The sequence below is a fragment of the Armatimonadota bacterium genome (genome assembly GCA_013359125.1).
Classification (GTDB): Bacteria; Armatimonadota; Fimbriimonadia; order Fimbriimonadales; family GBS-DC; genus JABWCR01.
In genome coordinates this window covers 1-56,834 of the sequence record JABWCR010000006.1, presented here as the reverse complement: position 1 = coordinate 56,834, position 56,834 = coordinate 1, and the positions used below count along the sequence as shown (strand labels likewise).

54 protein-coding genes and 1 tRNA gene (1 of these 55 running past the window's edge) are annotated in these 56,834 nt (G+C 58.4%); 35 read left to right on the top strand and 20 right to left on the bottom strand.

Annotation, left to right across the window (positions count from 1 at the left end; all coding sequences use genetic code 11):
• Both HUU60_04620 and HUU60_04615 read right to left on the bottom strand, forming a co-directional pair.
• On the bottom strand, window positions 1-110 hold the start of the coding sequence (locus HUU60_04620; protein NUL81995.1) for a BON domain-containing protein. 796 nt of this gene lie to the left of the window's left edge; the window shows 110 of its 906 coding nt (coding positions 1-110); its start codon is at window positions 108-110; its stop codon lies beyond the left edge, outside the window.
• 36 nt (window positions 111-146) lie between these two features.
• Complete coding sequence (locus HUU60_04615) at window positions 147-548, bottom strand: VOC family protein (protein ID NUL81994.1); 402 nt, start codon at window positions 546-548, stop codon at window positions 147-149.
• A 37-nt stretch (window positions 549-585) separates the two neighbouring features.
• Here HUU60_04615 and mutS point away from each other — a divergent pair, with 37 nt between their 5' ends.
• The gene (gene mutS / locus HUU60_04610; GenBank protein NUL81993.1) at window positions 586-3,192 is read left to right on the top strand and encodes a DNA mismatch repair protein MutS; all 2,607 of its coding nucleotides are present in this window, start codon (window positions 586-588) and stop codon (window positions 3,190-3,192) included.
• Window positions 3,193-3,232: 40 nt separating this feature from the next.
• The gene (locus HUU60_04605; GenBank protein NUL81992.1) at window positions 3,233-3,892 is read left to right on the top strand and encodes an LON peptidase substrate-binding domain-containing protein; all 660 of its coding nucleotides are present in this window, start codon (window positions 3,233-3,235) and stop codon (window positions 3,890-3,892) included.
• 7 nt (window positions 3,893-3,899) lie between these two features.
• Here HUU60_04605 and HUU60_04600 read toward each other — a convergent pair.
• Window positions 3,900-3,976, bottom strand: a tRNA-Pro gene (locus HUU60_04600).
• 49 nt (window positions 3,977-4,025) lie between these two features.
• On the opposite strand from HUU60_04600, the gene HUU60_04595 reads away from it, so the two are divergent.
• Together HUU60_04595 and HUU60_04590 are read left to right on the top strand one after the other, a co-directional pair.
• The gene (locus HUU60_04595; protein NUL81991.1) at window positions 4,026-5,189 is read left to right on the top strand and encodes a DUF1385 domain-containing protein; all 1,164 of its coding nucleotides are present in this window, start codon (window positions 4,026-4,028) and stop codon (window positions 5,187-5,189) included.
• 74 nt (window positions 5,190-5,263) lie between these two features.
• Window positions 5,264-6,037 carry a phosphodiester glycosidase family protein gene (locus HUU60_04590; protein ID NUL81990.1) on the top strand — a complete coding sequence of 258 codons (774 nt, stop codon included), beginning with the start codon at window positions 5,264-5,266 and terminating at the stop codon, window positions 6,035-6,037.
• A gap of 4 nt (window positions 6,038-6,041) precedes the next feature.
• On the opposite strand, the gene HUU60_04585 is transcribed toward HUU60_04590, so the two are convergent.
• The 5 genes from HUU60_04585 to HUU60_04565 all read right to left on the bottom strand — a co-directional run bounded on the left by HUU60_04585 (window position 6,042) and on the right by HUU60_04565 (window position 12,803).
• On the bottom strand, window positions 6,042-6,809 hold the full coding sequence (locus HUU60_04585; GenBank protein ID NUL81989.1) for a polysaccharide deacetylase family protein: 768 nt from the start codon (window positions 6,807-6,809) through the stop codon (window positions 6,042-6,044).
• Window positions 6,810-6,812: 3 nt separating this feature from the next.
• Window positions 6,813-8,627: a fumarate reductase/succinate dehydrogenase flavoprotein subunit gene (locus HUU60_04580; GenBank protein ID NUL81988.1), complete on the bottom strand. Its 1,815-nt coding sequence runs from the start codon at window positions 8,625-8,627 to the stop codon at window positions 6,813-6,815.
• Complete coding sequence (locus HUU60_04575; protein NUL81987.1) at window positions 8,627-9,424, bottom strand: succinate dehydrogenase; 798 nt, start codon at window positions 9,422-9,424, stop codon at window positions 8,627-8,629. The genes HUU60_04580 and HUU60_04575 overlap by 1 nt, the downstream gene beginning before the upstream one ends.
• Before the next feature lie 48 nt (window positions 9,425-9,472).
• Window positions 9,473-10,942 (bottom strand): anthranilate synthase component I, encoded by a 1,470-nt coding sequence (gene trpE, locus HUU60_04570; protein ID NUL81986.1) that lies wholly within the window; start codon window positions 10,940-10,942, stop codon window positions 9,473-9,475.
• A gap of 82 nt (window positions 10,943-11,024) precedes the next feature.
• Window positions 11,025-12,803 carry a hypothetical protein gene (locus HUU60_04565; protein NUL81985.1) on the bottom strand — a complete coding sequence of 593 codons (1,779 nt, stop codon included), beginning with the start codon at window positions 12,801-12,803 and terminating at the stop codon, window positions 11,025-11,027.
• Window positions 12,804-13,226: 423 nt separating this feature from the next.
• On the opposite strand from HUU60_04565, the gene pilM reads away from it, so the two are divergent.
• The 8 genes from pilM to HUU60_04525 are packed head-to-tail and all read left to right on the top strand — an operon-like array spanning window position 13,227 to window position 22,000.
• Complete coding sequence (gene pilM / locus HUU60_04560) at window positions 13,227-14,288, top strand: pilus assembly protein PilM (protein ID NUL81984.1); 1,062 nt, start codon at window positions 13,227-13,229, stop codon at window positions 14,286-14,288.
• Complete coding sequence (locus tag HUU60_04555) at window positions 14,285-14,839, top strand: hypothetical protein (protein NUL81983.1); 555 nt, start codon at window positions 14,285-14,287, stop codon at window positions 14,837-14,839. Before pilM ends, HUU60_04555 begins: the two co-directional genes overlap by 4 nt.
• On the top strand, window positions 14,836-15,417 hold the full coding sequence (locus tag HUU60_04550) for a hypothetical protein (GenBank protein ID NUL81982.1): 582 nt from the start codon (window positions 14,836-14,838) through the stop codon (window positions 15,415-15,417). Before HUU60_04555 ends, HUU60_04550 begins: the two co-directional genes overlap by 4 nt.
• Window positions 15,414-16,025, top strand: a complete 612-nt coding sequence (locus tag HUU60_04545) for a hypothetical protein (protein NUL81981.1) — start codon at window positions 15,414-15,416, stop codon at window positions 16,023-16,025. The genes HUU60_04550 and HUU60_04545 overlap by 4 nt, the downstream gene beginning before the upstream one ends.
• Entirely contained in the window at window positions 16,022-17,344 is a 1,323-nt protein-coding gene (locus tag HUU60_04540; protein NUL81980.1) for a hypothetical protein, read from the top strand. Before HUU60_04545 ends, HUU60_04540 begins: the two co-directional genes overlap by 4 nt.
• A complete protein-coding gene (locus tag HUU60_04535) occupies window positions 17,341-19,020 on the top strand; it encodes a type II/IV secretion system protein (protein NUL81979.1) in 1,680 nt (559 codons plus the stop codon). Before HUU60_04540 ends, HUU60_04535 begins: the two co-directional genes overlap by 4 nt.
• A 6-nt stretch (window positions 19,021-19,026) precedes the next feature.
• Window positions 19,027-20,238 (top strand): type II secretion system F family protein, encoded by a 1,212-nt coding sequence (locus tag HUU60_04530; GenBank protein NUL81978.1) that lies wholly within the window; start codon window positions 19,027-19,029, stop codon window positions 20,236-20,238.
• Window positions 20,239-20,272: 34 nt separating this feature from the next.
• Window positions 20,273-22,000, top strand: coding sequence for a cation:proton antiporter (locus tag HUU60_04525; protein ID NUL81977.1), 1,728 nt, complete (start codon window positions 20,273-20,275; stop codon window positions 21,998-22,000).
• A gap of 108 nt (window positions 22,001-22,108) precedes the next feature.
• On the opposite strand, the gene HUU60_04520 is transcribed toward HUU60_04525, so the two are convergent.
• Window positions 22,109-22,795 carry a hypothetical protein gene (locus HUU60_04520; protein ID NUL81976.1) on the bottom strand — a complete coding sequence of 229 codons (687 nt, stop codon included), beginning with the start codon at window positions 22,793-22,795 and terminating at the stop codon, window positions 22,109-22,111.
• 163 nt (window positions 22,796-22,958) lie between these two features.
• Window positions 22,959-23,723, bottom strand: a complete 765-nt coding sequence (locus tag HUU60_04515; GenBank protein ID NUL81975.1) for a hypothetical protein — start codon at window positions 23,721-23,723, stop codon at window positions 22,959-22,961.
• 141 nt (window positions 23,724-23,864) lie between these two features.
• Between HUU60_04515 and smc the strand changes: the two genes are divergently transcribed.
• The 3 genes from smc to HUU60_04500 are packed head-to-tail and all read left to right on the top strand — an operon-like array spanning window position 23,865 to window position 29,571.
• Entirely contained in the window at window positions 23,865-27,305 is a 3,441-nt protein-coding gene (gene smc, locus HUU60_04510) for a chromosome segregation protein SMC (protein NUL81974.1), read from the top strand.
• A 26-nt stretch (window positions 27,306-27,331) separates the two neighbouring features.
• Window positions 27,332-28,501: a 1-deoxy-D-xylulose-5-phosphate reductoisomerase gene (locus HUU60_04505; GenBank protein ID NUL81973.1), complete on the top strand. Its 1,170-nt coding sequence runs from the start codon at window positions 27,332-27,334 to the stop codon at window positions 28,499-28,501.
• Window positions 28,501-29,571 carry a site-2 protease family protein gene (locus HUU60_04500; protein ID NUL81972.1) on the top strand — a complete coding sequence of 357 codons (1,071 nt, stop codon included), beginning with the start codon at window positions 28,501-28,503 and terminating at the stop codon, window positions 29,569-29,571. The genes HUU60_04505 and HUU60_04500 overlap by 1 nt, the downstream gene beginning before the upstream one ends.
• 1 nt (window position 29,572) lies before the next feature.
• Here HUU60_04500 and HUU60_04495 read toward each other — a convergent pair whose 3' ends face one another.
• Entirely contained in the window at window positions 29,573-30,097 is a 525-nt protein-coding gene (locus tag HUU60_04495) for an HNH endonuclease (protein ID NUL81971.1), read from the bottom strand.
• 253 nt (window positions 30,098-30,350) lie between these two features.
• Between HUU60_04495 and serS the strand changes: the two genes are divergently transcribed.
• From serS to HUU60_04425, 14 genes are read left to right on the top strand one after another with little or no spacing between them, the layout of a single operon-like run.
• Complete coding sequence (gene serS / locus HUU60_04490; protein ID NUL81970.1) at window positions 30,351-31,622, top strand: serine--tRNA ligase; 1,272 nt, start codon at window positions 30,351-30,353, stop codon at window positions 31,620-31,622.
• Window positions 31,623-31,647: 25 nt separating this feature from the next.
• Window positions 31,648-32,160: a DNA-binding protein gene (locus HUU60_04485; GenBank protein NUL81969.1), complete on the top strand. Its 513-nt coding sequence runs from the start codon at window positions 31,648-31,650 to the stop codon at window positions 32,158-32,160.
• Window positions 32,161-32,167: 7 nt separating this feature from the next.
• Complete coding sequence (locus HUU60_04480) at window positions 32,168-33,679, top strand: proteasome accessory factor PafA2 family protein (GenBank protein ID NUL81968.1); 1,512 nt, start codon at window positions 32,168-32,170, stop codon at window positions 33,677-33,679.
• On the top strand, window positions 33,676-33,861 hold the full coding sequence (locus tag HUU60_04475; protein NUL81967.1) for a ubiquitin-like protein UBact: 186 nt from the start codon (window positions 33,676-33,678) through the stop codon (window positions 33,859-33,861). Before HUU60_04480 ends, HUU60_04475 begins: the two co-directional genes overlap by 4 nt.
• Before the next feature lie 4 nt (window positions 33,862-33,865).
• Window positions 33,866-34,621, top strand: a complete 756-nt coding sequence (locus HUU60_04470; protein ID NUL81966.1) for a proteasome subunit alpha — start codon at window positions 33,866-33,868, stop codon at window positions 34,619-34,621.
• A 1-nt stretch (window position 34,622) separates the two neighbouring features.
• Window positions 34,623-35,357, top strand: a complete 735-nt coding sequence (locus HUU60_04465) for a hypothetical protein (protein ID NUL81965.1) — start codon at window positions 34,623-34,625, stop codon at window positions 35,355-35,357.
• Window positions 35,323-36,846 carry a proteasome accessory factor PafA2 family protein gene (locus HUU60_04460; protein NUL81964.1) on the top strand — a complete coding sequence of 508 codons (1,524 nt, stop codon included), beginning with the start codon at window positions 35,323-35,325 and terminating at the stop codon, window positions 36,844-36,846. The genes HUU60_04465 and HUU60_04460 overlap by 35 nt, the downstream gene beginning before the upstream one ends.
• Before the next feature lie 3 nt (window positions 36,847-36,849).
• Complete coding sequence (locus HUU60_04455; GenBank protein NUL81963.1) at window positions 36,850-37,224, top strand: metallopeptidase family protein; 375 nt, start codon at window positions 36,850-36,852, stop codon at window positions 37,222-37,224.
• Window positions 37,221-38,678: a glycosyltransferase family 39 protein gene (locus tag HUU60_04450; protein NUL81962.1), complete on the top strand. Its 1,458-nt coding sequence runs from the start codon at window positions 37,221-37,223 to the stop codon at window positions 38,676-38,678. The genes HUU60_04455 and HUU60_04450 overlap by 4 nt, the downstream gene beginning before the upstream one ends.
• Window positions 38,679-38,698: 20 nt before the next feature.
• Window positions 38,699-39,397 carry a DNA repair protein RadC gene (gene radC, locus HUU60_04445; protein NUL81961.1) on the top strand — a complete coding sequence of 233 codons (699 nt, stop codon included), beginning with the start codon at window positions 38,699-38,701 and terminating at the stop codon, window positions 39,395-39,397.
• On the top strand, window positions 39,394-39,861 hold the full coding sequence (gene lspA / locus HUU60_04440; GenBank protein NUL81960.1) for a signal peptidase II: 468 nt from the start codon (window positions 39,394-39,396) through the stop codon (window positions 39,859-39,861). The genes radC and lspA overlap by 4 nt, the downstream gene beginning before the upstream one ends.
• Window positions 39,858-40,646: a prolipoprotein diacylglyceryl transferase gene (gene lgt / locus HUU60_04435; GenBank protein NUL81959.1), complete on the top strand. Its 789-nt coding sequence runs from the start codon at window positions 39,858-39,860 to the stop codon at window positions 40,644-40,646. Before lspA ends, lgt begins: the two co-directional genes overlap by 4 nt.
• Window positions 40,643-40,840, top strand: a complete 198-nt coding sequence (locus HUU60_04430) for a hypothetical protein (GenBank protein ID NUL81958.1) — start codon at window positions 40,643-40,645, stop codon at window positions 40,838-40,840. Before lgt ends, HUU60_04430 begins: the two co-directional genes overlap by 4 nt.
• 36 nt (window positions 40,841-40,876) lie before the next feature.
• Window positions 40,877-41,245: a deiodinase gene (locus HUU60_04425; protein NUL81957.1), complete on the top strand. Its 369-nt coding sequence runs from the start codon at window positions 40,877-40,879 to the stop codon at window positions 41,243-41,245.
• On the opposite strand, the gene HUU60_04420 is transcribed toward HUU60_04425, so the two are convergent.
• Window positions 41,238-42,302, bottom strand: a complete 1,065-nt coding sequence (locus tag HUU60_04420) for a hypothetical protein (GenBank protein ID NUL81956.1) — start codon at window positions 42,300-42,302, stop codon at window positions 41,238-41,240. The two genes, HUU60_04425 and HUU60_04420, sit on opposite strands and share 8 nt — an antisense overlap.
• Window positions 42,303-42,393: 91 nt before the next feature.
• Here HUU60_04420 and HUU60_04415 point away from each other — a divergent pair, with 91 nt between their 5' ends.
• Window positions 42,394-43,845: a fucose isomerase gene (locus tag HUU60_04415; protein ID NUL81955.1), complete on the top strand. Its 1,452-nt coding sequence runs from the start codon at window positions 42,394-42,396 to the stop codon at window positions 43,843-43,845.
• On the opposite strand, the gene HUU60_04410 is transcribed toward HUU60_04415, so the two are convergent.
• Genes HUU60_04410 through tpx form a run of 5 tightly spaced genes read right to left on the bottom strand, consistent with a single transcriptional unit; the run spans window position 43,842 to window position 48,404 of the window.
• On the bottom strand, window positions 43,842-45,350 hold the full coding sequence (locus HUU60_04410; GenBank protein ID NUL81954.1) for a DUF3084 domain-containing protein: 1,509 nt from the start codon (window positions 45,348-45,350) through the stop codon (window positions 43,842-43,844). The genes HUU60_04415 and HUU60_04410 overlap by 4 nt on opposite strands.
• 6 nt (window positions 45,351-45,356) lie before the next feature.
• Window positions 45,357-45,818, bottom strand: coding sequence for an SRPBCC family protein (locus tag HUU60_04405; GenBank protein ID NUL81953.1), 462 nt, complete (start codon window positions 45,816-45,818; stop codon window positions 45,357-45,359).
• A 3-nt stretch (window positions 45,819-45,821) separates the two neighbouring features.
• Entirely contained in the window at window positions 45,822-46,256 is a 435-nt protein-coding gene (locus HUU60_04400) for an SRPBCC family protein (GenBank protein NUL81952.1), read from the bottom strand.
• Between the two features lie 15 nt (window positions 46,257-46,271).
• Complete coding sequence (locus HUU60_04395) at window positions 46,272-47,885, bottom strand: beta-N-acetylglucosaminidase domain-containing protein (GenBank protein ID NUL81951.1); 1,614 nt, start codon at window positions 47,883-47,885, stop codon at window positions 46,272-46,274.
• 6 nt (window positions 47,886-47,891) lie between these two features.
• Window positions 47,892-48,404, bottom strand: a complete 513-nt coding sequence (tpx, locus tag HUU60_04390) for a thiol peroxidase (GenBank protein NUL81950.1) — start codon at window positions 48,402-48,404, stop codon at window positions 47,892-47,894.
• A 104-nt stretch (window positions 48,405-48,508) separates the two neighbouring features.
• Between tpx and HUU60_04385 the strand changes: the two genes are divergently transcribed.
• Both HUU60_04385 and HUU60_04380 read left to right on the top strand, forming a co-directional pair.
• The gene (locus HUU60_04385) at window positions 48,509-48,688 is read left to right on the top strand and encodes a hypothetical protein (GenBank protein ID NUL81949.1); all 180 of its coding nucleotides are present in this window, start codon (window positions 48,509-48,511) and stop codon (window positions 48,686-48,688) included.
• Between the two features lie 14 nt (window positions 48,689-48,702).
• Window positions 48,703-49,311, top strand: coding sequence for a phosphatase PAP2 family protein (locus HUU60_04380; protein ID NUL81948.1), 609 nt, complete (start codon window positions 48,703-48,705; stop codon window positions 49,309-49,311).
• On the opposite strand, the gene HUU60_04375 is transcribed toward HUU60_04380, so the two are convergent.
• From HUU60_04375 to HUU60_04365, 3 genes are all read right to left on the bottom strand, one after another.
• Entirely contained in the window at window positions 49,229-50,476 is a 1,248-nt protein-coding gene (locus tag HUU60_04375) for an aspartate aminotransferase family protein (GenBank protein ID NUL81947.1), read from the bottom strand. The genes HUU60_04380 and HUU60_04375 overlap by 83 nt on opposite strands.
• A gap of 36 nt (window positions 50,477-50,512) precedes the next feature.
• Complete coding sequence (gene glnA / locus HUU60_04370; GenBank protein ID NUL81946.1) at window positions 50,513-51,928, bottom strand: type I glutamate--ammonia ligase; 1,416 nt, start codon at window positions 51,926-51,928, stop codon at window positions 50,513-50,515.
• Window positions 51,929-52,057: 129 nt separating this feature from the next.
• Window positions 52,058-53,317 carry a pyridoxal phosphate-dependent aminotransferase gene (locus tag HUU60_04365; protein NUL81945.1) on the bottom strand — a complete coding sequence of 420 codons (1,260 nt, stop codon included), beginning with the start codon at window positions 53,315-53,317 and terminating at the stop codon, window positions 52,058-52,060.
• Here HUU60_04365 and HUU60_04360 point away from each other — a divergent pair.
• The 3 genes from HUU60_04360 to HUU60_04350 are packed head-to-tail and all read left to right on the top strand — an operon-like array spanning window position 53,296 to window position 56,558.
• A complete protein-coding gene (locus HUU60_04360; GenBank protein ID NUL81944.1) occupies window positions 53,296-53,973 on the top strand; it encodes a (2Fe-2S)-binding protein in 678 nt (225 codons plus the stop codon). The two genes, HUU60_04365 and HUU60_04360, sit on opposite strands and share 22 nt — an antisense overlap.
• Complete coding sequence (locus HUU60_04355) at window positions 53,970-54,341, top strand: VOC family protein (GenBank protein ID NUL81943.1); 372 nt, start codon at window positions 53,970-53,972, stop codon at window positions 54,339-54,341. Before HUU60_04360 ends, HUU60_04355 begins: the two co-directional genes overlap by 4 nt.
• A 15-nt stretch (window positions 54,342-54,356) precedes the next feature.
• Window positions 54,357-56,558: a xanthine dehydrogenase family protein molybdopterin-binding subunit gene (locus tag HUU60_04350; protein NUL81942.1), complete on the top strand. Its 2,202-nt coding sequence runs from the start codon at window positions 54,357-54,359 to the stop codon at window positions 56,556-56,558.
• Window positions 56,559-56,834 lie beyond the last annotated feature (276 nt).

Genomic DNA, 56,834 nt, shown 5'->3' with positions numbered 1-56,834 from the left:
AGCTTCATGCTTACGGGATATCGATCGCCCGACAGCAGTCCAGACAGGTCCTGCGCCTGCACAGCCAACAGACTAAAGCACAATGAAATCGCAAAAAACGCTCTCAACATGGCGCCCTCCTGTTCGACAGGGATTTGCTGTAGATTCTACCTGTCTGTCAGTTCGATCCAATGCTCGTCCGGATCTTCGACAAAGTAAGACCGACGCCCCGATGCAAACTCAACTGGGCCGGATACTTCAAGACCGTCCGTCCTGAGGCTTTCGGCAGACTCGTCCAACTCTGCAGGATCGATCTGGAACGCCAAGTGGTAGACCTCTCCCCGAGGACCGCCCTTGCGCTCCAAATAAGCGTTGGCCAGCGCCGTGTTCGGATTTGTCTTGTCGAACAACACCAAGAGAAAGTCTCCCGACCTCAAGAATGCGTTGCGGCCGACATCTTCTTCGACTACCTCGAACCCAAGCCGGTCAAGGTAAAACCGCTTAGCTTCGTCTAAGTCCTTTGTCCAAAGCGCGACTTCCGATACGCGGTTGATGGCACCTTTTCTCATTTTATTCCCTCCGGGCTTGAGTATAATCGAAACGTCCATGAGCGCCCCCTTTTCGCCTAAAACGCCGATGCTTCAACAGTACTTCCGCGTCAAGGCAGAGCGCCAGGACGCCCTGCTGGCCATGCAGGTGGGCGACTTCTACGAGTTCTATGGCGAAGATGCCGAGATCGCCGCCAAAGCCCTCGAAATCACGCTGACGGGACGAGACGACGGCGACAATGGCCGAGTTGCAATGTCGGGCTTTCCCATCCATGCGGCCGAACGCTACATCGCCCGCTTAGTTCAAAAGGGCTTCAAGGTCGCCGTCTGCGAACAAGCGGAAGACCCAAAAACGGCTAAAGGCCTTGTCAAACGAAAAGTAACCCGAGTCTTGACAGCGGGCACGCTGCTTCAAGACTCGATGTTGCCCGAGGGCAAGAGCAACTATCTGGTGGCCGCCGTCTTTGGCGATCCGGTGCACGGCCTCGGCGTTGTGGACGTATCGACCGGCGAGTTCCTCGTTACAGAGATTTCTGGCGAGCGGCGACAGGAAAAGCTGATGGACGAACTGGCGCGATTAGAACCGGCTGAGATTTTGGTGCCCGCAGAGCACGACGAACTGATCCGCGAGCTGGAGGCGGCCATACCCGCTTCGATCACGCCTTTCGACGTCCAGCGCGATCTGCCAAGGGACGCCCGATCGGTGCTCTTGCACCACTTTGGCGTGGCGAACTTGCGGGGATTTGGCTGCGAGGAGTACTCCAGAGGCATCGAAGCCGCGGCCATGACGCTGAAATACCTCCAAAAGAACGAAATCGCCGCGCTCGGCCATATTCAGACGCTATCGACCTACTCGGTCGAGCGCTTCATGCACCTCGATTCGATCGCGCGCCGACATCTCGAAGTGTCGCAGAACCTGCAAGACGGCAGCCGGCGCCTGACCTTGCTCAGCACGCTCGATCAAACGCAGACGCCTATGGGCGCCAGAATGCTAAAACGATGGCTCGACGAGCCGCTTTTAGACCCCAATCCCATCAATGAAAGGCTAGACGCGGTCGAACTCCTGACAGCCAAAGGCCTCTTGAGAGAGGAGATTCGCGCGCTGTTAAGCAAGAACGCAGACATCGAGCGCTTGGTCGGCAGGGCGGCTACCGGCGCAGCCAATGCTCGAGACTTGGTCGCGCTGCGCTCGTCTCTGCGCCTGTTGCCCCATTTGCGCGAAGCGCTTTGCAAGTTGATCGACGGCGAAACAAAGTCGGCCAAGATGGTTAACATTGCGTCCGTCGTGCAGCCTATAGAGGGGGTACAGCAAATGTTGGATCGATCGCTCCTGGACGATCCGCCCGCTACGTTGAGAGACGGCGGCATGATCAAACCGGGATGCGAGCCCGAATTGGATCAGCTGCGCGAGATGACAAAGAGCGGAAAGGCCTGGATCGCAGAACTGGAAGCAAAAGAAAAAGCACAGCATGGACTGCCCCTCAAGATCGGCTACAACGCCGTCTTTGGATACTACATCGAAATATCCAAGATTCACTCGGACAAAGCGCCCCCGCATTACATCAGGAAGCAAACGACCGCGAATGCCGAGCGGTATATCACGCCAGAACTTAAGGAGCAAGAGGCGGCGCTGGTCGGAGCGCAGGAGAAGATCATAGCGCTGGAGTACGATGTCTTTTGCCGAGTGAGAGAGGCGGTCGCCAGAGAGTCGGCCGATCTGCTCCGCATTGCGCGCGCCATCGCCGAGTTGGACGCTATGGCGTCATTGGCAGAAGTCGCCGTTCGTCACCGGTATGTTCGGCCAAGCGTCAACTTGGAGGATCGGCTTGAGATTGTTGGCGGACGCCATCCGGTAGTGGAGCGATTCGGCGGCGTTGCCTTCGTTCCTAACGATTGCCTCTTGGACGAAAGCGACCAAAGGCTCATCATTCTGACCGGACCCAACATGAGCGGGAAAAGCACCTATATCCGGCAGGTCGCGCTGATCGCGTTGCTGGCTCAGGCGGGCAGTTTCGTTCCGGCAGATCGGGCGAGCATTGGAATAGTGGATCGAATCTTCACGCGGGTGGGCGCCCGCGACGAACTGGCGACAGGCCAATCGACCTTTATGGTGGAGATGACCGAAACGGCGAACATACTCAACAACGCCACGCCGCGCAGCCTCGTGATCCTCGACGAGATTGGGCGCGGAACCAGCACTTACGACGGGCTAGCGATCGCATGGGCGGTGGCCGAGTATCTGGCCGATATAGGGTGCAAAACGCTCTTCGCCACTCACTATCACTACCTGAACGAGCTGACCCGGCAATCGCCAGGCGTCAAAAACTTCCGCGTTGCCGTTAAGGAGCAAGGGGACAAAGTAGTCTGGCTGCACAAGGTTCTGCCGGGCGGCGCGGACAAAAGTTACGGCATCCAGGTGGCCAAGATGGCGGGGATACCTAATACGGCGCTGGATAGAGCCCGCCACATCCTAACCCGATTTGAGGATAAGGGGACTGCCTTGCCAGAAACCGCATTCTCGACCAAGACGGTGCAACTAACCCTGTTCGAGGCCGCCGCTCATCCTGTGGTGGACGAGATCAAGCGGATCGACCTGAGCGAAATGACCCCCGTCGAGGCGCTCGTAATGCTCGATCAATGGAAACGCAAGATCGAGACCGACTAACCTTCAGAAAACTGTGTTATAATCGGGCTGGTTAAAGTTTATGGAAACAGGCCTCCGCATTCCCATCTTCCCCCTCAATGCTGTCCTGTTTCCCTATGCCGTACTGCCCCTGCACATCTTCGAACCCCGCTACTTGAAGATGGTGGACCATTGCTTGGAAACAGGCGAGGGATTTGGCGTCGCGCTGCTGCGCGAAGGCACGGAAATCGATCCGGAGGCCTCGCCGCATTCTATCGGCACGCTGGCTCGAATTACCAATCTCCAGCGCTTGGACGATGGACGGCTCTATCTAACCGCGATCGGAGTCGAACGGTTTCACATTTGCGACTTCGACCGGGAGGAAGCCTATTTACAGGCCGGCGTCGAGCCCTGGCGCGAAAGGCCATGGCAGCACGACAACGACGCCTATATGCTAATGGAAGAGGTAACTCTCGCCTTTGAAGGCCATCTTCGCTCGATGCTCGAGCAAGAAGGTTTGGCGATGAGGCGGATAGAGTTCCCCGAAGATCCGGTGTTGCTCTCGTTTGCGGTAGCATCCAGCTTGCCTTCGGACCTCGGCTTCAAGCAACGGCTCTTGGAGACGCGGGATACCAGCGAGCGATTGCGCCTGCTTCTGGATGAACTCAGAGAGATGTCGAGACAGCCTCGGATCAAATCGTTCGATCCGGACAGGCACGCCGAAATGTTTACGTCCAATTGAAGACATCTGGTCGGGGCGGGCAGATTTGAACTGCCGACCTCTCCCACCCGAAAGGAGCGCTCTACCAAGCTGAGCCACGCCCCGACCGCCTAAGAAGTATACCCAAGCGCTCCCGGGTACACTCTTTACGGAAATGTTCTCCGGCCCTGTCTCCGATCGATTCCGCCGCGCTCCATCGCTTTATGCTCAAGACAGTCTTCAACGCGCAGCTCGAATGATGCAGGAGACGGGCGCGCCTGCATTGGCGGTTACTCGCGCCGGCATCCCCATTGGCCTCGTTTCTTACGCCCAAATACGACCGCGCCTCAACCGCGAAGGCGCCGAGAGCCAAACCGTCGAATCGATCATGCTGAACGATGCTCTTGCAATCCAACAGGATGCCGCCTTGATAGAGGCGATCGGCGCCCTGCAGAGGTCCGCCCAAACCGCGCTGATAGTCGTAGACACAGAGGGCCGCTATGTCGGCATCCTGAGCGATATCGACTTAATAGCTCCCGCTCACCAGGCGCTAAAACCACCGATGATCGGCGGATTGGCAACTCCCCTAGGCGTCTATCTGACCACCGCAACCGCACGAGCCGGTCCGGGCGACCTAGCCCTAGCGCTGACAGGAATGATGATGTTCGGCCTCTTTGTGATCTCCATGACAGCCGTTTCGGCCGGAGCCGAGCTCGTCCAAGCCAACACGTCATTTCCGCTCAAGAGTTACATGAACTCGCCCTTTGCCGGGGCATGGAACATGGCGGACATGGTCGGTGCGGCCGCTCGCGGGTTTCAGATCGTTCTCTTCTTGGCGCTTCTCAGATTTCTGCCGCTGGCCGGCGCTCACGCGGCCGAGCACAAAGTCGTCCACGCGATCGAGAGGGGAGAACCCCTGGTCTTAGAAGCGGTCCGGCGGATGCCGCGCGTGCACCCTCGATGCGGCACCAATCTGGCTGCCGCCGTCTTTCTCTTCTTGGGCATGACGCAGGCGTTCATGTATCTCTTTCCAGGCGCAGGGTCCGAAGGCCACACATTGATGGCATTGCTCTTCACGCTTTTCACCTGGAGGGGGTTTGGCGCCCTATTGCAGGCTGCCGCGACGACCAAACCGCCGAACGACCGACAGATAGAGGATGCCATCCGCGTTGGGAAGGAGTTGCTGGAGCGACATCGAAATCTTTCTCACGTTCAGCCGACCTTTGGCTTAAGGCTTTGGAACTCAGGGCTTTTTCAGGTGTTGATCGGCGGCCTCTTCGCCGGCACAATCGTCTCGGCGCTGCAGTTGTTCCTCGGCATTAGCCTGTTGCCTCAATAATCCGGCAAATCTGCCGTCTCCGCCAAAAGCGATTGGGCGTATAACCTTGAGGTACGAAAGGCGAGGACTACCCAATGCGCTTGCTCTCTGGACTGCTGTTGATCGGCTCCGTTGCTCTTGGCTGGGCTCAATCGGTCGCGATCGAGTCGAAGTCGGCCCTCGGCGTTCCCATCAAGGTGATCACAGCGAACCTCAACGACAAGAAGGTCAAAGTCTCCGGCGTGATGACGAGGCAGACGGGCCGTCCAGAATCGGTCTACTCTCTGTTGGCAAAAGCCCAACCGACCGCGGCTGTTTGCGGCACCTACTTCTGCAAAAAAACCAAGATGCCTATCGGCGACATCGTGATCGGCGGCAACTTAGCGCATTATGGCGGCCGAGGCACCTCTATGGGCATCACGCGCGACAACAAGGTCGTCTTTATGCGCGCCCCCCAATTCCGTCGGCAGGATTGGAGAGACTACGACTATCTAGTGGCTGCGGGCCCGCGATTGATCACAGATGGTAAGGCCTACGTGGACGCTCGTTCTGAAGGATTTCGAGACCCCCGAATCTACAGTCCTGCGCCGCGCACCGCAGTGGGCGTTACCAAGCACAACAAACTGATCGTGGTCGTTACAAGAAAGCCGATCACCTTGACCAAGATGGCGCAGGTGATGAAAGCTCTCGGCGCGGTGAACGCGATCGCTCTGGATGGCGGCGGCTCGTCAACGCTCTACTATCGCAAAAAGATGGTAATTGCCCCAAGCCGACCGCTCACCAATCTGCTGGTCGTCTACGAAGCGCCCGAAGTCTATGATCGCGTGAAAGGCCGCCTTGGGCCGGACAACCAGATCGCAAAGCGATAACGGCTTACTGCAGGCCGCCTCGCATAGGCGCCGTCATCCGCTCCACATCCATGTCGTATACGGTGATGAATCGAAATTGGCCTTTCAGACGCTTGGCCAGTACGTCAAGTTGATCTAAGGAACTGTCGTCCAACAGAATAACGCTGCCGCTCCTAACTCGATCAGGCCGGGCGCCCTTTCGAAAATCGTCCGACCAAAGCACGGTTACCAAGCCGGCTTTCATCGCGCCAAGAATCGATGGATCCGTGTAGGCCCCCCCGGGCGGTCGAGCGAACTTGGCTTCATCGCCGGTAGCCTTGGCGACTGCTTGCTTTGCCTTCAGCCATTCTGCGTGGGCCGTGCCTCGATCCAACTTGGCCATGTTCACGTTGTGATAGCTTCGATTGCCCACCAGATGTCCCGCCTGAAACAGCTTCTTGACCAGATCGGGATGCTTTTCGGCCTGCTGGCCGGTAACAAAAATCGTTGCGAACAGACCGACCCCTTCCAGCTTCTTCAGCAACTGAGGGGTCTTGATAGGATCCAGGTCGTGATCGATAGTGATCGCGACCCCGCCCTTTTCTTCGCTGCCACGGATCATCTTGCGATAAAAGACGTTCTCTTTCCTTTCGGCGGCGTCTTGCTTCTCGAAATCGGCAACGGTCTTGTAGCCAGAGAACGGCGCCGTCGCCACGTAGTCCGGCGGGGCAGAAGCCTTCGCCTCTTCTTTAGTCGCCTTATCGCACCCCGTCAGTGCAGCGCAGATCGCTACCAATCCAAGGATCGCTTTCATGGTTTACTTAAACTCCTCGATGATCTCTTTGAGTTCCTGGGGCATTTCGGCAACGGGCTGTGCCGAAAGTTCCATTTTGCCGTCGGCGCCTCGCTTTACTATGTGGTTGACCTTGGCAAACTCCTCAGACTTGCTCGGGTAGTCGTCGCGGAAGTGGCCGCCGCGGCTTTCTTTGCGCTCTAACGCGCAGCGCACGATCGCTTCCGAAGCGATCAGCAAGTTGTCCAGCGCCATCGCGGTGTGCCAGCCTGGATTGAACTCGCGATTGCCGTCGACCGGTACGACCGCCGCGCGCGCCTTCAGCTTCGAGAGTTCTTCCAATGCGCGCGCCATCTCTTCGCCCGTCCGAACGATGCCGGCCAGGTCTTGCATCATGGCTTGAAGGTCCTGCTGAATCTTGAACGGATTGTCGTCTCGGGAAGGCTGATTGAAGAAGCTGAGCGCCCACTGCTCCGCATCGTCGATTTGGGACTTGTCAGGCTCGACGTTGGGGCAATCACCGACGTATGCCGCCGCGCCGTCCCCCGCCAGCTTGCCAAACACCAGCAGATCGCTCAGCGAGTTGCCGCCCAGACGGTTGGCGCCGTGCAGCCCTGCCGCAGATTCTCCCGCAGCAAACAGCCCGGGCACGGTCGCCATCTGACTGTCCGGATCGACTGCGATTCCGCCCATGACGTAGTGGCAAGTCGGACCGACTTCCATCGGAGTCTCCGTAATGTCCACTCCGGCCAACTCTTTGAACTGGTGGTACATGCTGGGGAGTTTCTTCTTAATGTGCTCGGGGGCATGGGGAATGTGCTTTTTGATCCATGCAATGTCAAGAAAGACGCCGCCGTGCGGACTGCCGCGCCCAGCCTTGATCTCGCGCACAATGCAGCGCGCCACATGGTCCCTCGTGAGCAACTCGGGCGGCCGTTTGGCATTCTTGTCGCCCGTTATGTACCGCCATCCCTCTTCCTCGTCGCTTGCGGTCTGATTGCGATAGTTATCGGGAATGTCGTCGAACATGAAGCGCCGACCTTCGCTGTTGACCAAAATGCCGCCCTCGCCGCGAACGCCTTCGGTAACCAAAATCCCCTTTGCGCTGGGAGGCCAAACCATGCCGGTCGGGTGGAACTGAACGAACTCCATATCCTTTAAGTCGGCGCCGGCTTGATACGCCAATGCTTGTCCATCCGCCGTGTATTCCCAGCTGTTGCTAGTGATCTGATAGGCCTTGCCAATCCCCCCCGTGCAGACGATGATCGCTTTGGCCTTAAAAACGACGAATCGACCGTTCTCTCGAAAATATCCGAACGCGCCCGCAACCCGCCCGCCGTCCGTCAGCAAGCGGATGACTGCGCACTCCATGAAGACCTCTATGCCCATGTGGATGCCATGATCTTGGAGAGTGCGAATCATCTCCAGACCGGTGCGATCGCCCACGTGCGCCAAGCGAGGATAGGCATGGCCGCCAAAATTCCGCTGAAGAATCCGACCGTCTTTGGTTCGATCAAAGAGCGCGCCCCACGCTTCTAATTCGCGAACCCGATCGGGAGCTTGTTGGGCGTGCAGTTGCGCCATGCGCCAATGGTTGAGGTACTGGCCGCCGCGCATAGTATCGGCAAAGTGGACTCGCCAGTTGTCGCGGTCGTCCACATTGCCCATGGCTGCCGCCACGCCGCCTTCGGCCATCACCGTGTGGGCTTTGCCCAATAGAGATTTGCAGACCAATCCGACTTTCAGGCCCTTCGCAGAAGCCTCAATGGCGGCCCTTAGGCCCGCGCCGCCCGCACCGATAACCAGCACATCGTGCTCGTGCGTCTGCCGCTCCGACATCAAAAGAACCTCAAGTCGCTAATTGCCCCTGTCGAGCACAGCCGGACGTACAGATCGGCAAAGGCTACCAAGAAGAGGCTGATCCAGGCATAGAGCATGTGATTTTTATTGAGCGCCGATACGCAGTTGTAACAAGCAAACTGGGCTGGCCGATCAGAGAGCTTATCCCGATTGCCGCCGATCAAATGCCGCAACGAATGGCACGAAAAGGTATAGAGCGCGAGCGTAGCCGTTGCTCCAAATAGCAACAGCGTGCCCAGCCCGATGCTGAATCGTCTCGAATCGCCATAGCCGTCCCAGCAAGCGTTCCAAACGTCCCACGTTAGAATCGGGATAAAGAGAAGGGCAAAGTAAAGAAAATAGCGATGAAGGTTCTGCACGACCAAGGGCAAAAATTTCTCGCCCAAATAGCCTTTTCGAGGTTCGCCGACGCCGCAACCGGGCGGATCTTGCCAGATAGCCTTATAGTATGCGCCGCGATAGTAGTAGCAAGTCAGCCTAAAGCCCGCCGGAGCCCACAGGATCAAGAACGCGGGCGAGATCCAGCGAGGCAGCCAATCTGGCTTGGAGAACCAGGCATGATGGCTGTCTGCGGGACCAAAGAGAAGGGGCGAATAGAACGGCGAGAGCAGGGTGCCAAATTCGTAATGGGCGTTCTCGAACACGCGAAAGTTCGCATATCCGATGAACCCAAGGAGCACGATCGCCGTGAAAAGCTGAGGAATCCACCAACTGTCTTTGCGGGACGACTTGAGCCAACTGTGCCGCTTGGCCAGCGGATTACGAGCGTAAGCCATTCTGATTCCTTTCTTGCCGAAGCCTCCCGTGCAAGGATTAGTATACCTTCACAGGCCCCGTCGGGCCATCTCGATGGCCGCCAAAGCTGCCCTGGCTTTGTTTTCGGTTTCGGCCAGCTCCAGTTCAGGTTCCGAATCGGCAACGATGCCCGCCCCAGATTGGACGTAGGCCTTGCCGTCTTTGATGAGAATAGTACGGATCGTGATGCACAGGTCCATATCGCCCGAAAAGCCAATATAGCCCAACGCTCCCGCATAAAGGCCTCGTTTGGTCGGCTCTAATTCGTCTATGATCTGCATGGCCCGTACCTTGGGCGCGCCAGAAACCGTACCGGCCGGAAACGTCGCCTTAAGGGCATCGGCGGCGGTCAAGCCCTCTTTGAGCCGGCCCTGGACCTCGGAGACAATGTGCATCACGTGCGAGTACCGCTCGACAACCATGAGGTCTCTAACGCTCACTGTGCCAAACTCCGAGACCCGCCCAACATCGTTTCGACCCAAGTCCACTAACATGACGTGCTCGGCGAGCTCCTTTTCGTCCGACAAGAGTTCTGCCTCCAATCGTCGGTCTTCATCCTCGCTCTCGCCTCGCCGTCGAGTCCCCGCTATCGGCCTTACCGTTACCTTTCGATCATGCACCGAAACGAGTATCTCTGGCGAGGCGCCTAGTACGATCTCGGACGGCGTCTTAAAATAGAACATATAGGGCGAAGGATTGAGCGAGCGGAGCGCGCGATAAATGTCGAATGGCGGCGCATCGGCTTCTGTTTCAAAGCGCTGGCTCAGCACGACCTGGATCGCGTCTCCCGCGTAGATGTACTCTTTGGCCCTGCGCGCGGCGGCCATGAAGTCCTCGGGCGATCTGTTGGACGCGATCGTCGAGGCTCGCTCGCCCGCATTGTCCGACGATGTTTGGATCGGCGCTTTGAGTTTCGCGAGGGCGTCGGCAATCGTGGCTTCAGCCGCCTCATACTCCGTCTTGTCGCCCGACCGGATCGTCGCGATCAATCTCATCTGCCGCTTCGCATGGTCGAATGCTATGACAAGACTTGGGACAACCAGGCATAGATCGTCAACTTTTAGGTCGTCGGTCGGAGGTTTGGGAAGGCGCTCGAAAAGCCGAACCGCGTCATAGCCGATCCAGCCGACAGCCCCGCCAGAGAATGGCGGCAATCCGTGGGCGGAGAGATGCGTCTTGCCGGTTACTTCCCGGCTCACATAGGAGATCGGATCGAGCGCGCCGAGATCGACCGACCGCGCCTCGCCATCGATCGTCTCCCGCAAGTCTCGACCGTTTGCTCTCCAGACAATCTTTGCTCCAACACCGATGTAAGAGTATCGAGCGATGCGTTCGCCTCCCGTAACGCTTTCCAAAAGAAACGCATAGTCCGAAAGGGCGCCCAATTTATAGAAGGCCGACACGGGAGTTTCTAAGTCCGCCATCTCGTCGGCCCAAACTGGGCAGAGAGCGCTCGTTTGGCAGGATGCCATGAAGTCTGTCAGAGTCGGGGTCAGCATCGTTCAGTTCGATTGTAGCATGACAAAAAGGCCCAGGAGGGTGAATCCCGGGCCTAATGCTTTATGGCAGATTGCCTTGGCTTTAGTGCAGTCGAAGCAGCGTCAAGCCGGAGTTCGGCTTTACATTGATCGCAAGACCGGCTCGGAAAATTCGACCGGTAGCGTCTCGATAGTCGAACTGCGGCAGATAGTTGAAGGTAGCCGAAGGCGAAGTGTTGACTACCGCCACGCCGTTGTCGTAAGCCCGCGCATAGAGGGCTCCGGTGGCATCTGCGCCCGCCAGCAACGTGAAGTTATTGCTGGTAGGATTGCCCATCGGCAAAAACAGCTCGGGCTTGATCACCGGCCGACTCTCGTCTCCGTCTGGCCAAATCGCGACGAACACGTTGGAGTGATTGACCAGATAGTAGGAAGCGATCAGGTAGTTGTACTTCTGACGATCCTTGCTGAACTCGCGTCCGAGCAGAATGGCGGTCTTTGAAGGGTTGTTGGCCACAGTCCTCAGGTGCCATGCCGCACGATCCGGCGGATGGAACTGTCCGTCGTAGGCATGCACCATAAAGCCTTCGACCAGGTAGCCGTCCAGCAAGGGCATGATGGTCGAATACGGACCGTTTAAGACGTCCCCGCGCGAAAGATTGGTGTAGGTCCTCCAGCCGCCCGTGTTGCGAACGTCCTGATTCAGATGGCTAAAATAGCCCTGGGTGGCGTTCACGCGCTGCGTCTGTGTCTGGTAGGCGTTCGACTGTCGCCAGATCAAGAAGGAGAAATTATCGAACATCAGTCCCTCAGCGCGAAGTTGGCTGTTGGCGCCATAGGCTCGATGCAGCTGCTGTCGCAGGTTCTCAAAGATATGGTCTCGAAGCTCCGGGTTGCCGTAGTCCATCAGGTACTCGTTTCGAGAGTTGGCCCAACGTCGGAAGATTCTCGGTCCTTGCAGATCGGTCAGGAACCATTCCGGATGGTTCAGGTTCACCCAATCGTATGGGAACAGATCGTGATTGATCGTACTGTTGCCGCCCAAAGCATCGACGAACAACGACTGCCAGCCCAGCACGTAATGCAGGCAGCGCGCATCTGGATTGAGCGTCTTGATCGCGGGTATCGATGTATGGGGAACGATGAACAGATCGTACTGAGCCGCATCGCCGATCAAATCTTCTGGATCGCGATACATTCGAGCCAGCTTGAGCGAACCCTTGGAACGTTCAGGCATCAACCGACCGGTCGTAACTCGCATCGAGTCGATCCAAAAAGTGCCGGCTACCGGCCCCTCGCCGCCCAAGAAGCGGAAGTTGATCGAAAAGTTGGTCGCGTTTTGAGGAACGACGAACGATACTCGACGAACTTCCCACTGGCCGCTCCCGTTGACAGCGCCGGGAGTTTGCAGCCAGGTCCAACTGGTCTGCCCCATGTTGTTGGTCATCGAAAGTTCGATGCCAAACTGCATGTTGAGAACGCCGGTGGCGCGCAACGAGAATTGCACGTCTACGCGCTCTTGCGTCGATGGGTAGTTGTCCTGATTAGCCGGGATTGGGTTGGTGCCGAACGACATTGCTGCGGCCATGCCGTTGGTCGGCCTGGTAAATCGGAGCCTTTGGCTTCCGGTGCCCGTGTTGAACACCGTACGATCGACGGCCGGCGCTAGCAAAATGTTCGCCGCTGCCCAGTTGGCATCGGGCTTGACGCGCCATTGATCGACAATGTTGTCCGATTGGAATTCGTGGTTGAGATCGATTTCGCACTCGCCCCAGCCAGCCGCGTAATCGATCGGGATGCGGTTCTTGTTATCGGCAATCGCCAGACTTATGCTCAATCCGGCGGCGCCAGCCGCTAAGACGACCAAAAGAATGCTTCGCATATTGCTACACACCTCCGCACGCAATCTACCATCCATGTCCGTTGTGTCGGAGCGAGGCGACAGCCCAGTCTGCTCGCGAGTCGGCCTCCAGCCAACTCGCCTTAGACTTGCTTGCATTTCGGTCGCTCTGCGAGAAGCCAAACACCGAAATGCCCCCTTTCCAACGGCATGGCGGTCAGTAAGCGTTTGACCTGCCACAAACAGATTTTAAGTTAGCGCGCTCCCATTCCACATGGGAAAAGGACGCTGACAGACAATTCGACCTCCCGCCCGCAGATTCCTTCTTTTTGGCGGCAAGTATTTTTGCCAGTCTTCGTAACTTCGTAACAATGTACCCAATTCGAACGCTTTGCGTCAACCCCTTCCTTTGTTTCGGGCTAAACGGGACGCCCGCCATTACCGACAATTTACCCAGGACATCGCATGGTTGGCTTGGAAATCAATTCTCGATATATAACGATGGTCGCGCTCGCCGAAAGCAGGGTTAAAGCGGCATGCCGGACTCTGTCGCCTCCTGGCTCGGTCGCGGGCGGAGTTGTCGTCAATCTAAAGCAGGTCGCGGCGACAATCGGTCAGTTGGCCCGGCGCGTTCGGGCCAACGGACCGGTCGCGATCGCCGTTCCGCGCGCCCTCAACAAGTGGGTCGACGCTCCAAGAATCAGCCTGGACGAACTCAACGCTGCTGCCCCGTTCGAAGGCCCCAAAAGACTGCCAAACGCCGCCGAACCGATGACCTATCGCTTCTCCGTGCCGCCCGAAGCATACGAGACGGGAGACGAGAACGTGCCGCTGCCCGCGCGCTTGGTGGCTGCGCCAAGGTCGGTCATCGATGGGCGCTTGGATGCAGCGCTGTTGGCCGGCCTTGTCCCCGTCGTCGCCGCGCCCGAATCGGATGCCGTTGTGGCGGCGCTTACGAGAAACCAGGCGACGGACAGCATTCTGTGGAAAGGCAAAGCCACAGCCGCCATCAATCTCCAGGCGGAATATATAGAAATGACTGTGGCGCGCGAAACGAGATTGGAGTTCACCCGCACCCTCAACCATGGCACTGACGAACTCATCGATACGATCGGTCGCTTCGTGGGGGCCGACACGAACGAAGCCGTCGCCCTATTGCGAGAGGCAACGATCGATGACGCCGGCCTGCTGCAGTTCCCTACAGAATTAGGGCTGCCGCCCATCTCGGCGCTGCAGTTTCTGCACGAACTGACTGCAGAGATGAGAAGATTGGCCGACTTTCAGAGATCGAGATTCCCAGACGGCAGTTACTTGGGATTGCTGGACGCCTTTGTTTTGACGGGCGAGGGCGCCTCGATCAGGGGATTGGAGCGCTATTGCTCGGCTTCGCTGGGGGTTACCTGCTTGCCCGGCGATCTAGAGGCCGCGTTCGATTGGCCCGAGAAGCTAAAAGAAGACGACCTGAATCCATATTGTCCTGCATTGGGAGCCGCGATCATCGCTTGTCAGGAGGCCCTGGCCGCATGAGCGCAATGAGACCGGTCAACCTGGCAATGGAGTGGCGTGCTCGACGCCAGCGCGAACTGCTCAAGATCAAGGGGCTTTTCGTCGCCTTTGTGAGCGGGAGCGCCCTGTCCATCCTTTCGTTGGCGGCCTTTGCCTTGTTGATTCCCGATCTGCGCGTCGAGAAAGCGAGGCAAGAGACCATCTTGAAAGCGTTGATCGATGCGCCCGAAGAATCGATGCCGCCATTCGAGGCGGCCGACCTTGAAAACGCCAGGGCGCGGTGCCAAGAGTTCTCGCTCGCCGTCATGGCGACTGGCAAGACCGTGCCGTTGCAAGCCTGGCTCGAAGAGATGCAGGCGCAGTTTGAGCACGAAAGCGGTTGGTCGGTCAACCTTCGCGGCGGCGCACAGGACTTTGAAGCGATCAAAGCCTATAGCGAAAGACTGCGCACTGTGGGACTCTTCACCGAGGTGACGCCATCGTCGGTCAACAGAGGAGAAACGGACGGCGCCTCCCGTTTTGAAATTAGGCTGATCGCTCCAAGCCAGGCAAGTGCGGAGGAGACAGAATGAGGCCGCTGTCCGCCAGACGGTTTTGGGCGACGCTCGCGTTCGCCGAGTCCCGGTCGTCAAGGCTCAAGTGGGCCGCCATATCGGCCGTTTCTATATCGACTATAGTCGCGGGTGCTCTTCTGACGATCAAGAATCGATACGTCTCCGACATCGAGGCTCTTAAGGGCCAGATAGAGCATGTCCGATCGGAGCAAGATTCGCTAGCGGGCAGAGCGAGCGCGAATGCAGAGCTCTTCGCGATTGCCTCCAAATTGGAAGAAGCGACCAATCCCGTTTCGCACGTCATTTCGCGCATGTCCGCGCTAGCCAGGCGCCACAACTTAAGGCCGCTTGGCGTCGACGTTTCTTCTGCCCCCGGCGACGACCCGGATTCGATCTGGAAGAAGAAGCTCTTGCGGTTTCGCATCGAAGGTCCTTCTCGGGGCGTTGCGAGATGGATCGACGATATCCGCAGAGACGCGCTTGTGGTCGCGCCCAATGGCATAAACATATCGACCAAGGGCGACTCCGCACAGCCTCAGATGATCGTAGAGTTCGAAGCCCTGATGCCTGCGTCGGATTCTGGGGGCGGCGCGTGAAGAAGCCCAAACGCGAGGTCTTCTTGATCTCAGGAGCGGTCGTTATGCTGTTGAGCGTTGCGGTTCCCATGCTCTCTCCCAAGAAGGCAGCAGGCGGCCCCGTTACAACGTCGGTCGCTCCAATAGTCGATGAAACGGCGCCCACCAGCGATGCGGGGCCGCCTGCAGATTACTACGAGCGGCTTCGACAGAGATTGGATCAAGCGCCGGCCGAACGAGAAGAGCCCTTTAGGACAGGAACCGAAACGAGAGCCGAACCGAATCCGCAGCCGGAAACGCCGCTTCGGCCGCTCTCTTTCGACTCGCCGCCTGACGGATGGAGCATGAGACCAACGGGACAACCTGAGCCGGAGAAGCCCGCAGAGACAAGAACTGAACCAGAGCCGTTGCCCGAGCCGCCTAAGCCGTTGCTTCGAGGAATCGTGCGCGGCGCGAACGGCGAAGAAAGAGCGGCCATCGAAGTGAACGGGAAGGTCTTCATCGCCGACTCGAAGCCGAGCTCGGAATGGCGGGTCATCGACCGTCAAAAGTACGAAATCACGGTAGAGCACGAAGGAAAGCAGTACCGCCTTAAACTGGGTTCCGCGCCCCAAGGAGTAGAGCCATGAGCTGGATATGGACGATCGCATTCTCGATCTTTTTGACCTTTTCAACTTCGCTCAAAGACGAGCGAAAGCTCGACCTAGAGTTCGATTCAATGCCTTTAGCGGTCGCGCTCCAGATGATCGGCCAGCAGTCGGGCACGAACATTATCTCGAACGTTCCGTCAGACTATCGGGCTACGGCAACCCTCAAAGGCGTTACAGTCGAACAGGCGCTAGAACTCCTTACAAGGCCGCATGGCTTGGCCTATGCCAAAGTCGAAGGCGCTTATGTAGTCGCTACACCCGAGAACCTGAAGGCCTACGAACCGGCCGTACCCGCCAGACCGGCCACAATCGCACTGAGCGTCTATTCCTCCAAGTTCGTAACGAGCGCATCGCTCATAGGCGCTCTTAAGAGCCTCTTTCCCGAACTGACCATCATCCCAAGCGCCGTCGTCTCATTGCCGCAGATGTCTGGATCGATGGATTCTGAAAGCGAATCTGCGACGCCTTCTACCGAAGCCGCGGCGCCCGCGGCCGGTCGAGAGATCATCATCCGAGGCCCGGCAGACATGGTCGCCGAAGCCGTTGAGACCGCAAAGACGATCGACAAGAAACCGGTTCAGGTCAAGATCGAGGTGATCGTAACGGACGTCAACCGGACCTCGCTGGGCGAGATGGGAATCTTGTGGGACTGGAGCAAATCGACCTGGCAAGAGATCGTCCGCCCTTCCGAGCGCGATTCTTATGTGAACGATCCTCTGCTGAAGCCCAGTCACCAAGGCCCGTTTTGGCGAAGCCCTCTCAGCATCGAAGCCACTCTCAAAGCGATGGAGCAGAAAGGCAACGCGAAGCTCCTGGCTCACCCGAACGTGATGGTCATGAACGGCGAAACCGGGCACATTCTGATCGGCGATCGTCTGCTCTATCCTGTTGTAACGGGAACAACGACCGCCGGCACGCCGCTCTTCGACGTGCGAGAGCAAGAGGTCGGCGTCGTGCTGAGGGTTCAGGCTTGGGCCGATGAGGACGGCAATGTTACGCTCGACATCTATCCTCAGGTCTCGGTCGTAACCGGCTTCCTGCGCATTGGCGAAAGCACCTACCCGCAAATATCAACCCGCGAAGTCAGAACAAAGATCAGGGTCAAAAGCGGATCGCAGATTGCTTTGGGCGGATTGATACGCGAAGAGGAGACCCGATCCATGCAGTCCGTGCCGATTCTATCCCAAATACCCGTTTTGGGCGAACTGTTCAAACACCGGCGAGCGACCAAGAGCCAGAACGAGCTTCTGATCTTCCTGTCGCCAACGATCATCTCCGACGAAGAGGAAGGCCAATGACTCGCCGATTGACCGACGTCCTGATTGACGAAGGCATGATCGATGCCGGTCGCTTGGGCGAGCTTTTGGCCAAGCGGGAGGATGCCAACGAGCAGATAGAGGATTACCTGATTCGCGTCGGCGCGATCACGGAGAGCGATCGGGCGAAGGCGCTCAGCGCCGTCTACAACGTGCCCTTTGTCGATTTTCAATCGACGCATCCCTCTGCAGACGCGATCGCGGCGGTGCCGCGCGATGTTGCGGTGAGAGGCAAGGCTATGCCGGTCGCAGTCCAAGGCAATCAGATCGTCGTGGCCATGTCGGATCCGGCAGACATCATGGCGCTGGACGATCTGCGATCGGCGACGGGGAGAGAAGTCATTGTAACGGTCGCCTCGCGGACTCAGATACACGACGCCCTCATGCGCTACTATGGGCTGGACGAGGACGTCCGCACCGTTGTGGAGCGAATCCAAAGCGATTCGGAAGAAGATGCTTCTGTCGTCCGCTTGGTGGAGGCGCTTCTCAACCGCGCCATCGCCGATCGGTCGAGCGACATTCATATCGAACCGATGGCCGACCGCTCGCGGGTGCGCGTCCGAGTGGACGGAGCGCTGCGAGAATCGTCCGAAGTCCCGAAAGAACTGCACGACGGCGTGGTCGCCCGAATTAAGATTTTGGCAGAGATGGATATTGCCGAAAAACGATCGCCCCAAGACGGACGCATTGCCTACTCGGTCGCTGGCAAGGCCTACGATCTGCGCGTCTCGACCTATCCCTCGATCTTCGGCGAGAAGGTCGTCATGCGAATCTTGGACAAGACCTCCCTGGTATTCGAACTCGAAAAACTCGGCCTGCATCCGATGGCGCTTCAGCGCGTTCAAACGGTTGTGGAGCGACCCTACGGCATGATGCTGGTTTGCGGCCCGACCGGAAGCGGAAAGACGACGACGCTGTACGGCTGCCTAAGCCATCTGAACAGCGCGGAGCGCAACATCATCACCATCGAGGACCCGGTCGAGTACCAATTGTCGGGCATTACCCAAGGCAGCGTGAACGTCAAGGCTGGGATGACGTTCGCCAACGGCCTGCGTTCGATCTTGCGCCAAGACCCCGATGTGGTGCTGGTGGGCGAGATTCGAGACCAAGAAACGGCGGAAGTGGCCATCGAAGCCGCTCTCACGGGCCACATGGTGTTTTCGACCCTTCATGCCAACGAGGCATCGGGCGCGCCCGGTCGCCTGCTGGAGATGGGCATAGAGCCGTTCTTGTTGGCTTCGGCGCTGGTCGGTGTTTGCTCGCAAAGGCTTATTAGGCTGTTGTGCCCCGATTGTAAGACGGATGCCGCGCCCGACCCGGCTTTGGCAGCACGGTTGGGCGTGTCGTTCGACGGCGTCCGTACTTTTGGCGCTGTCGGCTGTCATCGGTGCAATTTTTCAGGCTATCGAGGCCGAACCGTCATTTTGGAATGCCTGCTGATGGACGATGCCGTGAGGAAGGCGGTTATGCGGCGCGAATCGACATCGGTCATCCGTCAATGCGCCACAGAAGGCGGGATGGTTCCTCTTTATCAAGACGCGGCGAGACACGTGATCGAAGGCAGAACTTCGATCGAGGAACTCTTCCGCGTCGTGGCCAACGATTTGGAAGAGATGGAAGCCGAAGAATCCGCCCCTCCGATAAGGTTGGCGGCCTAAAAAACAATGCCTACATTTGTCGGAAGAGTTCGAACGCAGAGCGGCGAGCAAAGAAAAGTGAGCCTTGAGGCGGCTTCGCAGCAGGCTGCCTTAGAGGCCCTCCATCGCGACGGTTGCTTCGTCATGATGCTTAAATCGGGCGGAAACGATGCTCCGATAGCCCAACGCCTCAAATCCTTAAAGCGCGCGCGGATGGACGAACTCGTGGCCTTCAGCCGAGAGTTCGCAGTCATGGTGCGCGCAGGAGTGCCGATTCTGGAGTCGCTGCGAGCATTGGGCGAGCACATGAAGCCCGGCGTTCTCAAGGAGTCGCTCGATCAAGTAAAGGCCGAGGTCGAAGAGGGAAGATCCCTGTCCGAAGCGATGCGCCGTCGTCCGACCGTGTTTCCTAAGCTTTACGTCAACCTGGTGCAGGCCGCGGAAACCGGCGGCAATCTGGATACGATCTTGAAGCGCGCCGCAGACTACCTGAACGAGGCGCTCGGGCTTCAACGACGGGTCAAGTCGGCAATGATGTATCCCGCATCGATCCTGATCGCCACGATGTTCGCCTTTGCCTACATGATCGCTTTTATCATGCCGAAGTTTGCCGAGATGTTCAAGCAGATGAAAGTCGATCTTCCAGTAACCACCCAGGCGCTTGTTTTCCTTGGCACATTGGGGGACCGATACAAGATTATCGCTCTGGCGTCTCCGCTAGTCGTCTTGATCGCATTGTACGGATTGTGGCAGCTGCCAAAGTTTAGAGAGCCGGTCGGCTATTGGATTGCGCGACTGCCGATGGTAGGCGATTTGACGCGCAAGGTGGTGCTGACCCGGTCGCTGTCGGCCCTCCAGACGCTGATTGCATCGGGCGTCAATTTGGGGCGGTCGATCGAGATCGCAGCCGAAACGTCGGGCGACCGAAGAATGGAGCGGGCGTTGACGAAAGTCAAGATGGACGCCGAAAGCGGCCTGCCTCTCGCCCATTCGATGAAGGAGACGAACGAGTTTCCGACCATCGTGCTGCAACTGGTCGCCGCGGGCGAAAAAACAGGCGCGCTGCCCGAAATGTTGGGCGAGGTTGTGGAGTTCTACGACGACGAGGTGCAACAACGCCTGAAAGGGCTGACGTCGATCCTAGAGCCGATCATGGTGCTGGCGCTCGGCGTCGTGATCGGCGTTTTCGCCATGTCCGTTATTTCCCCCATTTACAGCCTGATGGGCAACATCAAGTAGAGGATGCGACCGGCCCAAGTCGAACTAAGATTCGATGGACGGCCACATCTTTCTGTCCGGCGTCGGAGCAGCATTGGTGGCCGGATTGGTGGGCGGACTGGCCGCCAATCTTGCCAAACTTCCCCCGTTAGTCGGCTACTTGGCCGCTGGCGTAGTGGTGGGCATCTATGCGCCTGGCTTTTCGGCAAGCCCTGAGGCGGTCGAACTAGTCGCCGAACTAGGCGCCGCGCTCTTGATGTTCGCGGTCGGGGTGCAGTTTTCTCTCGAGGAGCTTCGTTCGGTTTGGCGCACGGCGCTCTTTGCCGGCAGCGCGCAGATTCTCGGCATGGTTGCGGTCGGAGCGCTAGTGGCCAACTTCCTCGGCTGGACCCTGTTTCAGGGCGTTTTCTTGGGTTGCGGCTTGGCGCTCAGTTCAACCGCGGTCATGATGAAGGTGTTGGAAGAACGGGGCGAACTCCACTCTTCGCACGGCAAAGCGATGCTGGCTCTGTTGATCGCGCAAGACTTGGCCGTGATCCTCATGATCGCACTGTTGCCGGCTTTTGGCCCCAACTACTCCCCAGACGATTTCGGACAGGTCTTGATAGCGATCGGCAAAGCGGCGCTTTTCTTGGTCGGCACGATCATTGTGGCCACCAAGGGAATGCCGCGCATCCTCCACGCTGTGGCGCATCGACGCAGTCGCGAACTCTTCCTCTTAACGATCGTATGCTCCTGTCTCATCGTGAGCATCGTGGCCCAGGAAGCGGGCCTCGGCGTGGAGATCGGCGCCTTTATGGCGGGACTGATGATCAGCGAATCGGATTACGCGCACGAAGCTTTCAGCCAGGTTCGGCCGCTCAGAGACGTCTTCGCCTCGATGTTCTTCGTTTCGGTCGGAATGCTGCTGGATCTCCAGAGTCTCGTCAAACAGTGGCCCTCCGTGCTAGCAACGCTCGGTCTGATCCTGATCGTCAAGGCTCTCCTGGTTGCGACCGTGCTCCTTGCAGCAGGTTGGCACGGACGCACAGCGACCATTTCGGCCTTGGGGCTTGCGCACATCGGCGAGTTCACCTTTGTCCTGACCACATTCGGTGCAAGCCGCGGCCTGATCTCGAACGAAATGGGCTCGATCATCTTGTCTTCGGCGCTCGTCTCGCTATTGCTTGCACCGTTCCTCTATCAGATCTCCCCCAAAATCTACTCGAGGCTCATCCGATGGCCAGCGATCGCCAGACTCTTTAACCGCAGCCCTCGGGAGCACGACGAACTGGAAAAACTGCGCGCATTCCATCCGCAAGTCGCAATCTTGGGATTCGGCAGGGTCGGTCGATACTTGTCCGAGGCTCTGGCCTCGATGGGCGTCGCTCATGTGGCGGTCGATTACGACGAAACCGCTTTCCACCACCCCCACAGCGACAATGTCGTTGTGCTCTACGGGGACGCTTCGTCCGATATAGTGCTGCAGCGCGCAGGCGCTCACAAAGTGCAACTGGCCATCGTTGCGCTGCCAGACGGCGATGCTGCCGCCATGGTCGTCAATAGGCTCAAACAAATGGAGCCGAATCTCCCTATTATTGCCAGAGTCCATCGCGGCAAGGATATGGCCAAAATCAGAGAAGCGGGCGCCATCGCCGTCATCTTCGGCGAGTTCGAGGCCGCTTCCGAGATGATTCGCGAGAGCCTCGTTCGCTTGGGCTTCGATCCCTTGCAAGTGATGGACTTTCTTGTGCAGAAGAGAAGGGAACAGTACAAGCACCCGCGGGAGATCGATGCTCTATGAGGCTAAAAATCGTGGACGAGTTGAAAAAGATGAAGTTTGACGGGGACGTGGTTCTGGCGCTGTTCAAAAAGAGATAGGCCGAGCGCAAGATCGGCCTATCTCGGCAAACTACTTATCGCCCTTCTTGTCGCCCTCTTTGCTTTCAGGCTTCTTCTCTGCGGGCTTGGCTTCTTTGGCCTTGGCCTCTTCCAGATTCTTCTGCCGCTCCTCGAATCGGGCGCGCTGCTCGGGCGTAAAGACGCCCTTGATCTCGTCGAGCATCTGCTTCTCGACCTCGCGAATGGCCTTCTGGCGATCCTGAGGATTCAGCTTGGGATCCTCCATCTTTTCGGCCTTGATCTTGTTGTAGCGCTTGGTGATTTCGAGAATCTTCTGCCGTTGTTCGGCGTTGAGCGTAAACTCCTGCGCGGCGCCGGAGGTGTCGGTCTTCAAAACCTCTTCGAACTTGACCTTCTGCTCGTCGGTCAGTTGCCCGCGCACCTGGGTAATATACTCGTCGCGGCTCTTCATCATGCGCTGCAGCCGCTGATCCTGAGTCAAGCCGCCGTCCGCCTTAATTTGGTTGTTGCGATCTTGCCAATCCTGATACATCCGCTCGACGCGAGCGCGCTGATCGGCATTGAGACCGAGCGAAACGGTCAGCGCCTGAGGGGTGATGCCGGTCGCCGGCCGCGCGGGCGCAATGACGTTGCCCGGAGGCGTCGGCTGGCTGTTCTTGTTGCCGCCCTGATCCTGCGCGGTCGCTCCAAACGTCAGCAAGAGTCCAAGGGCAAGCCCCGGAATTAAGCGTTTCATAACAAAAGCCTCCTTTTGTGTCCAGCAGGAACTCCGCTCCGGCTGTTACAAGGAATTTTACCATAGATTGGCCGGAACGTAACCAATCGAAGTGTGCGGAGCCGCCTGCCGGAAAGTGCTAGATAGAAGACGAATAGGCCATCGCGAAGTTCCGTGCCAATACCTAACAGCCAGTGCCGAAATCGAATAGGAGAAGCGCCAGGTCGGCGTCATCGACCGTTCCGCTACAGTTGACGTCTTCCGGCAAATTGATGCCGGACTGACCAAATGCGAGCAATACCGCCGCAAGATCGCTGTCGTCGGTGCAAAGGTCGCCGTTGACATCGGCCAATGGGTACCGAATCGTAACGACGGAAGCGCCCACAAATCGAGTTCCTGCAACGCCATCGCTCCTAACTCGCGAGATTCCGATCGCAAGATGGCTTCCTAACGGGCTGAAGCTAAGGCTCGTTACGCCAGGGTTGTTAATTGTCTCTGAGTAGGCCGTAACCCAGACGTTTTGCTCAATGTCGTACAAATAGACCGTGCCTGACAAGTATCGCGTTCCCAGCGTTCCGTCCCCAAGCATTCGCGTAACGCCGATCGCCAACCGGCGTCCGTCGGGAGAAAACGCCAAAGCCGTGACTCCGTCGCTACTGGCAACTTCAAAAACGGTCCGAATATCCGAAGTGGCTAGATCCATCAAGACGACCGTTCCGCCCGAATATCGCGTTCTGAGAGTCCCGGAACTCAGCATCACGGCAGTGCCTACGGCTAATGTCGAGCCATCAGGCGAATGCGCCAAAGCCGTAACCCCTCGCAGGTCGCCAGAATAGGTCAATAGGGTCTCTCGACGGTCGCATGTTTGCCCGGCGCAAGGAAACTGAACGAGACTCCCTGCCAAAACAACCATCAGAGACTTTAATAAGAATCGGGTCGCTGTAATCATAAGATCCCTCCGGACCAAGTCTACCCGGCAGAAAGTCGCGCGCCGTTGTCTATACAGCGCGACCAACAAAGGAATCCCAACATCTTTCTTGCTTCCATCGTGCATAATACAACCCGTAGTATCGGATGATGGACGGAACGGATGCCCATCGCTCTCAAAAGGATTCGAATTCAAGGCTTTAAGACGTTCGCCAATCGCACGGAGATCGACCTGGACGGCGATCTGACCGCTGTGGTTGGGCCGAACGGTTGCGGCAAGAGCAACCTCGTTGACGCGATCGTCTGGGCGCTGGGCGAGATTTCCCCTCGCGCCCTGAGGGCAGGCTCTGCGACCGAAGTCGTCTTTGCCGGCTCCACCGATACAAAACCTACCGGCCTGGCCGAGGTCAGCCTGCTCTTCGACAACGAATCGCGCTGGTTGCCGTTGAACGCCGAAGAGGTGCAAGTAACCCGGCGGCTCTATCGCAACGGCGAGTGGGACTGCTGGATCAATAAAACCCCCTGCAGGCTCAAAGACGTGGCCGACCTCTTTGCAGGCACCGGGCTGGGGCGAGGCGGCTATGCGATCATTGGCCAGGGCGATGTCGAGAGCTTTCTAGCCGCGACTCCCGAAGAGCGGCGACAATGGATCGAAGAGGCCGCAGGCGTGGCAGGCTACCGGCACCGAAGGAGAGAGACCCTTCGCGACCTGGAGACGGCGCGAATGCACCTGCAACGAGCCGAAGACGTGATTGCCGAATTGGATCGGCAGCGAGAGCCGATGCGGCTCGAAGCCGAACGCGCCGTCCGATATCGCGAACTCCGTGACGAACTGACGCTCCTCGACCGCCGCTTTCTGAGCAATGAAATGCGCCTATCCGAAGCAGTCCTGGCTGATGCAGACTCTAGGCGCGAAGCGCTCGATTCGCAAATGACCAACTTAGAGATGCTGATCGAACAGCAGGAACAGTTGGCAGAACAAGGCGGTTTGGCAGTCGCTGAGATCGATGCCGAGCTCGACGCGATACGCGTCGTCCAGAGCGGGATGCACAGCGCTTTAGAGAGATTAGAAGGTCAATGGAATCTCGCTCAGCAGCGTCGCGAAACGATCAGCGAGTTGATCGAGGTGACCCGTTCCGAGATTGCCGGCGTCGCAGAGCGGTGCGAAAGGCTCGCATCAGAACTCGAAGAGTCGGCAAGGCGCCTGACCGAACTCGCATCGGCCCCCGACGGCGAGCGTCAAGCCGCAGAACTGGAGCAAGCCAGAGCCAAACTCGAGGACGAACGAAGCCAGTTGGAACGACTGTGGAAGCAAGTTACCGAAGAGCGACTCAGCATCGAGCAGTCAAAGGCGACCATCGAACGGCTCCGCTCAGAGGAGGCCGATCTCCTGAACGCCTTGGACGAGGCGGCTGGCAACGCTGAAGCGGCCCAAATGTCGAGAAGCTCGATCGAAGAGCGTGCGGAGGGCCTTAAGGCGCAGTTAGAAGGCCTCCGTTCAAAGACGGCCGAAGCAAGCCGATCGGTCAAGAACTTAACCGATCAGGCAGGCTTGCTGAAGTCCGAATTCGATCGCGAATCCGGCCGCCTGGAAGTTATCGAAGGCGCGCTGAAGTCTGGCGAAGACTCGGAAGCAGGGGTTCAGGCCATCTTGAGCGCGATCGCCAACGGCAACTTGCCGCCGGTCTATCGCCGCGCTGCCGAGACGATATCGACCGACGACCGCCACCGATTGGCCTTATCCGCCGCGCTCGGCGCTCTGGCAGATGCCTTTGTCTGCGATTCGGTCGATCAAGCGCTCGCCGCGATCCGATACCTGAGAGAGAACGATCTGGGTTCTGCAACCTTCTTGCCTTTGGAACTGATGTCAGAGCGCAAGCGCTGTCCAAACTGCCTCAGCCAGCATCTGGAAGGCGAGCTCAAGTCGTTCTTCGACAGCGTGGCGCTTGCGGAGAACCTGGAAGAAGCGATCCGAGTTGCCAAGCGCGATCCAGACATCGAACGGGTCGTTACAATCGATGGAGAATCGGTAAGCGCCGCAGGCGCCCTGTTTGGCGGCAGCATCGAGAAGCGAGGCGCAATCTGGATGAGGGCGGAATACGACAGCGCTCGCGATCGTCTAACGCAGATCCAAACTCAGATCGACGCGATTGAGCAAGCCAGATCGATAGCTATGAGCGAAGAGGCCGCCTTGCTTGAGCAAGCATCAAGCCTCACGACCCAGCTCAACGACCATTCGACCCGACTAGCGGGCGCCCGGGCAGAGGAACAAGCGGCGCACAAGTCGCTTGCCGATGCCCAAAAACGACTGGACGAAGTCCGGCAGGCCCTTAGAATCGCAGACGATGCGGCCTCAATGGCGACCGAGTACGACCCGGACCAGATCGCCCTCAATATGGACGATCTGAGAGCCCAGATAGAGCAGATTACAAGCGAACTGGCCGTATCGCGCAGCCGCGATGCGGAGCGCCGACGCGAGCGAGAGGTTCTAACGGGCGAAACAAAAGAACTTGAGCGCCACCGTGCGAACGAAGAAATCAGACGAACAGAGCTGGAAGGCCGTATCGCGCAGGTCGGCAGCGAACTCAAAGAGATCGAGAAGCGCGAAGCGACCATCCTAATCGAGCGCGCCCAAGCCGATCTGCAGCTTCAAGCCGCCGAGAAACAAGCCGCCGACCTAAAAACCAAGCGACAGGAACAGTTGGAGTTGGGATACCAACTGGCCGACAAGATTCGGCAAATGCGATCCGACCTTTCTTCGCTCTCGCGCAAAGATCGCGAGTTGGAGCTTCAGTCGGCAAGAGCCGAGGCGCGAATCGCCGAGCTGAAAGAGCGATGGGAGCAGGAGTTCGGCGACGATCCCATCGGAGAACCCGATAAGAGTTGGGAATCCGAGGCGACAGGGGTCGAAGATCGAATTCGCTCGCTCCGCCGGTCCATGATGGCAATGGGCGATGTCAATCTGGGCGCGGTCGAGGAGTTTGAGCGGCTTTCGGAACGGCACGATCAACTAATGACACAGCGCGAGGACTTGGCGCTGTCGCACGATCGGATCAAGCAGAGTCTGCAGGAGATGGACGGATCGGCAAGAGAGCAGTTCGAACAAGCCCTCGACCGCATTCGCGCCGCCTTCCAGGATCGCTTTGCCCGCCTCTTTGGCGGAGGACAGTGCGATCTGATCGTAACCGACCCCGACGATCCGTTGAGCGCCGGGGTCGTCATCGAAGCCCAGCCCCCCAACAAGCGGCGCCAAAGACTCGAACTGCTGAGCGGCGGCGAGCGCGCCCTAACGGCGGCCTCCTTGCTCTTTGCGTTCCTCGATGTCAATCCAAGCCCGTTCTGCGTGCTAGACGAGGTAGACGCCGCTCTGGACGGTCGCAACGTCGAGCGATTTGTCGATCACGTAGAGGAACTGGCCAAGACCAGCCAAACCTTGGTCGTTACGCACAATCCGGTTACCATCGGACGCGCCAAGACCTGGGTCGGCGTTACCATGGTCTCTGGGGTCTCGCGCATCGTGCCGTACAAAGCGGGCGATCCGGTCGATGAGACTCGGGCGGTCGTCGAGATGGCCGTTGATCCTGTAGGGGAACCAATCGCCTGACTCAAAAGGTAATATAGGCTAGCCTCATGAAAAGAATCGCACTGCTTGGCTCGACAGGCTCCATAGGCCGCCAAGTTCTCGATATTGTCCAACGACTGCCTGAACATTTGAGCGTGGTCGCGCTCGCCGCTTGCTCCAATGCGGAGTTGCTTATCCAGCAAGCCCGTCGGCACGGCGTCCAATGGATCGGTTTGGCTTCGCACCAAGCCGCAGAACGGGCAAGAGCCACTATCGCCGCAGGCGAAATCACCGTCAAAGAAGGCGTCGAAGGACTGTGCGAACTGGTGAGCCGACCAGAAGTCGATCTTGTAGTCGTGGCCGTCGCCGGCATGATCGGGCTGCAACCGACGCTAATGGCTCTCAGCCATGGCAAGCCGGTCGCGCTCTCGACTAAGGAAACGCTCGTCTCCGCCGGCGAGATCGTCATGCAGGAATCTCGAAGAATGAACGCGCCTATCATCCCCATCGACAGCGAGCATTCTGCAATCTTCCAGTGCCTCCAGGGCGAAGAGAAGTCGAACATCGAGAGAATCATCCTGACGGCGTCGGGCGGCGCGCTGCGCGACTGGCCGATTGGCCGACTTTCACAGGTAACGGTCGCCGACGCGCTCAATCACCCCAATTGGAGCATGGGGCCAAAGGTTACGGTCGATTCGGCCACAATGATGAACAAGGGGCTGGAGATCATAGAAGCGAGATGGCTGTTCGATCTGCCGTACGACCGAATCAGCGTCGCCTTGCATCCTCAAAGCATCGTGCACTCTATTGTCGAGTTCAAAGACGGCTCGATGAAGGCGCAAATGGGAATGCCCGATATGCGAGGCCCCATCCAGTACGCGCTCATGTATCCCGATCGCCCAGAAACGCGATTGCCCAGGCTGCCGCTGGAAAAAATGTCGCGGCTCGAGTTCAGCGAAATGGACGGCCTTCGCTATCCAGCCATCGACTTGGCCTACGAGGCCGCTAGGAATGGCGGCACGGCGCCAACGGCGCTCAACGCGGCCAACGAAGCGGCGGTAGACTTGTTTCTTCGGGGCGAAATCGGCTTCCACGAGATTGTGCCGTTGGCACGAACGGTGCTGTCTTCACGAGCGGTAACGGAAGTTACGCTCGATAACGTGCTGGCCGAAGACGCCGCATCGAGGAAAGCGGCCTACGAGCTGGCCAGACGTAAGGAGGCGCCCGCGTTAGCCTGATGATACCGACGATTTTCTATATATTGGGGATATTTACGCTCTTAGTGGCCGTGCACGAGTTCGGCCACATGTACTTTGCCAAGCGCGCCGGAATGAGAGTTGAGGAGTTCGCCCTTGGGTTTGGATCGGTCCTCTTTCGCTTAGGCAAAGATAAATCCGGCACGGTCTATAACTGGCGCGCCGTACCGATCGGCGGGTTTGTAAAGATCGCGGGAATGAATCCGGAAGATGCGCACGAGCCCGACGGATTCCAATCGAAAGGCGGCTGGGCGCGCTTCACGACGATATTCGCCGGCCCGCTCTTTAGCATCTTGCTGGGGCTTGTGCTGTTCTTTTTGATCGCAACGTTCGCTGGCGTTCCTTCCGACAAGGCCGTTCCTCGCGTTCAGTTCGTCAACCCGGGCGACCCAGCGCACCAAGCGGGTATGAGAACGGGCGACTTTGTCCGGTCGATCGACGGTCAGCCGATCGCCACGACCGAAGAGGCGAAGAACCTCATAGAAAAGGGCCTGGGCAAGGAACTCGCCCTTGTTGTCGATCGCAACGGCCAGACGGTCGAACTCAAGGTAACGCCTAAGGGCAAAGAGAAAGAAGTCGACGGCAAGAAAGTCGAAATCGGCATGATCGGGATCATGTGGCTGAGCGAACGAGAGCCGGTCGGGCTGATCGGCGCGGTCCAGTATGCGGGAACGGTTACGTTCAATCACATCGTGGGAATCACCGGCTTCCTGACTAAACTGGTTTCTGGCAGAGCCAGCTCGGACGAGGTGGGCGGCCCAGCCTCCATCGCCAACCAGGTCAGCAACGTCAGCCGCCTGGGCTTCACTCAAGTCGCGCAGTTTGCCGGGTCCTTCTCGATTATGCTCGGAATCGTCAACCTGTTGCCCATACCCGTACTGGACGGCGGCTGGATATTGATCATCCTGGTCGAATCGATTCGGAGAAAGAGGCTCTCGGCCAAAGCGACTCGCGCCGTCCAGGCCGTCGGCCTCTCGATGGTGCTGCTGATCTTTGTCTCGGTGATCTCGCTAGACCTGTATAAGCTCTTCCAAGATCGACTCTTGCGATAGGTCAGTGGAACTCTAGGTCGTCGAAAACCGGCAAGAACTCTCTCCAATCCTCCTTGGCCAGCGCTTTGACATAAAGCGGCAGGCTCAAGTAAGGGACGAAATGCGGCCTCTTGGGCTTTCGCATCAGCTTCAAATTCGCCTGGTTAGGCGACCGGTCGCTTTTGTGCAGATTGCAGCGGCGGCAACAGGCGACCAAATTCTCCCAAGTGTCCAGCCCGCCGTGCCGGCGCGGCACGACATGGTCCACAGTCAGATCTCTGGAAACATGACCGCAGTATTGGCACGTGTATCGGTCTCGCGCCAGCACCGCGCGTCGGCTCACTCGGATGTCGGGCAATGGTCGCTTAACCAAATAGCTGAGCCGGATCACGGACGGCGCTTCAAAGCCGCCAGAAATCGTGCCGATCCGCCGACCGTTGTGGCGCACGATCTCCACCTTGCCCAAAAGAACCATCGTAACCGCGCGATGGATCGAGCAAACATTCAGCGGCTCATAGTTTTGGTTCAGCACCAGGACTTCGCCCATCTCGTCATCGGCCTCCGCTCAAATTTGGCTTCGAAAAAGAAAGAAGCCCGACGCAACGCTGGGCGCGGGCTTCCTGATTGGCACAAGGAAGGGCAAGCTTCTGACGGAAGCGCCCCCGCATTCCGAACCAAGAGCCGGTACTCCAGCGCACGCTGTTCAACCGCAACATATCGCGTTCCTTAATCATTCGTCCCCTATATTATAGCCCAAAGACCGCCGGAAACCAAAACGACCAAGCGGTACAATACTCCTCATGCTCGACTATCGACTTCTGCGCTCCGACCCTCAAGCCGCCCTGGCCGGCATGGCCAAACGCAACGAAAGCCCAGAACTGGTCGACAAGTGGCTGGAACTGGATAAAAAATGGCGAGAGGCCGTAACGGAGACAGAGCGACTGACCGCGGAGCAAAACGCAGCCTCCAAGGTCGTCGCCGAGATGAAGCGCGCCGGGCAAGAGGCCTCGGCCGAGATTGCGAGGCTCAAGGTTGTGAGCGATCAGATCGCGCAGCTTCGAGCAGACGCAAACCGAATCGAAGAAGAACGCGAAGCGACCTTGCTTCTAATCCCCAACATACCCCACGAATCGGTGCCTCCCGGCAAGGAGAGCGCCGACAATCCTGAGCACAAGCGATGGGGCGAAAAGACCCGCTTTGACTTCCAGCCAAAGCCCCATTGGGAGATAGCCGAGGCGCTCGGCATCATCGACTTCGAAGCGGGCGCCAAGATAGGCGGCAGCGGCTTTATCGTCTACAAAGGTCTGGGCGCCAGGCTCGAAAGAGCTCTGATCAACTTCATGATCGATCTGCACGTCTCCAAGCACGCCTATACCGAGATCTTTCCGCCCTTCTTGGTCCGACCAGAGGTCTTGCAAGGCACGGGGCAACTCCCCAAGTTTCGAGAAGACATGTACCACTGCGCGGACGACGATCTCTATCTGATACCGACCGCCGAAGTGCCGGTTACCAACATCCACCGAGACGAAATCCTGGAAGCCGATCAACTTCCGATCAACTATGCGGCCTACTCGCCTTGCTTCAGGCGCGAGGCGGGCGCCGCCGGCCGCCTGACGCGAGGGCTCCTGCGCGTCCACCAATTTAACAAAGTGGAACTGGTCAAGTTCGCGCTTCCTGAAGAATCTTACGCCGAGCACGAGAAACTCCTAGCCGATGCCGAGTCTGTGCTGCAGGCGCTCGGTCTGCACTATCGCGTTGTAACGCTTTGCGGCGGCGATCTTGGCTTTGCGGCGGCCAAGTGCTACGATCTGGAAGTCTGGTCCCCCGGCGTGGGCGAGTATCTGGAAGTCTCCTCCTGCAGCAACTTCGAGGCCTTCCAGGCTCGACGAGCCAACATCCGCTTCCGACGCGAAGGAGGCAAGCCCGAGTTCGTTCACACTCTCAACGCTTCGGGCACGGCGCTCCCCCGTTTGGTGGCCGCATTGATCGAGACCTATCAGGGCGCCGACGGAAGCATCAAACTGCCAGAGCCGCTTTATCCGTATATGGGCGAAATCGATCGGATAGCATAGTAGAACCATCGTTTGGCAAAGCGATATGAAGCGTCCTATAGTAGGCGTGATGGGGTCGGGCACAGAAGACCGCCCGCACTTGGCGCAACCTCTGGGCAGACTGCTCGCCAGGCGAGGGCTGAATCTCCTTACAGGCGGTGGACAGGGCGTTATGGCTTCGGTCGCCAAGGCCTTTGTCGAAGAGCCTGAAAGGAAAGGCGCCAGCATCGGCATCTTGCCCACCATAGGCGCCGACCATCGATTGCCGCCCGGTTACCCTAACCAATGGATCGAAATCCCGGTCGTTGCGCCTCTCGGCGCTTTCGACCCGCTCGCTCCCGATGCAGCAACGCGAAACTGGATCAATGTCAGAACCAGCGACCTGATCATCGCCCTGCCGGGGAGCGACGGCACGCTTAACGAGATCGCTCTGGCGCTCCGAATGCAAAAGCCGTTGCTTCTTTTCGGCTGGGCGGACGCTTTGCCGGAAGTCGCAGACCGTGCCGATTCGCTTGCCGAAGTCGAAGAGTGGCTTACTAAACGCCTGTCAGATGTATAATCTCGGTGTGCGTCGATTAGTCGGGCTTGAGACGGAATACGGCTTTACGGTCGAGGGGCTTCCGGTCTCTCAACTGATGGAGGCTTCTGCGGAAATCGTGCGCTCGTGCCCCTTGGACGGAGTGCGAAAGTGGAACTACTCCTTAGAAGACCCGCGAAGAGACATGCGGGGCTTTCGGGCCGATCGGCTTCAGACCGACCCGAACGACGATCGCTTCGAGCAATCCAGCACGGTGCGCGCCTTTGGCCAACAAGCCGTCGCCGACCGCGTCTTATCAAACGGCGGCAGACTGTACAACGATCATGGCCATCCCGAATATGCCACGCCCGAAACGGTCGGGCTTCTCTCGCTTGTTGCCGCCGACCTGGCGGGCGAACAGATCGTGCAGCAGTGCGCGCAAACCTATTCAAAAAACGTCGGAGCCGAGGTAAGGGTTTACAAGAACAACACGGACTACCATGGCGCAAGTTATGGCTGCCACGAAAGTTACCTCTGCCGCCGAGACGTAGAGTTCGATCGGCTCTTGGCGGGACTCATCCCTTTTCTATCAACCAGGCAGATTTTTACAGGCGCAGGCAAAGCGATCATTGAAGGTGAGAGGAGGCCTAAAGCGGCCTTCCAAATCTCTCAGCGCGCCGACTTCATCAGCGAGATCGCCAGCGTCGATACCCTCTATCGGCGCCCCATCTTCAACACGCGCGACGAGCCTCATGCGGACGCAGCCCAATATCGTCGGCTCCATGTCATCTGTGGCGATGCCAACCGATCCCATTGGGCCACCGCGATGAAAGTCGGGACAACCCGGATCGCGCTCGACCTGATCGAGCACGGATGGCAGCCCAAGATAGAGATAAGAGACCCTGTCCGAGCGATCAAAGAGATTTCGCGAGACCAGCAGTTCGCTTGGACGGTGGAACTGAGCAATGGACAGAAGATTCGAGCAACCGACGTGCAACGCGCCTATCTCTCCGAAGCCGCCAAACTGTTGGAAGGTCAAGACAAAGAGACGGACTGGGTAATGGCGGAGTGGGAGCGATGCCTCGACTTGCTGGACGACGACCCGATGAGACTATCCGACCGAGCGGACTGGGCGGCCAAACTGGGATTGCTCAGGCTCTACATGGATTCGGACGGAGTCGAACTGTCCGATCCTATGATCGCCGCCCTCGATATGGAGTACCATCTACTCAATCCAACCGAGAGCCTTTATCAGGCTTTGGTAGACCAAGGCCAGTTGCTGGCGCTGATCTCTGACGAGACCGCCCAGTCATCCATCTCAGAGGCAATGGACGCGACCCGCGCCAAGATAAGAGGCTTGGCCGTGCAACGCTTTGCCGACCGCATCGTATGGATAAGTTGGGGACGACTTCGATTAAAGACGGACAGGGGCGAGCGAACGATCAACTTAGAGAGATTGGTCGACCCCGATTTGACCAAACTGCTGGAGACATTGCAGGGAATTGACGACCCGACAGCCTTCGCTGACGCGATCGCAGATGCGCTAAGGAGCCAATTATGATCATTAGAACAGAAGACCGATTGAGAAAGCCGATCCCGCAGGAGCGGTCCACCAAGCACGGCGACGAGGACGGACCAAAGTCGCCCAAAGTAGACCGTCCGGGCGCGAACGAACTTCTCAAACGCATGAGAAAGGTAGACCCGGAACAGGCCAAAAAGTACCGCCAAAGGAGCGGCGAGTAACCGCATGAGCAAAGGCGACTTTGCGGCGCTTTTGGCCGAGAACGGCATCTTGCCCTTCTCGATAGTAGCGCATCCGAATGCTGCGGCAGGCTTGGAGACGCACGGCACTACCGTATTGGCCGTTAAGTATAAAGGCGGCGCGCTCAACCTGGGCGATCGCAGAGCGACGGCGGCTGCCGCCATCATGTACGACAAAGCAGAAAAGATCATCGCCCTGGACGACTATACGCTCATAGCCTTGGCAGGCGCCTACGGTCGAGCAATCGAGTCGGCGCGCTACCTGCGCCATGCGTTCAAGTACTTTTCGCGCAGCCAGCTTCAACCGATGAGTCTGGACGGCAAACTGCAAGAGATCTCGCGCGCTCTGTCGGCCAATCTCCCCAATGCAATGAGCGGAATTGGTCTTTTCGTGCCAATCCTTACGGCCTATGATCTGGCAGAATCGCGAGCGAGAATCTACTTTTACGACGCCTCTGGCGCGCGATTCGAAAGCGATTCCTATACGGCCGCGGGATCCGGATCGGAACGAATTCGAGGAGCGTTCGAATATATCGAAAAGACCCGCGGCAAGTTCGAAGAAAGACCCTACGACGACGTTCTCAAAGACGCCTTGACGCTGCTGGACATTGCCTCCGACCTCGATTCGGCCACAGGCGGATTCGACAAGGTGCTACCGACCGCAAAGCGCGTATCCGAGGAAGGCGTTGTCTCGTTGTCCGACGAAGAGCTTCGAGCCGCTATTTCCAAATTAGGCAAATAAAGTGATAACGCCTTACGACTGGCAAGAAAGCGTCAACCGAAGAGAGGAGTTTGTGCGCCTGCGCCTGCGCGACGGCAGCCCGGTCGTGGCCGCCTCGTGCGCCGAAGGGGTCTTGATAATGAGCGTGCGCCGTCGATCTCCCAAAATCTATGAGATCTACGACAAGTTGGTCTATGGCGCGTTGGGGGCTCAATCGGATGTCGAGGCTCTGAGGATCGCCGCGATCGATTTTGCCCATCAAGAAGGCTTTGCCCGCAGCCCGGACGACGTTACGATCCAGAGAGTGGTAGGCGTCGCGTTAAGCCCTGCGGTCAAACGCGCATTTGGAGACCCGACCATCTCGCCGTTAGTCGCAAGAGGCCTCTTTGCCGAGGTCGCCGACCAATTGGAGGAGGATAAGTTCTTCACTTTGGGCTATGACGGGGACTATGCGCCCCAAAAGAACCGAGCAGTCGTCGCAGGCGACGACAAGGCCGAGGAGGCCGCAACCAGCCGCCTAAAGCACGGCGGCACGATCGACGAGGCTCTGCCGTCCTGTCTCTTGGCTTGGGGCGCCGCAAAAGCCTCCATCGAGTTGGAAGAGGAACCGACCGACGATCAAGCCATATCCGCGCTAAAAACCGCGATAGAACAAGGCGAGATCGAGGCCGCTATCCTCGAACGCCGAACCCATAGAGAAAACCGCTTCCGACGAATCGATCATGAAACCGTTGAAAGGCATCTCAGGACTCTTTAAGAGCGGCGAATCCATGCTCGGCCGACGCGTGTTCGGCATCGAGACCGAGTTTGGCTGCCTGATTCGGGACGATTCCCTCGGGGGCGCCGAAACCGTCGTCGAAGCAGTCAAAAACCACGCATTCTACAAAGCCGGATTGGGCCTGATCGACCTGACCGCCCGAGACGAAGCGTTCGAGCCCGCCCGAAGCGGCGGATTCCTAAAAAACGGATCGCGCCTCTACATCGACGCGGTCGGAAGCCACCTCGAGTTCGCAACCGCCGAGTGCGCCAGCCTGTTCGACTTGGTCGCGCACGAAAAGGCGGGACAAAGGATCATTGTGAACATCCTTCGGGAAATGGGATGGGACGATAAAGTCTCCTTCTACAACAACAACGTCGATCACTTTGGCGGACATACGTTCGGCTGTCACGAGAACTACTTGATTCGTGCTGACGAGCGGTATCCGGCCGATGCGTTTAACCTGATCCTGCCCTTCTTGATCACGCGGCAGATATACGGCGGGTCCGGGCGAGTGGGCGGCCACATTCTGGAGCACTCCAACACATTGCCCTCCCTGCGAGACATGGCGCAGCATCCGATAGACTTTATCTGGGTCTCGCAAGTCTACAACGTGTTGCCGGATCCGACGGTCAAGTTCCAACTCTCCCAGCGAGCCGATCACATCGTTCGCGTTACCGCCTCCCGCGTGCGCTTCAATCGGGCCATCATCAACCCAAAGTGGGACAGCGTCTATGGCTCCAGCAACTACCAGCGGCTGCACCTTCTGTATGGCGAAGGCAATATGAGCGAGTACGCGTTCGCGCTCAAGATTGGCGCAACCTGCCTGGTACTCGATTTGATGGAGGCGCGCGCATTGCCCAGCTACCTGCGCATTCAAGACCCGCTGAACGCCATGCGGCACATATCGCGCGACGAAACGCGGAAATGGATCGTGCACTTGATCGATGGCGACTCCATCTCGGCCATCGATCTTCAGCGCGCCTACCTGGCATTGGCGCAAAAGCGCTTCGCCGGTCGGGACGCAGAGACCGATTGGGTGCTGACCGAATGGGATTATGTGCTCAACCTGTTGGAGACCGATCCGGAACAGTTAGACGATCGTATCGATTGGGTCATCAAACAGAACATTCTTCGGGAGTATATGGAAGATGCGGGCGTCGATTGGGACGACGATTCGCTCCACAGCATCGATCTCGAGTACCACAATATCAATCCCGATCAGGGCCTTTACCATGCTTTAGAAGAGATGGGCGCCGTCAAGCGAGTAGTGACTGACGAGCGGATCGAGACCGCTACAGAACAGGCGCCGACCAACACCCGAGCAGGCGCTCGAGCGACGATCGTCAAGAAACTCTGCGAATCCCGTCCGTCCAAGTACTATGTTGATTGGGACATGGTCTATGTCGACCGTATGCGCCAGATCGACCTGCGCGATCCGTTCGGATCGTACTCAAAGGAAGTCTCGCGCTTCTTGACATGGCTCTAACGCATGGTTGAGGTCTCTCGCGAGGAGTTCGAACAGTGGGCCAGGTGGGAGTACCGCAAGATTCCTCGCGAGTTTCGCCAGAAGCTCCACAACGTTACGATCGTTGTGGAGGACGAACCGGGCGAAGAGGCCGGACGACATCGAAAAAAGACCTTGCTCGGCCTCTATGTCGGCGCGCCCAGGACTAGCCAGTCCGTCTTCGACCCGATGCCCTACCCCGCGCACATCTACCTCTATCAACTCAACATCCAAAGAATCTGCCGAACGCGCACTGAGGTCCGACGCCAAATCAGAGAAACGCTCTTGCACGAGATCGGCCACCATTTTGGCATGACCGAGGCTCAGCTTCAAGAGATCGAGCAGGGCTGGTACCGTTGAGCCGACTGGCCGCCCTGCTCGCGGTTGCGCTCGGTTTTGCCCTTTGGGACGCGGCATCGTTCGGCCTGACCGACCTTGACGAAGGGTTTTATGCCTCCGTATCGGCCGCCATGGCGAGGTCCGGCGATTGGATAACGCCCAGGCTCTATGGCGAGCCCTGGTTTGAAAAGCCTGCGGGTCTTTATTGGTTGATGGCCGTTAGCATCAAGTTGCTCGGAGCGTCCGAAGCCGCCGCAAGATTGCCCTCTATCCTGTCCTTTGGCCTCATTGCGATACTTCTTTGGGCCTGGGGCGAAAGGCGACTCTCGCCCGGCGCGGGGCAGTTCGCCGCCCTCGTGTTCTTGTCCTCGCCTCTGGTCTTCGTCTTAGGTCGTCTGGCGCTGACCGACATGGCGCTCGTCCTTTTTTTTCTGATAGGGCTGATATCGCTATGGGAGACCGCCAAGAACCCGTTTTGGTGCGTTCCCTTGGGAATTGCAACGGGCGCCGCGACCTTGATGAAAGGCCCAATGGCGCTCTTTCTGATCGGCGTTTTGATTTTAGCCTCGCTGCCGTTGCTCCGATCCAACGGATTCCAATTTCGATACGCGATCGCCGCCCTCCTAACAGCGATCGCGACCGCGGCGCCTTGGTATTTCGCCGTCTACGCGCAACACGGAGGAGACTTCTTCAACGAGTTCATCGTCAAACAAAATCTGTCCCGTTTGGCAGGGGGCGACAAGGCGCATGCGCCGCCCAATTTCTTGGTCGGCCTGCCGTTCTACCCGGTCGTCCTTCTTCTCGGAATGGCGCCCTGGGCGGACAAACTGGGCGCCTTGTGGCGACAGCCGTCAAACCCGGTCGAACAGTTCCTGTGGCGATGGGCGCTCATCGTCTTCGCGCTCTTCACCATAAGCGGCACCAAACTGCCTCATTACATCTTGCCAACGACGCCGGCCCTCGCGCTCTTGATCGGGGCTTGTTTGGCGCGAAACGCTCGATTCTCATCCGATGTGGCAGTTTATGGACAATTGGCCATGGGACTGCTTTGGGTCTTTCTCTCTGTCGGCCTGGCTGTTTTCCTTCAGTCGCCGTGGATTGCGCTTCTGGCGGCGCTTCCATACGTCCGATTCGCAATTTCTCGAACGGCGACAGCAACCGTGATGCTCGCAATCGCTGGCTTCGGTTTCCATGTCGGATTAACAGCCTACGATGCCCGATTTCTGGCCGCTCCCAGAGAGTTGGCCCGCTTCGTTCCGCCTGCCGCAGAGCTCGGAGTGTTCGACGTGAAGCCGGGCCTTCCAAGTCTCGATTTCTATGTATCGGGCCGAGCCGTTCCCTGCGAGACTTTGGAAGAGGCGTTGGCGCTCCTAAACAACGGCGGTTACTGCCTCACCAAGGGTCGCAAACCCCAAATCGTCGCGCCTCTTGTTCGCGAAGGAGGCGAGTATGCGCTCTATGGCCCGGTACAGTAGCGTCTGGTAGAATCGACCCGATGGGGGAGAACGTCAAGACCTTCTACACCATACGAGAGATGCCCGCATCCGAGCGACCGCGCGAGCGTCTTGCTGCGTACGGCCCGGAGCACCTGAGCAACGCCGAGCTGTTGGCGATTATCTTGAGGGTCGGCTCGCAAGGCGCTTCGGCAATAGATTTAGGTCGCACCCTCATTTCTCAGTTCAAATCGCTCCGCGGCATCGGCGCCGCCAGCCTTACCGAGTTGGGCAAGATCAAGGGATTGGGCTTTTCTAAGGCTGTCCAGATTAAGGCTGCGATGGAATTGGGCAAGCGAGTAGCCCTAGAGAGCCTTGGCGAAAATCCTCAAATCGACTCGCCGGAAGACGTTTACAACCTTCTGTGCCATCGCGTCAAAGACGAAAAGCAAGAGCGATTCATCGTCCTGCTTTTGGACGTCAAGAACCGAGTCTTTGCTCAGGAAGACGTAACAAAAGGCCTCCTGGACGCTAGCCTCGCCCATGCTCGAGAGGTGTTCAAACTGGCAGTGCGCGAAGGAGCCAAGAGCATCATAGTGGCCCACAATCATCCGAGCGGCGACCCTGCGCCCAGCAAGGAAGACCTGGAAACGACCAAAGAACTCAAGAAAGCGGGCGAGACGTTGGACATCCCCGTTTTGGACCACGTGATCATCGGGGAAGGCCGATATGTCAGCCTGCATCGCCAAGGCTTAATGTGAAGGCGTTTTACTTCTGGACGACGCTCCTCGGCGCCGTCGCGGTCGATCAGGCGGTCAAAGTGCTCACCGTTTCAAATCTAGTCTTGGGCGAAAGCAGACCGATCATCAATGGCGTCTTTCACCTTACGCTGACGCACAACACCGGCATTGCGTTTGGCCTCTTGCAAGACCGAGGCTGGCTGACGATTCCTCTCGCGGTCGCTATCGTGCTGGCGGTCGTGTTCTACCTGATCCGCCATCCCCAAACGCCAAAGTGGGGGCAGGTCGCGCTCGGGTTGCTGACGGGCGGAGCGTTGGCCAACATGGTCGATCGCATCTTTCGCGGCTACGTCGTCGATATGTTCGACTTTCGGGTTTGGCCTGTCTTCAACATCGCGGATATCAGTATCAACGCTGCCGTAATCCTATACGTCGTCATGACTCTAAAAGTCTCGCGCGCGATAAAGAGAGAGGCCGCCTCATGATGCCCGAAATCTTCTCGGTCGGCCCGTTCGTCGTCCGAGGCTACGGCCTGATGTGGGTGGTCGGCATTATCGTCGCCGTGTTGATCGCAGCCCGCAGAGCGCCCCGCTTTGGCATGAAGCCCGAAAACGCCATCGACAGCGCATTGGCGGGCGTATTTGGAGGCGTTGTCGGCGCGAGAATCGTCTACGTCGCCATGAACTGGCGCGAGTTTCGCGACAATTGGTTGGAGGTTTTCGCCATATGGCAAGGCGGGCTGGGTTTCTTTGGCGGCCTGGTCGGCGGCAGCCTAGGCGTCTATCTCTGCATGCGGGCCAAAAAGATGTCCTTCTGGCCCGCGGCCGATTGCTTTGCCCCTTCGCTCGCCCTCGCCTACGCCATCGCACGGCTGGGATGCCTGTTGGCCGGCTGTTGCTACGGCTGCCCGACCGGCGTGCCCTGGGGCCTGACCTTTCCAATGGAAGACCGACCCGGCGTTATGACAGAGCCTAGCCATCCGACGCAAATCTACTCCTTTCTATTCGGTCTGGGCATCTTCGCAGCGCTACTGTTGCTGGAAAAGAGAAAGCGTTTCACTGGCCAGACCTTTTGCCAATTTCTCATGCTCTATGGCGCTTATCGATTCGTCAACGAATTCTTCCGCGCGGGCGCAACCTCAAAGTATTGGGTCGAACCGTTCACCTTCGGACATCTGGCCGCGATCGGCGCCCTCGCCTTTGGCCTTGCGCTCTATCTCTGGCGCTCATCATTGAACAAATCCGCCGTCGAGCCGTCCAAGCAATCATGAAAGCGCTCATTCTCGTATTGGCGACGCTGCTGGCTCTTCAGGCACAGCGCGATCGCCCCCAGCAGGGAGCGCTCAAGGTGGGCGACAAAGCGCCAGATTTCACTCTCAAAGTTCTGAACTCGGACAAGGAGTTCAAACTTTCCGACAATTTTGGCAAGCGGCCGACTTTTCTGATCTTTGGAAGCTACACCTGACCGCCGTTTCGCGCCCAGGTCGGGGCGCTCAATCGAATCTTTCGAGACTACAAAGATCGAGCCGACGTGCGATTGGTCTACGTGCGCGAGGCGCATCCGTCGGACGGTTGGCAAGTTCCTCAGAACGAAACGCAAGGCGTCATTGTCAGAACTCCAAGGAGCCTTACGGAGCGAAACGAGGTCGCCGATACTTGCGCCGCTAAACTCAAACTCGATTTCCCGGTCGTCGTGGACGGCATAGACGATGCCGTTGAGAAAGCCTACGCCGGATGGCCCGACCGAATCTACGTGATCGACAAAACGGGCAAGATCGTCTATAAGGGCGCCCCTGGGCCTGCGGGGTTTAAGCCCAGGGAAGCCGAACAAGCGCTGATCGCGCTGTTAGAGCCGACCAAGCCTATTTGATCAGGCCGACCTCGCCGATCGTCCAACTATTGGCCGGTTCGGCCGTATCGAGCAGCGCGCCCAGATCGAGCAAAGAGATCATCTTGACTTTCGACGCATCGAACTTGCCGTCGCCTTTGCCCTTGGTGTCGTCGGTGATGGTCATCTCGGACCACTGGACTTCCCAAGTTGTAAAGCCCGATTCGCCACCTATGTCCTTGGTCATTGCCCACCGCTCGCCATCGGTCTCTTCCACGGTCAGCGCCATCGTGGTCGCAGCTCGGATCTTGATCTTGACCGAAACGCCTTTCGATCCAGCGGCGCGCTTGGGCGTCAAGCCGTGAAACACCGCGAACAGACCCTGATTCTCCTGGCGATATCGAACTTCCATCCCCTCGCCGACTTTGCTCAGAGCTACGTTCGCCGTCCCGCCCCACGATAAGTAGTCTCGCTTGAAGTCGTCTATGATCCGTTCGGCCCGTGCCGCGCGCGCGGGCGCCTTCTCAAGGCTCTCAAAATCGTCCAGCCACAGCATGTGCGTTCCCGGCATGGTGCCTAAGAGCATCCCCAGGTCGCTGTTTCCCGCCAGAATGCTGTAAAGGTCGACAAAGCCCATGCCCTCCATCTTCTCCATGTCGATCTTGCTGTTGACGATGGTCGCATCCTCTGCCAGTTCAAAGTCGGACAGCGCAAGGGTCGCCTGCTGCCACTGATTGCCCGACGACCAGAGCGAGACCACCCAGCGCTCGTCGCCCTGTTCGGAGAGCATGAACGCCAGAATGGTCGGTCGGTCGGTCTTGTACCAAAACCGAAAGCCCTGCGCGTAATACTCTACCGTCGGGTTGACTATGGCGTGGAGCTTGCCGCTGCCCGTTACATACGTGTAAACCAACGCCCGTTCGCCAGATTTCACATCGTTCGGGTTGCTCGTGCGCTCCGCCTTGCCGTCGGCGCCGGGCAAAATAATCCATCCCTCGTCCGAGTTCTCAAATCCCTGTACGCCTTTCTTCTGAGCAGGCTCCTGTCCCACCGTTGCAAATGCTATCGCTATCGCCAAACTCGCCCATATCGCTTTCATCAATGGCCTCCTAACCGACCAGTCTACACAATTCCCGACCTCGGGGTTTCGAATCGCAGGATTCGGGGGTGCCTCGATAGAAGGTATCGGTATGAAAGTTGGGATCATCACCTTTACCGACGGACGCAAACGAGTCGCCGACCGACTGCGCGAAGACTGCTTTCGGTTTCAGCGCCGGATATCAGGATGGTTGGCGCAAGAAGGCCATGACGTTGAAGAGGCCGAAGAGGTCGTTTGGAACTTTGCGACCGCGCGAAACGAGGCGGACCGCATGGCCGATTGCGATGCGGTCATCTTCAACTTCTGCGTCTGGTCTTATCCCGATTTTACGGCTCAAGCCGCCGCGCTCATCGACGCCCCCATCCTCTGCATGGGCAACATCAACCCGGCCTATCCCGGCTGGGTGGCCTTTTTCGCTTCGGCCGGCGCCCTGGACGAAATGGGGAGGCGATTCGGTCGTGCCTTAGGCGACGTTGCCGATCCAAAGGTACAAGCGTCCATTCGGGCCTTTTTGCGGGACAACGATCCTGACGAACGCATCGCAGGCGAAGAGGCCGCGGCAGAACTGTACGGACAGCGATACGGATGCGTGGACGGTCCATCGATGGGCATGTATACAGGCCACTTAGACCCTAGCCAATGGATGGAACAGTTCGGCGTTCATGTCTTTCACGTCTCGCAGCTGCGCTTGGCCTGGCTGGCCGAGAAGGTCTCGGCAGACCGGGTCGAAGCGGGTCTCCAGTGGCTTGAAGATTCGTGCGGCGAGATCCTCTGGAACGACGACCGCCTGAGACGAGGTTTGGACGGCCATTTGGCCAGACAAGTGCGCGTTTACCTCGCAATGAAAGACCTCTGCAGAGACGAGGGCCTCGACTTCTGCGGTCTGACCGGCCAATTAGACTATACGGAGTGGGACAAGGGTTGCACCATGGACGTGCCAGAAGCCCTGCTGAACGACACGGCCGATTGGGAGGAGGGCGATAAAGAACCGATCGTTTGCGCCACCGAGTGCGACTCCAACGGCGCTCTGACCATGCAAATCATGAAGCTCCTCAGCAGGACGCCCGTACTGTTTGCCGATCTGAGGCACTATCACGAGGAACTGCGAGTCTACGATCTGGTCAACTCCGGCCAGCACGCGCCTTGGTTCGCCCACCGAAGCGACAACTGGCGCGAGAACTGGAAGGAAGCGAGGCTGCATCCTTCCAACGAGATGTACTTCCCATGCGGCGGCGCTAGCGTGCAGTTCTACGCAGACCCGGCAGAGAGGGTTACCTTTGGCCGAATCACACGAAAGAGCGGAGCGCACCGGATGCACCTTCTTCGCGGGAGTTTCGAGAGATTCGGCTTTGAAGAGGACGAGCGTTTGGCTAAAATGACCACTTACGAATGGCCGCACGCTTACGCTCGATTCGACTGCTCTCCAGATACTTTGGCGGCAAACTTCTCGTGCAACCACATTCACGCCATCATTGGCGACCACATAGGCGCCCTTGTCTCGGCCTGCGAGAAATTGGGAATCGAGCCGATCGTGCTGGACTAGCGCTCTCGGCGGACTTCAAAGGAGAGCCGGAGCGGATCGGCAGCACGGATGTCGTCGCCGGCTCTGGCTGTGATTCGCACCTTTCCTCCAAGCCGGGCAATGCTCGTCGCGAGGTCCAGCAGCTGGTCGCCTGGCAGTTCGCCTATAAAAGGCTCTTCGGCACGAGGATCGAAGCGCGGTATCAGGCCCTCGTCGATCGCTCGGCTCCGTACTTCGTCCTTCAAAAACTGAAGCACCATGGTGAGCGCTTGGGCGGAACTATGCGGCTCGATCGACTCTGAAGCGATCTCCTCGCCCTTGCTAAATACTAGCGGATTGCGGAACAGCCGAATTTCGACCGGCACCGGCTCGCCGCGAACGGTGTTGATCAAAGAGACGACCAGCGCGGCGACCAGTCCGTCCGAACGGCCGATCTGATCGACGATCGCATCGATGCTCTCCTGCTCGGTGATAATATCCTGGCTGCCTTGAGGCGCCTTGTCTGGAATGAACACCGTCCGCCCCTTGTCGTTAGGCTCGGCCCCCATCTGTTGCGCCCTTTCGCCGCTGCTGTCCAGCGCCTCGCGGATCTGCTGCTCGATTCTAAACCGGCCGATCGTCGGATTTACGCTGATGCGTTGAATCTCTTCCCCTGTCCCATAGACCAATGGCTGTCGACGGAGCGTGGCAAACTCCAAGCCCGCTCCAGACACCAGCTCTCCGTATTCCGCTCTCAGCTTGGCGGCCTCATCCTTGACAGTCTGATTTTCCTGCCGTATTCGCTCGTTGTCCGCTTCAAGGCGCGAGTTGTCTTGCTTCAGCGTCAGATTCTGCCGCTCCAATGCGGCGTTTTCTCGTTCCAGGGCAACGTTGCGCAAGGACTGATCTTCGTATTCGGCCAGAAGATCTTGGTTTCGTGCCTCTGCCGTGCGAATATCCTCGCGCAGTGCAAGCAGGCGCTTGTTCGCCTCTTGTGCTTGATTCTGAGCCGTCGTGATTTGGGCGATCAGCCGACGCTGTTCGCTTCTTAGTCGTCGTATCTCAGACTGTTCCGCTACTAACTGACGCTCTGACTGAGCCAGTTCGGTCTGCGCGGACGCCAACCGGCCTACCAACTGTTCGACCTCTTTCGCCTTGGCGCCATACTCGGCCTGAAGCTTTGCGAACTCCTTTCGCCGAGCGTCTAAACTGAGCGCCAAGTCGTTGACCTGCTGACTGAGCGCAGCCCGCTCTTCCTGCAGGGCCCGGAGTTCCTTAGCATTGTGGCTGAGCTCGCTGACGATCCGATCGCCGCGCGTAATCCACACTCTGAACGACTCATTGATGACCGTCATAGCGACTACGGTGAACAAAACGAGCGCGGCGCCGTTGGCGGATGTGATAATGATCGCGGTGTACTTTGGACGGATGCCAAACAGGGTCAGTCGCCGCTTGCCGAAGCGCCGGCCTAACAGATCGCCCCAGTAAGCCAAGAGCCCCCCAAAAATTGCGAGGGCTACGACCACCAGCGCCATCGTCCAAGTCATTGGAGCCTACCCAACAGAGGCTTTGCTTTCCGCCCTCTGCTTGATGCCGTCAAGAATGCCCTGAAGATTCTGCTTTACCAAATGCTGAACCACGCGCTGGACTATGGGGCCCAACAGAGGTACCGAAAAGTCGTAATCCAAAATAGAGGTAAAGGCGCAACCGGAGCCGTTCGAAATGAACTGCCACTCGCCCTCCATTCGGTCGTAGTCGCCCTTCAATTGCCTAAACTTGCAAACGCGGGCGGCATCGTCCCAAACGTCCTCCTCGGTCCACTTGACGGTCAGTCGAAACTGCGGCACATAGCCGGCCCACTCGGTTACCGTGCGAGCGCCGTCGTCGCTGCGCTCTAGCACCTTTAACGACTTGACGTCCGGCATAAACTCGGGAAAGCTCTCAACGTCCTTCGCAATGGCATAGACGCGCTCTATGGGGGCGTCTATGTGGACGGTCAGTTCGATCTTGGGCATGGTCTATTGCGACTCGGCGCGCGCCTTTATCCCGTTCAAAAGCGCCTGCAGGTTTTCTTGAACAGCCTTTTGAGCCATCCCCTTGATCAGCACAGGCACCTTCAGCTCATACTTGGCGTCCAAAGACAAGCGGCTGCCGCTATCGGTTGGCGCTATAGACCACAAGCCGTGCAACTGCGCAACCGCTTCGCCAGCGGGACGAAACGAGAGAGTCAGGTTTTCGGGATCCCAGGTCTCTTCGCTGGTCCACTTCGTGTCGATGCCCAAACTCTGCACTTTTACCGTCCACTCGGTTACCGTTCGGCTGCCCTCTTCCGAGAGGCGCTTGACCGAGACAACGCTGGGAATGAAATCGGGGAAGCGCTCGGAATCGCGCAAAACGGCATAAACCTGGCGAGGTTCCGCGTTGATGTCGACCGAAAACTGGGCGCCGTCCATGAGCCGATTATACCTTTAGCGCACGAAGCCCGCGCTCAATTCGTCCAACCACCTCTCGATCCACCCGTTCAAAACGATCGGCTCTTGCTGCCTCAATTGTTCCAGGCTGCTCTGTATCCAATGGCGGGTCAATGTCCCATCGCCCGCCATCCGAACAGCCCGCAAGCCCACCGCGCAAAGCTCCTCTAACTTGAAAAGCCAGGGCTCGATCTCTTCCATCAGGGCAACGTTCTTGCAGCTCTGACGCAAATGCGCGCAGTCTCGTTCGATCCTGTCGAGTTCGGCACGGATCGGCTCCAGGTCGGCGGTTATCTGCCATTCCTCCACAAGCTTTGCAATCGGAGGGGGGTCGTTCGTCCAATGCCTCGTCCATTGGTTGGCATCGCAAAACGACAAAAACGGTTTCAAAGCGTCCGCTCCAACCAGATGCATGGCGCTGGTTCTCCGGCTCTCGATCGGATCGTAGGCTTCCGTGTTCCAAAGACAGTCGGCCATAGCCCCTACGGCCAATTTGGACGCTTCAGCCTGGTTCATCGGGTTCGAAAAGAGACCCTCAAGCCTCTTGAGCGTCTCCGGGCCGCGACCGTCGTAAGGAGCCATTAACAGCTTGCTCGTCTCGTAATCGTTGACCGGATAGTTCTCCCAAACCAGGGGTTTGCGACGGATCGAAGCTCCGAACGACTCGGCCTCCTCTGGCGTAATCTCCCTGGGCACCACCTTTCGGCCCGTCCACATGATGGAGATCGCAGGATCGGTCAGTCGGCCCAGTTCTTTCACGTAGGGCGGCTCCCCAACGTTGTGATAAAAAGTGGGGCACACCGAGAGCCAACTTTCGCCTTCTTCATTCTTTAACCACTGCCACAGCCGATTGGCCAGATCGGCGTGAGCCGCCGCCAACGATCCATAGGCAGCCTTGTCCGCGTCGTGCTGCAGTTCCTCTGGAATATCGTCTACCAGCAGGCCAAATCGTCGAACGCCCTGAGCCATGATGGCCTTGATTTTTGCCGTCAGCAGGTCGAATTCGGTTTGATCCGAATAGACCATCGACAAGCCAGGGCTGATGCAAAAGCAAAAGTCGATATAGTTTGCCCTTGCCCTCTCGATCAACTCGGTCAGTTGCTGAAACTCTTGATCCGGGTAAGGCTCCCGCCAAAGCTCGCGATGATAGGGATCGTCCTTTGGCGCATACAGGAAGAGATTCATCTTGCGGGCGCCGATGAAATCGATCATGCCCAACCGCGCCTGGTGCGACCACGGCGTGCCGTAGAAACCCTCGATAACGCCTCGCAAGGGCGCCGACGGAGAATCTTCGACCGTCATAGTCGTCAAAGCCGTTTGATCCCAGGTCTGCAACAATGTCTGAACAGCGTAAAACGCCCCTCTTGGCTCGCTGGCCCAAATCCTAATCCAGGCGTTCTCAATCGTCAGCCGATAAGCCTCTGGAGCGAGCGATTCGTCCCTCTCGATCGAGCATGTCCAGCCGCCGTACGCCTCGCCCAGATCGGACAACGGCTGATAAGATGCTTCCCAGCCGGGAGGCGCTTTAATAGATCGACAGCCGGCAAAGGGCAAACGCTCTCCGTGCGCCTCTACGGAGCGCGGAACCGGACAAAATGAGAAGCCGCTCATCGATCGCTAAACTAAAGCGCGTATCGCATCGAGCGCGGCATCATAGTTCGGATGCGTGCCAATCTCCGGCAGGTATTCCGCATAGCGAACAACGCCTCGAGCGTCCACGACGAACAAAGCGCGAGACAGCCACCGTGTTTCCTTGACCAATGTGCCGAAAGCCGAGCCGAACGATGCGTCCCGATGATCGGACAGGACTTGTACTCGGTCGATTCCCTCGGCATCGCAAAACCTCTTCTGTCCGAAAGGCAAGTCCATGCTGATCGTCAGGATGGCTACGGCAGGAGGGAGGTTTGCCGCTTCCTCGTTGAACCGACGAGTTTGCGCCGAGCAAATACCAGTCTCGACCGACAAAATCGAGTTTATGATCATGGGACGCCCTTGAAAGTCGGCCAGCGAAACAGTCTTGTGATCGGCATCGACCACGGTGAAACCGGGCGCTGGGTCGCCAGGCGTAAGTTCTGGCCCTATCAACGTCAATGGATTGCCTTTGAAAGTCGTCTTGCGAGTGTCGTTCATATTCGCTTCCGAGTATACCAGCCGAGAAGTTAATCGAAGTTTAACCCTCGGCCATAGGGATTTGTACGGATACGCCGAATATAGAGGGTAGACGGGACGAATCGATGAAGATGCCAATAGAACTCGAGCTTCATTTGATGCGGCGGCTGGTAACGCGAGAGCGCCAGCGGCTCGAGGCTGGCCATGGGCATCGCGGGCGATACCAGCGCCGCCTCCAAAGGCTTATCCAATTGGAAAGCCTGCGCCGAACCTCGCGCCCGGTGCGACTGCGCATCACCGCTTAGTGTAGATTCATGGCGTGCTCGAGCCGATCTTAGAGTTTGACCGCCGCCTTTTCCTTTACCTGTTCGAGAATCTCCGCGCAGACTGGCTATCGCCCGTCATGATCTTTCTGTCAGAGGGTTTCAAGACACGGCCCCTTCGAATCTTCGCGCTCCTGCTGTGGCTATGGATGATCGCACGGGGCGGAAAGTTTCGGCTCTGGGCTCTGCTGTTGCTGCCGGCGTTAATCGTTGCAAACGAAGCCTGCGACCTTCTCAAGGCCTGGACCGGTCGCGAGCGGCCTTGCGTCGCGCTTCCCATCGAAGCGCTCACAGGCAAATTGACGTCCGGCTCCTTCCCTTCGGCGCATGCGGCCAATATGGCGACGATAGTCGGCCTGGCAGGAGCCGTCTGGGGCCGACGAATCGTGCTCTGCTTGCTTGCCGTCCCCTTTCTGGTGGGCCTGTCTCGCATCTATGTCGGCGTGCACTACCCTTTGGACGTTCTGGGCGGCTGGGCGCTGGGCGGCGCGGTCGGCTTGGGAACGGGCTTAGCTTGGCTCGCTATGGCGAAGCGGCCAAAGCCCGACGCAGAATCGCAAGACCCGCCTCCGCCTGAGAGTCCTGCAGAATCAGCGGAGGCGTAATCTCGATCACATCGCCTGCGCCCGCCTGAATCAGGATCAAGCCCTTTTGAAGGCAATCGACGACCACCTTCCAGCCCCGCTCGGCGCCGCCCTCGATCTCAACGCCGATCATTAACCCTTTGCCTCGGACCGCCTTCGCGCCCGGCATCGACTCCAGTTCCTTCCTCATAGCATCGCCTAGCGTTGAGGCCCTCTCAAGCAAATGAAGCCGCTCGATTTCGTTGAAGACCGTTAGCGCGATCGTGCAGGCCAAGGGATGGCCCAAGAAGGTGCTCGTGTGCCGCGCCTCGCCGGTCGATTCGCCCCAGGCGGCCATCGTTTCGACGCCGCCGACGCACGCAGACAAAGGCAGACCCCCGCCCAGCGCCTTGCCGACGCAATAAACATGGGCACAGTCGCAATCGAACCATCGGCCCGTCCGCCCCATGCCGCAAAACACCTCGTCCGCGATCAGCAGCGCTCCGTGTCGATCGCACAAAGCCCGCAACTGCTTATCCCATCCAGACGGCGGCACGCGGATTCCGCCTCGGCCCTGAATGGGCTCAAAGAGGACCGCGCCATAGTCGCCTGTGGCCAATGCGCGCTCGACCTCGTCAACTTCTCCATAAGTTGCAAATCGAGCGGGCGATTCGACAAACGGCTCGCGAAACTCTTTCCTCCACGTAGCCCGCAACGCCCCTAAGGTCATCCCATGGTAAGCGCCCTCGAATGCGAGGAGGCCCTTTCGACCGGTCGCCAAGAGCGCAGTCTTGAGCGCAATCTCGACCGCTTCCGCGCCAGTGCTGGCAAAAATGACCCGGCCGTCTTCTAATGGCAACCGTTTCAGAAGTTCTCTCGCAGCGGCGATCTTCGCTTGGGACGGGTGCACGTCGCCCATGCCGTGAACCAACTTGCCTGCCTGACGACGAATCGTTCGTACGATCGCAGGCCAGCAATGCCCCAACGGAAGCGCCCCAAACGAGGCCGCGAAATCCAAGTACCAGTTCCGATCGGCGTCCTGAATCAGACAGCCTTGCCCGCGCTGCCAAACGACGGGAAAACTCTCCGAGAAGAACGTTACTTCGGCGCACTCTGTCTCGCGAAGCTGCTTGATCAGCGCCTTGGATCGCGGACCGGGCACGGGCGTCCGGACTTTGGGCAACAGTCGCTGGCGTCGATGGCGCATGATGAAAGCAGGCGGCCGAAACGGCCGCCCGCGGCTCTAACAATCGTAATAGAGCACAAACTCGTAGGGATGCGGGCGCAGAGCGATCGCATCGGCTTCGTGCTTGCGCTTATACTCAATGTAAGTCTCGATCAGGTCTGGGGTAAAGACGCCGGCCTTCATCAAGAACTCGCAATCGCTCTCTAACGCATTTAGGGCGGCCGTCAAATCGCCCGGAGTCGTCGCGATGCCCCGCTTCTCGTCCGGAGGCAGCTCGTAGATATCCTTATCGACAGGATCGGGCGGCACGATTCGGTTTTGAATGCCGTCCATCCCCGCCATCAACAATGCGGCAAACGTCAGATAGGGATTGCAGCTTGGGTCCGGCGCCCGAAACTCGATGCGCCGCGCCTTTGGCGATTTTGAATAGGTCGGAATGCGCACGCAGGCGCTTCGGTTTCTCTGACTATAGACCAAGTTGATCGGCGCCTCGTACCCGGGCACAAGGCGACGATAACTGTTGGTCGTCGGCGCCGCAAAGGCCAACAGAGCGGGCGCGTGCTTCAGCAGTCCGCCGATGTAAAAAAGCGCCGTTTCGGAGAGCATGGCATAGCCCCTCTCGTCGTACATCAGGTTCGTGTCGCCGCTCCAGAGGCTTTGGTGGCAGTGCATCCCCGAGCCGTTGTCCTGAAAGATCGGCTTTGGCATAAAGGTAACCGTCAGCCCGTTCCGATGCGCAACGTTCTTGACGATATACTTATAAAGTTGCACCCGGTCGGCCGTTTTGGTCAGGGTGTCGTACTTGATGTCGATCTCGGCCTGTCCTGCGGCGCCCACTTCGTGATGCTGCACCTCTACAGGGATGCCGGCCTCCAACAGCGTCAGCATCATCTCCGTGCGCACGTCTTGAAACTTGTCGTTCGGCGAAACGGGGAAGTAGCCGCCCTTCGGCCTCATCTTGTAAGCAAGATTCGGCCCCTCGTCCTCGCCCATGTTCCAAAACGCCTCTTCCGAATCGAGTTGAAAGAAGCCAAAGTTTGGACCTTGATCGAACCGAGCGTCGTTCAAGATGTGAAACTCCATCTCCGGCCCAAAGTAGGCGGCGTCTGCAAAACCGGAGCCTCGCAAATAGGTCTCTGCCTTCCTCGCCACATATCGAGGATCGCGAGAATAGGGCTCTCGGGTGATCGGGTCCTCTATGTTGCAGACGATGCTGACCGTTGCGACTTCGGTAAACGGATCCATCACCACGGTAGACGGATCCGGAACCAGCAGCATGTCCGAGGCTTCGATCGATTGAAAGCCCCGAATAGAGCTGCCGTCAAATCCGATGCCCTCCTCGAACAGCGATTCGGAAAGCAGGTCGATCGGACCGGAAAAATGGTGCCAAGCGCCAAAGAGATCGGTGAATTTGAAATCGACGACGCGAGCTTCGTGAGATCGGGCAAAATCAATCGCTTGCCTAGCGTTCATTGCGCGGGCCTCCTCCCCAAGATTTCGACCGCCCAAAAAAGACAAAGACGCCCTCGATCCTGCGTCGGAAGGCGTCTGTTAGGCGTCATTGCCGGGACGGTCAATTATAGCAGTTTCAGCGTCGCGGTGTCAAGCGTGCAATTCTCTTACGGCCTCCGCAATGCGCTCCAACCCGCGTCGAATCACATCTTCGTGAGAAGCATAGGAAAGACGAACGAACCCAGGCGCCATAAACGCCTCGCCCGGCACGACCGCTACTCTTGCCTTCTCCAATAGGTGCTCGCACAAGTCGGTCGAGCAGCTCACCTTGCCGCCGAACAGGGCCTGAACGTTGGTCAACGCATAGAACGCGCCCTGAGGCATGGCGCAGCTCAGCCCGTCAATTTCGTTGAGGCCTTCCACCATGATGCGGCGGCGCGAATCGAACGCCTTGTTCATCTTCTCGATCCAGTCCGGCGGGCTGTTCAGCGCGCCGATAGCCGCATACTGGGAGATGGTGCAAGGATTGGAGGTCGCTTGATCCTGCAAGCAGGACATCGCCTTGGCAATCTCCAATGGAGCGGCCGCATAGCCCAAGCGCCATCCGGTCATCGCATAGGTCTTCGATACGCCATTGATCGTAACCGTTCGATCGTAGGCATCCTGACTAAGACCTGCAATGCTGACCGCCTGCCCGCCATCGTAAACAAGATGCTCATAGATTTCGTCGGAGATCAAGTAGAGCCCGTGCTCGCTAGCGATCCGAACGAGCGATTCGAGAGTCTCTTTGGGCCAAGCCGCTCCGGTCGGATTGTTAGGCGAATTGACGATAATGACCTTCGTCTTGGGAGTGATCGCTCTTCTTACGGCCTCTTCTCGAGGGACAAAACCGTCCGATTCGAGCGTCTCGACAAAGACGGGCCTTCCGCCCGCCAGAATGGTCTGCTCCGGATAAGTTACCCAGCAAGGAGTCGGGATAATCGCCTCGTCGCCCGGGTTGACCAGAGCCATGATCGCGTTGTAAACGCTGTGCTTGGCGCCACAACTGGCCACTATCTGGCCGGGCGAGTACTCCAGATCGTTTTCGCGCCTCAACTTCTGCGCGATAGCCTCCCGCAGTTCGGGCACGCCGGCAGATGCCGTGTACTTGGTGTAGCCTGCGTGAATCGCCTCGATCGCCGCGCCCTTGATGAACTCTGGAGTATCAAAATCGGGCTCGCCCGCTGTGAACGCGATCACATCGATGCCGTCGCGCCGCATCTGCTGCGCGCGGGCCGTCAGCGCAAGGGTGGGCGATGGATTGATCAATGAAACGCGATCGGCAAGCAAGTTCCCCTCCGTAACGAAGGGGATTATACAGCATGGCCCTAGCGATGAGCAGGATAACGATGCCGCCCCTCGAATCCCCATCATGCGAGGTGCTGGCAATGGATTCAAAAAAGAAGCCCGTCAAGAAACAAAAAGAAGAGGGCGACGGCGTCAGCCGAAGAGACTTTATACGCGGGGTCGGCGGCGCCATCGCCGGCATGGCCATCGTTGCATCGCCCGGCGAGGCCAAATCGCGCTCCAAACGGAAGGCACAGCCTGTTCTGGGAATCAAGGGCCCGGTCGGATTTAACCTAAAGATTAACGGCCAAACGCACCGCCTTCTCGTCGAACCGAGGGTAACTCTTCTGGACGCTCTGCGGGAGAAACTGAAACTAACGGGCGCAAAGCGCATTTGCGACCGAGGCTCCTGCGGCGGATGCACCGTGCTGATGGACGGCCTCCCGGTCTACGCCTGCATGATGCTGGCCATCGATGCCCAAGGCAAAGAAATCTCAACCGTCGAGGGCCTTGCGCCAGAAAACCGAATGACGCCTCTCCAATCGGCATTTGTCGAAAAAGACGCGCTGATGTGCGGATTCTGCACCCCGGGCTTCGTCATGTCGCTCACCGCGCTGCTAAGGTCCAATCCGAACCCGACGGAAGAGGAGATCAAGAACGCCATCCGCGGCAACGTCTGCCGATGCGGCACCTATCCGCGAATCATCGAAGCCGCCTTGGCCTCGGCAAGAAGAAGATGAACGCCGCCCAATCGGAAACGATCTACTACGTTACGGATCTGAACGCCGCCGTGAAGTTCTACACGGAGACTCTCGGTTTTCGACTGGTCGGTCAATACGATTGGGGATGGGCAGAATTGGAGATCGACGAAAGCAGCCGAATCGGGCTGATGGCGCAAAACTGCTGGCCAGACCCGAAGAACAAGCCCGCGCCCAGAATTTCGCTGCACAGCGAAGACATCGAATCGGTGGTTTCTGATCTGAGGTCGAAAGGCGTCGAGGTCGAACCCATCTCAGGGGATCCCGGCGAAACAAGAGCGACGAGTTTCAAAGACCTGGACGGAAACGAGTTCTTTTTATGGCAAGGAGACGACTCCCAGGCCGACTAATGCGAGGTAACGAAAATGCCCGAAATCCAAGATCCTAAACTAAAGAAGATAACGGTTACGATTACCGAAGGCGGCCAGACCAAAGAGATCGAAGTCGAGGTGCCCGACGAAGGCGACCTCGCTTGGCCGGATCAAGCCAAAACAAAGTATTTGGGCAAACCGGTTCAGCGATTGGACGGCCCGAGCAAAGTAACCGGACGCGCCAAATATAGCTACGACATGGTGCTGCCCGACATGCTCTATGGCGTCTTTCTGCGTTCGCCGCACGCCCGCGCCCGAGTAACCAATCTCGACGCCTCGGCCGCCGAAGCCCATCCCGGCGTCAAAGCCGTCTTGACCAATTTCAGCCGAGAAGTCCGCTTCGCCGGACAAGAACTTGCCGCAGTGGCCGCCGTCTCCGAAGAGGCCGCTCGTGATGCGATCAAACTGATCAAGGTCGATTACGAAGTCCTGCCCCACAGCGCATCGGTCAAGGTCGCACGGCGGCAGGGCGCTCCTCAAGTCGGCAGAGACGAAAGCAACGTCCGCGAAGGGCAAGCCCGCGAACAGGGCAACGTGGACGAGGCCTTTGGACAGGCTAAAGCCACCGTCGAAGCCGAGTACTCCGTTCCGATCCGCCTGCACGCCTCGCTCGAGACGCACGGACTGGTCGCACAATGGGAAGGCGACGACAAAGTCAACATCTGGGCATCCACCCAATCCGTGTTCGGCGTTCGAGACGAAATCGCCAATGCCATGCAGGTCAGCCCGCAGAACGTCCGCGTATTGTGCGACTACATGGGCGGCGGCTTCGGATCCAAGTTTGGCGCAAGAGTCGAAGGCGTAACGGCTGCTCGTCTCGCTCGAATGGCCAAAGCCCCCGTCAAGATGATGCTCGATCGATACGAAGAGCACACCGCCACTGGCAACGGCCCGAACGCTCATGCCAAGGTCAAAGCCGCTTGCGACGCCGAGGGCAAACTGATCGCCTTTGAAGCGACCTGCTGGGGCACCTCAGGACCGAGCAGCGGCTGGGGCCTGCCCATGCCCTACATCTATCGCGTTCCCAACTCTCGCATCAAACTCCAAACCGTCGTCACCAACTCGGGAGCGGCGGCCGCCCTCCGGGCGCCCATGCACCCGCAAGCCTCCTTCATCATGGAAAGCGCCATGGACGAGCTGGCCTACAAAGCTGGCATCGACCCGCTCAAGTTTCGGATCGACAACGACGCCAGCCAAGTTCGGCGCAAACAGTTCGAACTGGGCGCCGAGATGTTCGGTTGGGGCAAAAGGAACCCCAAGCCCGGCGCCGATACGGGCCGATACCGCAAAGGCATGGGAGTCGGCGCTGCTCAGTGGGGCGGCGGCGGGGGCGGCGGATCTTCGCCTTCCGTAACTATCCACAAAAACGGAACCGTAACCTCTCGCCTGGGCACGCAAGATTTAGGCACAGGCACCCGTACCTACATCGCTATGATCGTGGCCGAAACCCTGGGCATCCCTATGGATCGCGTTACATCGCTCATCGGCGATTCGCAGTTCGGCTTCTCCGGCGGAAGCGGAGGCAGCACGACCACCCCCAGCGTGGCGCCCGCCGTCAAAGCGGCGGCAGAAGCGGCCAAATCGCAACTGATAGGAATCGTGGCGACAAAGCTCAAGGCCGATCCAAAAACGCTCAAATGGGAAGACGGCACGCTCGTGGCGGGCACAAGACGCCTGGGCTTCAACGAAGCCTGCGCCTATCTCGATGCTGACGGCGTAACGGCGCAAGGTCGATGGGTCGGCGCGCTGCAGGGCGGCTCGGTCGCAGGCTGCCAGTTCGCCGAGGTCGAGGTCGATACCTGGACCGGTCGCGTCAAACCGCTTCGGGTGCTGGCCATCCAAGACGCGGGCTATGTGCTGAACAAACTTGCATTGGAAAGCCAAATCATCGGCGGAGTGGTGCAGGGCATCGGTATGGCGCTCACCGAAGACCGCATCATGGACGACCAAACCGGACGATCGCCCAACCCCGGCATGGAAGGCTACAAACTGCCCGGAATCCTGGAAATGCCCAAGATCGACGTGCACGTTTACGAAAACCCGACCGGGCGCGTGTCGGGCTTCGCCGAGGCGCCCGTCATCCCGACCGCCGCAGCCATCGCCAACGCCGTCTACCACGCCACGGGCTTCCGCGTCCGCCACCTCCCGCTGACCCCCTGGCGCGTGCTGGAGGCTATGGGTTTGGTGGAGGAGTGATCCGGCTCTAGTTGCAAAAGCCTCTTTGAAGCCTCCATGCCCGCAGGTACCGCCGGCGTCCCCGCCGGCCTTCTTTCCAATGCCTCCACACCCACCGTTTGGTGTGGAGGCATCCCAGAGTGCGCTCAAGAGGGCTGGCGAGACGCCGGCGGTACTATGTTTTCCATCCCCGTTTAGTCGGGCGCCGGGTCGGGAGATGTCAACCCTTGATCTTGTCGATCAGGGATAGGGTCGCCATCAGGCGGCGGTAGGCTTGCTGGTGCGCTCGGCGGCGGG

What these genes read in the sequence shown, in the direction of transcription:
- HUU60_04595 (NUL81991.1), top strand. Translation starts at nt 4,026, where the DNA reads ATGTTCTCCGGCCCTGTCTCCGATCGATTCCGCCGCGCTCCATCGCTT.
- HUU60_04565 (NUL81985.1), bottom strand. Translation starts at nt 12,803, where the DNA reads ATGCGAAGCATTCTTTTGGTCGTCTTAGCGGCTGGCGCCGCCGGATTG.
- HUU60_04495 (NUL81971.1), bottom strand. Translation starts at nt 30,097, where the DNA reads ATGGGCGAAGTCCTGGTGCTGAACCAAAACTATGAGCCGCTGAATGTT.
- pilM (NUL81984.1), top strand. Translation starts at nt 13,227, where the DNA reads ATGGTTGGCTTGGAAATCAATTCTCGATATATAACGATGGTCGCGCTC.
- HUU60_04385 (NUL81949.1), top strand. Translation starts at nt 48,509, where the DNA reads ATGAAGATGCCAATAGAACTCGAGCTTCATTTGATGCGGCGGCTGGTA.
- HUU60_04525 (NUL81977.1), top strand. Translation starts at nt 20,273, where the DNA reads ATGGACGGCCACATCTTTCTGTCCGGCGTCGGAGCAGCATTGGTGGCC.
- tpx (NUL81950.1), bottom strand. Translation starts at nt 48,404, where the DNA reads ATGAACGACACTCGCAAGACGACTTTCAAAGGCAATCCATTGACGTTG.
- HUU60_04515 (NUL81975.1), bottom strand. Translation starts at nt 23,723, where the DNA reads ATGATTACAGCGACCCGATTCTTATTAAAGTCTCTGATGGTTGTTTTG.
- HUU60_04475 (NUL81967.1), top strand. Translation starts at nt 33,676, where the DNA reads ATGATCATTAGAACAGAAGACCGATTGAGAAAGCCGATCCCGCAGGAG.
- HUU60_04400 (NUL81952.1), bottom strand. Translation starts at nt 46,256, where the DNA reads ATGGACGGCGCCCAGTTTTCGGTCGACATCAACGCGGAACCTCGCCAG.
- HUU60_04375 (NUL81947.1), bottom strand. Translation starts at nt 50,476, where the DNA reads ATGCGCCATCGACGCCAGCGACTGTTGCCCAAAGTCCGGACGCCCGTG.
- HUU60_04605 (NUL81992.1), top strand. Translation starts at nt 3,233, where the DNA reads ATGGAAACAGGCCTCCGCATTCCCATCTTCCCCCTCAATGCTGTCCTG.
- HUU60_04530 (NUL81978.1), top strand. Translation starts at nt 19,027, where the DNA reads ATGCCTACATTTGTCGGAAGAGTTCGAACGCAGAGCGGCGAGCAAAGA.
- mutS (NUL81993.1), top strand. Translation starts at nt 586, where the DNA reads ATGAGCGCCCCCTTTTCGCCTAAAACGCCGATGCTTCAACAGTACTTC.
- HUU60_04555 (NUL81983.1), top strand. Translation starts at nt 14,285, where the DNA reads ATGAGCGCAATGAGACCGGTCAACCTGGCAATGGAGTGGCGTGCTCGA.
- trpE (NUL81986.1), bottom strand. Translation starts at nt 10,942, where the DNA reads ATGCTGACCCCGACTCTGACAGACTTCATGGCATCCTGCCAAACGAGC.
- HUU60_04550 (NUL81982.1), top strand. Translation starts at nt 14,836, where the DNA reads ATGAGGCCGCTGTCCGCCAGACGGTTTTGGGCGACGCTCGCGTTCGCC.
- HUU60_04355 (NUL81943.1), top strand. Translation starts at nt 53,970, where the DNA reads ATGAACGCCGCCCAATCGGAAACGATCTACTACGTTACGGATCTGAAC.
- radC (NUL81961.1), top strand. Translation starts at nt 38,699, where the DNA reads ATGGGGGAGAACGTCAAGACCTTCTACACCATACGAGAGATGCCCGCA.
- HUU60_04360 (NUL81944.1), top strand. Translation starts at nt 53,296, where the DNA reads ATGCCGCCCCTCGAATCCCCATCATGCGAGGTGCTGGCAATGGATTCA.
- HUU60_04540 (NUL81980.1), top strand. Translation starts at nt 16,022, where the DNA reads ATGAGCTGGATATGGACGATCGCATTCTCGATCTTTTTGACCTTTTCA.
- HUU60_04460 (NUL81964.1), top strand. Translation starts at nt 35,323, where the DNA reads ATGAAACCGTTGAAAGGCATCTCAGGACTCTTTAAGAGCGGCGAATCC.
- HUU60_04505 (NUL81973.1), top strand. Translation starts at nt 27,332, where the DNA reads ATGAAAAGAATCGCACTGCTTGGCTCGACAGGCTCCATAGGCCGCCAA.
- HUU60_04535 (NUL81979.1), top strand. Translation starts at nt 17,341, where the DNA reads ATGACTCGCCGATTGACCGACGTCCTGATTGACGAAGGCATGATCGAT.
- HUU60_04615 (NUL81994.1), bottom strand. Translation starts at nt 548, where the DNA reads ATGAGAAAAGGTGCCATCAACCGCGTATCGGAAGTCGCGCTTTGGACA.
- HUU60_04420 (NUL81956.1), bottom strand. Translation starts at nt 42,302, where the DNA reads ATGAAAGCGATATGGGCGAGTTTGGCGATAGCGATAGCATTTGCAACG.
- serS (NUL81970.1), top strand. Translation starts at nt 30,351, where the DNA reads ATGCTCGACTATCGACTTCTGCGCTCCGACCCTCAAGCCGCCCTGGCC.
- HUU60_04350 (NUL81942.1), top strand. Translation starts at nt 54,357, where the DNA reads ATGCCCGAAATCCAAGATCCTAAACTAAAGAAGATAACGGTTACGATT.
- HUU60_04575 (NUL81987.1), bottom strand. Translation starts at nt 9,424, where the DNA reads ATGGCTTACGCTCGTAATCCGCTGGCCAAGCGGCACAGTTGGCTCAAG.
- HUU60_04410 (NUL81954.1), bottom strand. Translation starts at nt 45,350, where the DNA reads ATGACTTGGACGATGGCGCTGGTGGTCGTAGCCCTCGCAATTTTTGGG.
- HUU60_04590 (NUL81990.1), top strand. Translation starts at nt 5,264, where the DNA reads ATGCGCTTGCTCTCTGGACTGCTGTTGATCGGCTCCGTTGCTCTTGGC.
- HUU60_04395 (NUL81951.1), bottom strand. Translation starts at nt 47,885, where the DNA reads ATGAGCGGCTTCTCATTTTGTCCGGTTCCGCGCTCCGTAGAGGCGCAC.
- HUU60_04430 (NUL81958.1), top strand. Translation starts at nt 40,643, where the DNA reads ATGAAAGCGCTCATTCTCGTATTGGCGACGCTGCTGGCTCTTCAGGCA.
- HUU60_04485 (NUL81969.1), top strand. Translation starts at nt 31,648, where the DNA reads ATGAAGCGTCCTATAGTAGGCGTGATGGGGTCGGGCACAGAAGACCGC.
- HUU60_04580 (NUL81988.1), bottom strand. Translation starts at nt 8,627, where the DNA reads ATGTCGGAGCGGCAGACGCACGAGCACGATGTGCTGGTTATCGGTGCG.
- HUU60_04500 (NUL81972.1), top strand. Translation starts at nt 28,501, where the DNA reads ATGATACCGACGATTTTCTATATATTGGGGATATTTACGCTCTTAGTG.
- glnA (NUL81946.1), bottom strand. Translation starts at nt 51,928, where the DNA reads ATGAACGCTAGGCAAGCGATTGATTTTGCCCGATCTCACGAAGCTCGC.
- HUU60_04405 (NUL81953.1), bottom strand. Translation starts at nt 45,818, where the DNA reads ATGCCCAAGATCGAACTGACCGTCCACATAGACGCCCCCATAGAGCGC.
- lgt (NUL81959.1), top strand. Translation starts at nt 39,858, where the DNA reads ATGATGCCCGAAATCTTCTCGGTCGGCCCGTTCGTCGTCCGAGGCTAC.
- HUU60_04585 (NUL81989.1), bottom strand. Translation starts at nt 6,809, where the DNA reads ATGAAAGCGATCCTTGGATTGGTAGCGATCTGCGCTGCACTGACGGGG.
- smc (NUL81974.1), top strand. Translation starts at nt 23,865, where the DNA reads ATGCCCATCGCTCTCAAAAGGATTCGAATTCAAGGCTTTAAGACGTTC.
- HUU60_04365 (NUL81945.1), bottom strand. Translation starts at nt 53,317, where the DNA reads ATGGGGATTCGAGGGGCGGCATCGTTATCCTGCTCATCGCTAGGGCCA.
- HUU60_04470 (NUL81966.1), top strand. Translation starts at nt 33,866, where the DNA reads ATGAGCAAAGGCGACTTTGCGGCGCTTTTGGCCGAGAACGGCATCTTG.
- HUU60_04415 (NUL81955.1), top strand. Translation starts at nt 42,394, where the DNA reads ATGAAAGTTGGGATCATCACCTTTACCGACGGACGCAAACGAGTCGCC.
- HUU60_04455 (NUL81963.1), top strand. Translation starts at nt 36,850, where the DNA reads ATGGTTGAGGTCTCTCGCGAGGAGTTCGAACAGTGGGCCAGGTGGGAG.
- HUU60_04520 (NUL81976.1), bottom strand. Translation starts at nt 22,795, where the DNA reads ATGAAACGCTTAATTCCGGGGCTTGCCCTTGGACTCTTGCTGACGTTT.